34 protein-coding genes and 2 pseudogenes are annotated in these 43,056 nt (G+C 33.0%); 23 read left to right on the top strand and 13 right to left on the bottom strand.

Translation table 11 applies throughout. From position 1 onward, the window contains the following. The coding region (locus ADIWIN_RS19785) for a DUF8693 domain-containing protein (RefSeq protein ID WP_051155498.1) at positions 1–6,091 on the top strand (6,091 nt) is incomplete at its 5' end. A gap of 124 nt (positions 6,092–6,215) precedes the next feature. On the opposite strand, the gene asnB is transcribed toward ADIWIN_RS19785, so the two are convergent. After that, a complete protein-coding gene (asnB, locus tag ADIWIN_RS18120; RefSeq protein WP_020896650.1) occupies positions 6,216–7,880 on the bottom strand; it encodes an asparagine synthase B in 1,665 nt (554 codons plus the stop codon). Positions 7,881–8,152: 272 nt separating this feature from the next. Here asnB and ADIWIN_RS18115 point away from each other — a divergent pair, with 272 nt between their 5' ends. Both ADIWIN_RS18115 and ADIWIN_RS18110 read left to right on the top strand, forming a co-directional pair. After that, the gene (locus ADIWIN_RS18115; protein WP_040757711.1) at positions 8,153–8,743 is read left to right on the top strand and encodes a DUF2911 domain-containing protein; all 591 of its coding nucleotides are present in this window, start codon (positions 8,153–8,155) and stop codon (positions 8,741–8,743) included. Positions 8,744–8,851: 108 nt separating this feature from the next. Continuing rightward, a complete protein-coding gene (locus tag ADIWIN_RS18110; protein ID WP_020896648.1) occupies positions 8,852–9,388 on the top strand; it encodes a DUF2911 domain-containing protein in 537 nt (178 codons plus the stop codon). A gap of 117 nt (positions 9,389–9,505) precedes the next feature. On the opposite strand, the gene ADIWIN_RS18105 is transcribed toward ADIWIN_RS18110, so the two are convergent. Further along, entirely contained in the window at positions 9,506–10,138 is a 633-nt protein-coding gene (locus tag ADIWIN_RS18105; RefSeq protein ID WP_020896647.1) for a 7-carboxy-7-deazaguanine synthase QueE, read from the bottom strand. A 183-nt stretch (positions 10,139–10,321) separates the two neighbouring features. Between ADIWIN_RS18105 and ADIWIN_RS18100 the strand changes: the two genes are divergently transcribed. The 6 genes from ADIWIN_RS18100 to ADIWIN_RS18075 are packed head-to-tail and all read left to right on the top strand — an operon-like array spanning position 10,322 to position 14,889. Further along, entirely contained in the window at positions 10,322–11,860 is a 1,539-nt protein-coding gene (locus ADIWIN_RS18100) for a helicase HerA-like domain-containing protein (protein ID WP_020896646.1), read from the top strand. Positions 11,861–11,863: 3 nt separating this feature from the next. Beyond that, positions 11,864–12,436: a hypothetical protein gene (locus ADIWIN_RS18095; RefSeq protein WP_020896645.1), complete on the top strand. Its 573-nt coding sequence runs from the start codon at positions 11,864–11,866 to the stop codon at positions 12,434–12,436. A 34-nt stretch (positions 12,437–12,470) separates the two neighbouring features. Further along, positions 12,471–12,845, top strand: coding sequence for a cupin domain-containing protein (locus ADIWIN_RS18090; protein WP_020896644.1), 375 nt, complete (start codon positions 12,471–12,473; stop codon positions 12,843–12,845). A gap of 2 nt (positions 12,846–12,847) precedes the next feature. Beyond that, positions 12,848–13,675, top strand: a complete 828-nt coding sequence (locus ADIWIN_RS18085; RefSeq protein WP_020896643.1) for an alpha/beta fold hydrolase — start codon at positions 12,848–12,850, stop codon at positions 13,673–13,675. Between the two features lie 21 nt (positions 13,676–13,696). After that, on the top strand, positions 13,697–14,467 hold the full coding sequence (locus ADIWIN_RS18080) for a pseudouridine synthase (RefSeq protein WP_020896642.1): 771 nt from the start codon (positions 13,697–13,699) through the stop codon (positions 14,465–14,467). Positions 14,468–14,469: 2 nt separating this feature from the next. Continuing rightward, complete coding sequence (locus ADIWIN_RS18075; RefSeq protein WP_020896641.1) at positions 14,470–14,889, top strand: VOC family protein; 420 nt, start codon at positions 14,470–14,472, stop codon at positions 14,887–14,889. Here ADIWIN_RS18075 and ADIWIN_RS18070 read toward each other — a convergent pair. The 5 genes and pseudogenes from ADIWIN_RS18070 to ADIWIN_RS18050 all read right to left on the bottom strand — a co-directional run bounded on the left by ADIWIN_RS18070 (position 14,875) and on the right by ADIWIN_RS18050 (position 20,718). Beyond that, positions 14,875–15,603 carry a YwaF family protein gene (locus ADIWIN_RS18070; RefSeq protein WP_020896640.1) on the bottom strand — a complete coding sequence of 243 codons (729 nt, stop codon included), beginning with the start codon at positions 15,601–15,603 and terminating at the stop codon, positions 14,875–14,877. The two genes, ADIWIN_RS18075 and ADIWIN_RS18070, sit on opposite strands and share 15 nt — an antisense overlap. Before the next feature lie 8 nt (positions 15,604–15,611). Beyond that, positions 15,612–16,496: a bifunctional 5,10-methylenetetrahydrofolate dehydrogenase/5,10-methenyltetrahydrofolate cyclohydrolase gene (locus ADIWIN_RS18065; RefSeq protein WP_020896639.1), complete on the bottom strand. Its 885-nt coding sequence runs from the start codon at positions 16,494–16,496 to the stop codon at positions 15,612–15,614. A gap of 127 nt (positions 16,497–16,623) precedes the next feature. After that, positions 16,624–17,954, bottom strand: a pseudogene (ffh, locus tag ADIWIN_RS18060) (signal recognition particle protein). A gap of 227 nt (positions 17,955–18,181) precedes the next feature. Next, positions 18,182–20,278 carry an FIDD domain-containing protein gene (locus ADIWIN_RS18055; RefSeq protein ID WP_040757710.1) on the bottom strand — a complete coding sequence of 699 codons (2,097 nt, stop codon included), beginning with the start codon at positions 20,276–20,278 and terminating at the stop codon, positions 18,182–18,184. Next, positions 20,209–20,718, bottom strand: a complete 510-nt coding sequence (locus ADIWIN_RS18050; RefSeq protein ID WP_040757709.1) for a hypothetical protein — start codon at positions 20,716–20,718, stop codon at positions 20,209–20,211. The genes ADIWIN_RS18055 and ADIWIN_RS18050 overlap by 70 nt, the downstream gene beginning before the upstream one ends. A gap of 100 nt (positions 20,719–20,818) precedes the next feature. On the opposite strand from ADIWIN_RS18050, the gene ADIWIN_RS18045 reads away from it, so the two are divergent. The 4 genes and pseudogenes from ADIWIN_RS18045 to ADIWIN_RS19775 form a co-directional block, all read left to right on the top strand. Next, complete coding sequence (locus ADIWIN_RS18045; protein WP_020896634.1) at positions 20,819–21,334, top strand: RNA polymerase sigma factor; 516 nt, start codon at positions 20,819–20,821, stop codon at positions 21,332–21,334. A gap of 97 nt (positions 21,335–21,431) precedes the next feature. Continuing rightward, entirely contained in the window at positions 21,432–22,328 is an 897-nt protein-coding gene (locus tag ADIWIN_RS18040; RefSeq protein WP_020896633.1) for a FecR family protein, read from the top strand. Continuing rightward, positions 22,321–23,397 (top strand): TonB-dependent receptor plug domain-containing protein, encoded by a 1,077-nt coding sequence (locus tag ADIWIN_RS19780; RefSeq protein ID WP_051155497.1) that lies wholly within the window; start codon positions 22,321–22,323, stop codon positions 23,395–23,397. The genes ADIWIN_RS18040 and ADIWIN_RS19780 overlap by 8 nt, the downstream gene beginning before the upstream one ends. A 44-nt stretch (positions 23,398–23,441) precedes the next feature. Then, a pseudogene (locus ADIWIN_RS19775) lies at positions 23,442–24,635 on the top strand (TonB-dependent receptor domain-containing protein); the annotation flags it as partial. Between the two features lie 69 nt (positions 24,636–24,704). On the opposite strand, the gene ADIWIN_RS18030 reads toward ADIWIN_RS19775, so the two are convergent. After that, positions 24,705–25,997 (bottom strand): carboxypeptidase-like regulatory domain-containing protein, encoded by a 1,293-nt coding sequence (locus ADIWIN_RS18030; protein WP_020896630.1) that lies wholly within the window; start codon positions 25,995–25,997, stop codon positions 24,705–24,707. A gap of 179 nt (positions 25,998–26,176) precedes the next feature. Beyond that, positions 26,177–27,961, bottom strand: coding sequence for an arginine--tRNA ligase (gene argS / locus ADIWIN_RS18025; protein ID WP_020896629.1), 1,785 nt, complete (start codon positions 27,959–27,961; stop codon positions 26,177–26,179). A 137-nt stretch (positions 27,962–28,098) separates the two neighbouring features. Here argS and ADIWIN_RS18020 point away from each other — a divergent pair, with 137 nt between their 5' ends. Together ADIWIN_RS18020 and ADIWIN_RS18015 are read left to right on the top strand one after the other, a co-directional pair. Next, on the top strand, positions 28,099–28,596 hold the full coding sequence (locus tag ADIWIN_RS18020; protein WP_040757708.1) for a glycosyl hydrolase 53 family protein: 498 nt from the start codon (positions 28,099–28,101) through the stop codon (positions 28,594–28,596). A gap of 329 nt (positions 28,597–28,925) precedes the next feature. Continuing rightward, entirely contained in the window at positions 28,926–30,980 is a 2,055-nt protein-coding gene (locus ADIWIN_RS18015; protein ID WP_040757707.1) for a tetratricopeptide repeat-containing sensor histidine kinase, read from the top strand. Positions 30,981–31,050: 70 nt separating this feature from the next. On the opposite strand, the gene ctlX is transcribed toward ADIWIN_RS18015, so the two are convergent. Further along, positions 31,051–31,983: a citrulline utilization hydrolase CtlX gene (ctlX, locus tag ADIWIN_RS18010; protein WP_020896626.1), complete on the bottom strand. Its 933-nt coding sequence runs from the start codon at positions 31,981–31,983 to the stop codon at positions 31,051–31,053. Between the two features lie 69 nt (positions 31,984–32,052). Beyond that, the gene (locus tag ADIWIN_RS18005; RefSeq protein ID WP_020896625.1) at positions 32,053–32,421 is read right to left on the bottom strand and encodes a DUF7793 family protein; all 369 of its coding nucleotides are present in this window, start codon (positions 32,419–32,421) and stop codon (positions 32,053–32,055) included. 290 nt (positions 32,422–32,711) lie between these two features. On the opposite strand from ADIWIN_RS18005, the gene ADIWIN_RS18000 reads away from it, so the two are divergent. The 4 genes from ADIWIN_RS18000 (at position 32,712) to ADIWIN_RS17985 (ending at position 37,918) form a co-directional block, all read left to right on the top strand. Beyond that, positions 32,712–34,217: a M14 family metallopeptidase gene (locus ADIWIN_RS18000; protein ID WP_020896624.1), complete on the top strand. Its 1,506-nt coding sequence runs from the start codon at positions 32,712–32,714 to the stop codon at positions 34,215–34,217. 156 nt (positions 34,218–34,373) lie between these two features. After that, on the top strand, positions 34,374–35,819 hold the full coding sequence (locus ADIWIN_RS17995; protein WP_020896623.1) for a RimK family ATP-grasp domain-containing protein: 1,446 nt from the start codon (positions 34,374–34,376) through the stop codon (positions 35,817–35,819). A 126-nt stretch (positions 35,820–35,945) separates the two neighbouring features. Continuing rightward, complete coding sequence (locus ADIWIN_RS17990; protein WP_040757705.1) at positions 35,946–37,136, top strand: glutamate-cysteine ligase family protein; 1,191 nt, start codon at positions 35,946–35,948, stop codon at positions 37,134–37,136. Positions 37,137–37,222: 86 nt separating this feature from the next. Beyond that, positions 37,223–37,918, top strand: a complete 696-nt coding sequence (locus ADIWIN_RS17985; RefSeq protein ID WP_020896621.1) for an N-formylglutamate amidohydrolase — start codon at positions 37,223–37,225, stop codon at positions 37,916–37,918. A 45-nt stretch (positions 37,919–37,963) separates the two neighbouring features. On the opposite strand, the gene ADIWIN_RS17980 is transcribed toward ADIWIN_RS17985, so the two are convergent. Further along, positions 37,964–38,545, bottom strand: a complete 582-nt coding sequence (locus ADIWIN_RS17980; protein WP_020896620.1) for an NUDIX hydrolase — start codon at positions 38,543–38,545, stop codon at positions 37,964–37,966. A gap of 120 nt (positions 38,546–38,665) precedes the next feature. Between ADIWIN_RS17980 and pyrE the strand changes: the two genes are divergently transcribed. Both pyrE and ADIWIN_RS17970 read left to right on the top strand, forming a co-directional pair. Then, a complete protein-coding gene (gene pyrE, locus ADIWIN_RS17975; RefSeq protein ID WP_020896619.1) occupies positions 38,666–39,310 on the top strand; it encodes an orotate phosphoribosyltransferase in 645 nt (214 codons plus the stop codon). An 86-nt stretch (positions 39,311–39,396) separates the two neighbouring features. Next, entirely contained in the window at positions 39,397–39,792 is a 396-nt protein-coding gene (locus tag ADIWIN_RS17970) for a hypothetical protein (RefSeq protein WP_020896618.1), read from the top strand. 28 nt (positions 39,793–39,820) lie between these two features. On the opposite strand, the gene ADIWIN_RS17965 is transcribed toward ADIWIN_RS17970, so the two are convergent. Next, positions 39,821–40,552 (bottom strand): biotin--[acetyl-CoA-carboxylase] ligase, encoded by a 732-nt coding sequence (locus ADIWIN_RS17965; RefSeq protein WP_020896617.1) that lies wholly within the window; start codon positions 40,550–40,552, stop codon positions 39,821–39,823. A 94-nt stretch (positions 40,553–40,646) separates the two neighbouring features. Here ADIWIN_RS17965 and rsfS point away from each other — a divergent pair, with 94 nt between their 5' ends. Both rsfS and ftsH read left to right on the top strand, forming a co-directional pair. Beyond that, complete coding sequence (gene rsfS, locus ADIWIN_RS17960) at positions 40,647–41,018, top strand: ribosome silencing factor (protein ID WP_020896616.1); 372 nt, start codon at positions 40,647–40,649, stop codon at positions 41,016–41,018. A 17-nt stretch (positions 41,019–41,035) separates the two neighbouring features. After that, complete coding sequence (ftsH, locus tag ADIWIN_RS17955; protein WP_020896615.1) at positions 41,036–43,024, top strand: ATP-dependent zinc metalloprotease FtsH; 1,989 nt, start codon at positions 41,036–41,038, stop codon at positions 43,022–43,024. The last annotated feature ends 32 nt before the right edge of the window (positions 43,025–43,056 follow it).

The following is a 43,056-nucleotide window of genomic DNA, read 5'->3' as shown; positions in this document are numbered from 1 at the left end:
CCTCTGGCAAGCAGATGGCATTACAGAAATACAAAGTGAAAGATATGTATTTAATGATGAAGACGTAACCATTGGAGGCGTAAACCTAACACCTGGAACCACTTATTACATATCTGTGGATAGTTACAGCTCAGCCTACAATGGCACATTTACTTTATGCCTACAGGATACCGTAGACTATGATTTTTATGAAGGAGCTATCGATGTTACTAGCATCATTAACAGTTGCTCCGCTGACGCAATCTATACAACTATAGGAGCTACACCAGACAAGCACGAAGGTAGTAATTGGAACAATAACGGACCTAAATATAACCGTTGGTTCAAATTTACCGCACCTGCAACTGGTGAAATCAATATCACTGTTGATAGAGGCAACTCTAAAGGAACACAACTATATACACAGTTAGCCCTTTGGGAAGCAAATGGCACTACAGAAGTGCACAGTGAAAGCTATGTATTCAATGACGATGACGTAATCTTAGGTGCCCCAAACCTAACACCGGGGAACACTTATTACATATCTGTAGATACTTACAACTCAAACTACAGAGGCACATTTACTTTATGCATTGAAGATACTGTGGACTATGACTTTTACGAAGGAGCTATCGATGTTACCAACATTATAAATGGCTGTTCGGCTGATGCAATCTATACAACTGTAGGAGCTACACCAGACAAGTATGAAGGTAGTAATTGGAGCAATAACGGACCTAAATATAACCGTTGGTTCAAATTTACCGCACCTGCAACTGGTGAAATCAATATCACTGTTGACAGAGGAGACTCTAAAGGAACACAACAATACACACAATTAGCACTCTGGCAAGCAGATGGCTTTACAGAAGTACAAAGTGAAAGATATGCTTTCGGTGACGAAGACGTTACCATTGGCGGCGTAAACCTAATACCTGGAGACACTTATTACATATCTGTAGATACTCACGCCTCATACTACAGAGGTACATTTACATTATGTCTAGAAGATGCTGTGGACTATGACTTTTACGAAGGAGCTATCGATGTTACTAACATTATAAACGGCTGTTCTGCTGATGCCATCTATACAACTGTAGGGGCTACACCTGACAGAAACAAAGGTGACAACTGGAGCAATAACGGACCTAAATATAACCGTTGGTTCAAATTTACCGCACCTGCAACTAGCGAAATAAATATCACCGTTGACAGAGGTGACTCTAAAGGAACCCAGCAACTAACGCAAATAGCGATTTGGGAAGAAGGTGGTTTTATAGAAGTACAAAGTGAAAGATATGCGTTCGGTGACGAAGACGTAACCATTGGAGCCGTAGGCCTAACACCTGGGAACACTTATTACATATCTGTAGATACTCACGCTTCAAGCTTTATAGGGACATTTACTTTATGTCTAGAAGATACTGTAGATTATGACTTTTACGAAGGAGCTATCGATGTTACCAACATTATAAACAGCTGTTCAGCTGATGCTATCTATACAACTGTAGGAGCTACACCAGACAGATTTAAAGGTAGCAACTGGAGCAATAACGGACCTATAGCTAACCGGTGGTTCAAATTTACCGCACCAGCAATAGGTAACATCAGTATCACTGTTGATATAGGAGACTCTAAAGGAACACAACGATACACACAATTAGCGCTCTGGCAATCAGGTGGGGAGACAGAAGTACAAAGCAAACGTTATACTGCTGCTGCTGATCATCTTACCGTTGAAGCCGTAAACCTAACACCTGGGACTACTTATTACATTTCTGTTGATGTACTCAACTATCAGCAAGGTACATTTACTTTATGCATAGAAAATACTGTGGGTTATGACTTTTATGAAGGTGCTATCGATGTTACAAACATGATTAACAGTTGTTCTCCTGATGCAATTTATACAACTACAAATGCTACACCAGACAGAAACAAAGGTGACAGCTGGAGCAATAACAGTCCTTATAACAATCGTTGGTTCAAATTTATCGCACCTGCAACTGGCGAAATCAATATCACTGTTGATACAGAAAACTCTAAAGGAACACAACGCGCTACACAATTAGCACTCTGGCAAGCAAATGGAGTAACAGAAGTACAAAGTGAAAGTTATGCTAGTTATTACGATGATGTTACAATTGGAGCTCTAAACCTAATCCCTGGAGCTACTTATTACATATCTGTTGACACAGCTGCCACTTACCTTAGTGGAACATTTACTTTATGCTTAGAAGATATTTATGGGCTTTCTAACTATGGTCCTGGAGGAGTAAGACAAGATTTAAGGTTATGGTTACGTGCAGACACAGGCACACAAACAAATACTGACGGAGTTGCCATTAATTCATGGATAGACCAAGGTAAAGCATCAGATGCATCAAGCACTATTGGACAAAACCCTATTTATAAAAACAATAGTAATGACAACCTCAACTACAACCCTGTTTTAGATTTTTCTGGAAACAAATCAATGCTTGGTAAATATTCAACTGGATTTTTTAGTCAAGATATTTTTGTAGTCGTAATTCCAAATGCTTCTGCTAGTAATACCACTCCTAGAATGACTGTTTTATCTGGAGAAACTTCATCCGAAAGTATTAATGACATATCTGGTATTGGATTTGGAGATTATACTGGAGCAATTTCAAACGAGATTTTAACCTACGCTCAAGGTGACGACAGTTCTTATAGTGTTTCTGAAGTGAACACTTCTAAAACATATTCTAATATTGGAATTATCAATGCTAGAAACAATAGTTTTGGTAATGGCATGGAGCTTTTTTATAATGCGCTTCAAATAGACAATTCTTCAACAGGAACTGGTTTTAATAACATTATTGGTGGACAATATTGGTTAGGGAAAAACAAATCTGACACCTCAGGTAATTTTAACGGAAGAATTGCTGAAATTATCACCTACTCATCACTTCAAAGTGACTCAGAGCGCGCCAAAATAGAATCTTATTTAGCCTTAAAATATGGGATCACTTTAGGTGTCAATGGTACTAGTCAAAACTATGTAGATTCTAATAGTCATATTATTTGGGATACTGCTGCTAATTTAAATTATAACTTTGATATCGCAGGTATTGGTAAAGATGATGCACTTGCGAGTTCTCTACTAAATCAAAAACAATCTAAGAGTGTTAATAACAACACAGATGTTACCATTGGATTAGGAACTATTGAAACTACTAATTCTGCAAATTCATCTGTATTCTCAGTCGATAAAAGTTTTTTAATTTGGGGAAATAACAACGGTGTTTTAAATGATCCTGGAGCATCTGCGGATCGCGTTATTGATCTCGGATCTGGAATCCAAACCAACTTACGCCTCACAAGTAAAAAGTGGAAAATAGTAGAAACAGGAGGAGATGTTAGTGATGTACTTTTATCTATCCCTTCTGCTGCATTTAGTAGCTTTTCATTAAACCCTGACGAAGAATATATGTTAGTGGTTTCTACAACTGATACTTTTGCAAATACAGATATCATAGATGTAGTTCCCTTAAAAGTATCAGGTCAAAATCTTCAAACTTGGTATGATTTCGATGACACAAATTATTTCACCTTTGCTAAAAGCAGTTTAATAGAAAACTCGCTTCAAATCCAAAATGCTAGTGGAGATTATTCAGTAAGTAATACTAAAATTAACTTAAATTCTTCTTTTACTATTTCTTCATGGATTCGTAATGGAAATACATCTGGTAATCGAAGTTTTGTCGCTAAAGGAACAGCATATGACTTAAAATTAAATTCTTCAAATAGAATACAAGTGTCTTGGAACAATGTGATTAGAATGACCTCTAGTACTCTTGTAAATGATGGTAATTGGCATCATATTACTGTGACGTTTAATGAAGGAACTGCTACTTTATTGATCGATGGGGTAATTGAAAGAACAGTGAGTTCTTTACCAATCCCAGTGGCAACAAACCATAAATTTTCTGTAGGAGCAGTTTATTATAATAAGAATTCTATTTCAGATTATTTTGTTGGAGACATAGATGAAGTCCTTGTTTGGAACCGTGCATTAACGGTAAGCCAAATACGTTATATTATGAATCAGGAAATTGAAAAATTTTCAGACAATATGGCAAACGGAAAAATAGTACCGCAATCAATTTCTAAAAATGAAGTTCAAGATATTCCATGGAGCGAACTGAATGCTTATTTCGATTTAAATTCTATTGTAGGAGGTTCTTTTATTGGGAAATCAGACAATAAAAACTACTTGAGAATTAATTATAAAAATGCTAATAAAACTACTTTAGCGATTCAAACAGCACCTTTACCATACCAAAGCGCTTCAAATGACAGTTGGTCAAATAATTCGACCTGGTCAAATGGTATGCTGCAAACGCTTCCTAATAGCTTATCAATAGTAGATAATACACCTATAGATTGGAATATTGTTGAAACCAACCATAACATTGATACTGGAGGAAATAAAACGGTATTAGGCTTAGTTGTTAACAGCGGACAACTCGATGCTACTATGGATTCTAAAATAGAAGTTTCTCATTATTTAAAATTAAATGGAAAAATAGATTTGGTTGGAAAATCACAACTTGTACAAACTTTAGGAAGTGATATTGATGCTACAAGTAGCGGATCACTAGAAAGAGATCAACAAGGAACGAAAAATTTATACAACTATAATTATTGGTCCTCACCAGTTGGAACCTCAAATGCAACTACAAACAACAACACTTACACAGTTGAAACTGTTTTAAGAGATGGTACAGATCCTACTGACCCAAAAGCTATTAATTGGACAGGAGGTTACGATGGCGCTTCAGGCACACCAATCAGTTTGGCACGTGGTTGGATTTATAAATTCCAAAACTTAAACGATAACTATGCTAATTGGGAACGCATTTATGAAACAGGAGATTTAAAGCCAGCCAATGGATTTACACTAAAAGGCAGCGGAACTATTAGTACTGATCAAAACTATACGTTTATTGGAAAACCATTTAACGGCTCTATTGATATCCCAATTGCGGCCAACTATCTCAACTTATCTGGTAACCCTTATGCTTCTGCATTAGATGCAAACACTTTTATTTCAGACAATTTAAGCTCTACAGATGGCACACTTTATTTCTGGGAACATTCACCAACAAATTCATCCCATAATATATCAGATTATGAAGGTGGATATTCAACTCGAAATTTAATTGGAGGTATAGGCCCTGTTGTACCTAATGACATTGGAGGTTTAGGGACAAGTTCTAGAATCCCTAATCGCTTTATCCCTGTTGGTCAAGGATTTTTTATTAACGGAAGTACAACTGGTGGCACTATAAATTTCAACAATAACCAGAGAGCTTTTATTAAAGAAGATCATTCGCAATCTGGTCCACTTTTCAGACAAAATGATATCGTTAATAATCAAGAAGATGAATTCACCGATGATAATTATGCTAAAATCAGATTAGGTTTTAACACCTCCAACAATTTTCACAGACAACTATTGTTAGGGTTTATGAACGAGCATGCCACAAATGGAATCGATGTTGGATATGACGCTTTGCTTTTTGATGATTTCACTAACGATATGTATTTTACAATTGATGATTCTAAACTTGTAATTCAAGGAGATAGCTATTTCAACACAAACAACATTTATCCCATTGGAGTGATTTCGGAAGAAGAAGGCATCGCAAAATTCACATTAGATGATACTGAATATTTTGATGAAAATCAACCTATTTATATTTATGATGATTTAACAGGAATATATCACGATATAAAGGAAACACCGTTAGAAATCATGCTTCCTGCAGGAACAGTTGAAAACCGTTTCTCATTAAGATTTAGTGCTCAATCTCTAAGTATTGATGAAGCTGAGATAAATGACGCATTAACTATTTTCTTTAACAATGGTAATGATAATATAACTCTAACAAATATTAAGCCTGAGACTACAATTACGTCTGTTTCATTATTCAATATTTTGGGACAAGCTATATATATTTGGGACATAAATAACAATGAAACCGAAATTACAATTCCTGTAAAGAATGTTTCATTAGGCGTATATATCGTTAAAGTAAAAACTACAAATGGAACATTCAGCCAAAAGGTTATTATAAAATAAACTTCGTTAACAAAAAAACAGCTCTTTAAGTTATTAAAAGAGCTGTTATGAAATTGAGATTACCCAATGTTATTATGTCATTAAAAGGTCGGCTTTTGTAAAAACCGACCTTTATTATCTCCTATTAATACGCTTTATCATGCACATTAGCAATTGCTCTACCAGAAGGATCGTTCATGTTTTTAAAGGCTTCGTCCCACTCTAAAGCCGTTGCAGTACTACAAGCTACACTTGCTTCTTGAGGCACACTTAATGCTGCTGCATCACTTGGAAAATGACCTTCAAAAATACTTCTGTAATAATACTCTTCTTTGTTTAAAGGTGTGTTAATTGGAAAACGGAATGACGCATTTTGTATTTGCTCATCTGTAACTTCACTTGCTACAAGTTCTTTTAAGGTATCAATCCAACTATAACCTACTCCATCAGAAAATTGTTCTTTTTGTCTCCATGCTACGCTTTCTGGAATCATGTCTTCAAATGCTTTACGAACCACCCATTTTTCCATGCGTTCTCCGTTAATCATTTTATCTTTTGGGTTGATGCGCATGGCAACATCCATAAATTCTTTATCTAAGAATGGCACACGACCTTCAATTCCCCAAGCTGCTAAACTTTTGTTTGCTCTTAAGCAATCGTACATATGTAACTTATCTAATTTACGAACCGTTTCTTCATGAAACTCTTGTGCACTTGGTGCTTTATGAAAGTATAAATACCCACCAAATAACTCATCGGCACCTTCACCAGATAATACCATTTTAATTCCCATTGATTTAATAACTCTTGCCATTAAATACATTGGAGTCGATGAACGAATCGTAGTAATATCGTAAGTTTCAATATTATAAATAACATCTTTAATAGCATCTAAACCTTCTTGGATTGTAAATTTAATTTCGTGATGTACTGTCCCAATATGGTCTGCAACTACTTTTGCCGCAGCCAAATCTGGAGAACCATCTAATCCAACCGAAAACGAGTGCAATTGAGGGTACCACGCTTTTTCTTTATCATCCGCTTCGATACGTCTTTCAGAGTATTTTTTAGCAATGGCAGACGTCACTGAAGAATCTAAACCACCAGATAATAATACACCGTAAGGCACATCACTCATTAGCTGTCTATGTACAGCATCTTCTAAGGCTTGTTTTACTTCTTCTATACTTGTTTCATTATCTTTTACTGCATCATACTCTGTCCAATCGCGTTTGTACCATTTTACAAATTCGCCATCTTTGCTAGACATATAGTGTCCTGGAGGAAATAATTCAATTTTAGTACAAATACCTTCTAATGCTTTTAATTCTGATGCGACATAAAAAGTTCCGTTTTTATCCCATCCTATATATAAAGGAATAATTCCCATGTGATCTCTAGCAATGAAATATTCATCTTTTTCAACATCGTAAATAGCGAATCCGAAAATACCATTCATGTCATCTACAAAGTCCACACCTTTTTCTTGATATAACGCTAAGATTACTTCACAATCACTTTGCGTTTGAAAATCGTATTTACCTTCAAATTGTTTTCTTAATGCTCTATGGTTATAGATTTCTCCGTTAGCTGCTAGAATTAGTTTTTTATCTGGACTTAATAAGGGTTGTTTTCCTGAAGCTGGATCAACAATCGCTAAACGCTCATGTGCCATAATTACCTTGTCATCACTATAAATTCCGCTCCAATCTGGTCCACGATGACGAATTGTTTTTGCCATCTCTAAAACCTGAGGTCTTAAGTCTTCAACTTTTTGTTTTATATCGAACGCACATACTATTCCGCACATAACTTTTATCTTTTTTTGAATTAGGCTTAAACTATTGTCAGCCATATATTATTAATTATAGGACAAATATGAACTTAAACTTTCATATTAAAAACATAAAGGACAATAATGATTTCAATTTGAAACATAAAGCAATAAATACACACTAATAATAAACTAACACAACATTAAATAAACAGATTACCTACTAATTTGTAAATTTTAGTATTTCCTTACGACAGAGTGCATATAATAAACTTTATTTTTAACCAAACCAAAAATTAATTCTATTCATGAAAACACAAAAATTACTTACTACTATTAGCTTATCATTTGTAATGCTTATATCATTAAATGTTAATGCTCAAGAATTTGACAAAATGGACAACAGCACAATGGATCGAGCTTACTATCCTTCAAACGCACCAAAAAGAACATTTGAGAAAACTGACGAAGCTAAGAAGCTAGCAGAACCAAAAATTAGAGTTACTTACTCTAGACCAGCTAAAAAAGGAAGAGAAGTTTTTGGTAAGCTTTTAAAATTTGGAAAAGCATGGAGAGTTGGCGCTAATGAGTCAACAGAAATATTATTTGTAAATGATGTTACTTTTGGAGGTAAAGACATTAAAGCAGGACGTTATAGTGTTATTATTATTCCTACTGAAAACGAATGGACTCTAAAATTAAACACAGAGCTTGACGGTTGGGGAAATTACGGCTATGATGAAACTAAAGATATTGCAAGCGTATCAGTGCCAGTAACAAAAAGTGATAAAGAAATTGAAAACTTATCTATCGCACTTTACAAAGCTTCTGAAAATACTGTGAACTTAAAAATAGGATGGGATACTACAATTGCTGAATTTCCAATTACCGTAAAATAAGATATAAATTTTAACATCCATTTTAGATATTTAATATAATATTAAGACCAATGGGTTTTATCTTTATCGAATTCACATTCACAAAAAATTAAAAATAAAAAATAAATTATGAAAACATCAAGACTATTAACAACCATTTCTTTTGCATTTATGATGCTTATTTCTTTTAATGCCGAAGCACAAAAATTTTCTAGCTTAGACAAAAGCCCATTAGACGCAGCTTCATTTGGAAGAGGTAATGATCAATTGATAAAAGTATATTATGGTAGACCACAACTAAAAGGTAGAACCGTAAAAGAATTAACTCAAAAAGATAAAGTATGGAGAACAGGTGCTAACGAAGCAACTGAACTTATTCTTTTTAAGGATATGAAACTTGGAGGGAAAACTGTTAAAGCTGGTACATATTCATTATTTACAGTTCCTGGAGATAAAGAATGGACCGTTATTGTAAGTTCTGATGTAAATAATTGGGGAGCTTCTGGATACAAAGAAGATAATACGGTAGCAAGTATTACTGTTCCTGTAACAGAAGGTAAAGAATCTTTAGAAGCTTTTTCTATTGCTTTTGATAAATCTGATGACGGTGTACACATGTTCATCGGTTGGGGAACAACTAGAGTTGCTGTGCCTTTTACGAAATAGCTGTTAGCTGTTAGCTGAAATAAAAAAGTTCCGAGAAGATTTATACTTCTCGGAACTTTTTATTTTATATGTTTTCTCAATTTTAAAAAGCAGCAAACCCAAAAACTAAAGGCTTGACTAAGGAATATTCAAATACTTATGTGTTTGTAAAGATACTTTCCATTTAGGGTTAGCCATTACATAATCTACAATTTGCGGTACCATTTTATCGCTTTTGCTCCACTCAGGTTGCAGATATAAAATACAATCTTTATTAACCTTAGCAGCTTGTTCTTCCGCGAATTTAAAATCATCTTTATTGAAAATAATGCACTTTAGTTCATGTGCTTTTTCCAAGACTTCTTCTGTTGGTAATTTCAACTTTTTTGGGGAGAGACAAATCCAATCCCAATCACCAGTCAACTTATAAGCTCCAGACGTTTCAATATGGGTTTGTAAGCCTCTTTCTTTTAATTGTTTGGTCAATGGGTCCATATCCCACATTAAAGGCTCACCTCCTGTAACAACAATAGTCTTACTATACTTTTCAGCATTTTCAACAATCTTTGTAATCTCAGTAGGAGGATGCAATTCTGCCAACCAACTTTCTTTAACGTCGCACCAATGGCACCCCACATCACAACCACCAATTCTTATAAAATAGGCAGCAGTTCCTTTGTGGAAACCTTCTCCTTGAATGGTATAAAACTCTTCCATTAAAGGTAACAATAACCCTTTATCTATTAACTCTTGTCGTTCTCTTCTTGTCATAGTTTGCAAAGATAGTTATTTAGTTTTCAGTCTCAGTCTCACTTTACAGTAAACTATGACTAAAAACTCAACATTTCTATATTTCAAAATAAAGAATTGTATATATGAATACTGAATTATGAAATTGAAATCTATTTCATACTTGATTAAAATTACAGTATTTTTATAGAAATTTTCTAATCAATGAATAAGACTGAAGCTTTCGTAAAAGAGATTAACGAAGGAAACACTTGTAAAGGCGACTTTATTACTTTGGGTTCTGCTATGTTAGACGGCAAAACAATTACAAATACGTTTGTAAATGTTCCATTAAAAACCATGAATAGACATGGCCTTATTGCTGGAGCAACAGGTACTGGAAAGACAAAAACGCTTCAGGTTTTAGCTGAAAATTTATCAGAAAAAGGTGTTCCTGTTTTATTGATGGACATTAAAGGAGATTTAAGTGGATTAGCAAAACCAAGTCCTGGCCATGCGAAAATTGATGAACGCCATGCGCAAATTGGGATACCGTTTGAACCTAAAGCATTTCCTGTGGAAGTAATGACTTTATCTGAACAAGATGGAGTGCGTTTAAGAGCAACAATAAGTGAATTTGGTCCTGTTTTAATTTCGAGAATATTAGATGTTACGGAAACCCAAGCTGGAATAATTTCTGTGATTTTTAAATATTGCGATGATAACCATTTACCATTATTAGATCTTAAAGACTTCAAGAAAATTCTACAATATGCCACTAATGAAGGTAAGAAAGAATTTGAAGACGCCTATGGTCGTATTTCAACTGCTTCAACAGGAGCCATTCTAAGAAAACTTGTAGAAATTGAACAACAAGGTGGGGATGTTTTCTTTGGTGAAACCTCTTTTGACACACAAGATCTATTACGTATTGATGAAAATGGTCGTGGTTATATTAATATTATTAGACTGACAGATATTCAAGATAAGCCTAAATTATTTTCAACATTTATGTTGAGTTTATTGGCAGAGATCTACTCCACATTTCCTGAACAAGGAGATAGTGGCCGACCAGAACTTATTATGTTTATTGATGAAGCACATTTAATTTTTAATGAAGCCTCTAGTGCATTATTAAATCAAATTGAAAGTATTGTAAAATTGATTCGTAGTAAAGGAGTTGGATTATATTTTGTAACTCAGAATCCAACAGATGTACCAGAAGCAGTTTTAGGACAGTTAGGTTTAAAAGTACAACATGCTTTAAGAGCCTTTACTGCAAAAGACAGAAAAGCCATAAAATTAACAGCTCAAAATTATCCTGATACAGATTATTACGACACAGCCGAAGTTTTAACGTCCTTAGGAATTGGAGAAGCTTTAGTTTCTGCATTAGATGAAAAAGGAAAACCAACACCATTAGCTGCTACCATGTTGCGTGCACCGATGAGTAGAATGGATATTTTAACAGAATCTGAATTAGCAGGTTTATTAGCAGAATCAAAATTAGCTAAAAAGTACAATCAAGAAATTGACAGAGAAAGTGCTTACGAAATGCTGAATAAAAAAATTGAGCAAGCCGAAGCAGAAGAAGCAATACAAAAAGCTAAAGAAGAAAAAGAAGCCTTAAAACGCGCTGAAAGTAAAATAAAAAGAAGCTCAACGAGAAGACAAAGCACACGAATGAATCCTATTATTAAGGTTTTAACAAGTGCAACAGTCATAAGAGGAGTCTTAGGAATATTAAGTAAAATGATTAAATAAGTAATGCTTAAATCTAAAATGAGAAACATCCTGTTTACCGCACTAACTTGTGCTATTTTATTATCTAGTTGTGCTAACGAAAAAGCACCAAATCCTTTTAAAATCACTAAAAATCATATCGGTTTATTAACCGACTCTACACAAGTAAAAGAATTAGATGCCATTTTCGTTAATGATTCTGTTGTTAGGTACATTGCTGGAGATGAATTCATAGGCTCTGTTAACACCATTGAAATATTCGAAAAAGGCGGTAAAAAACTCTTAGATTTATCTCCTAGAGAAGCTTTAGATTCTACTTCGGTAATCTCTAGTATTAACATAATTGATTCACGTTACAACACTGACAAAAACATATCTAATTTAAGTACTTATAAAGATATAAGTGAGGCTTATAAAGTTTCAAAAGTTGATAACCTTATTAATGTTATTGTGGTTTCTGTAAATGAAATTAATGCCTCTTTTACTATTGATAAAAAAGAATTACCTGCAAGTATGCGTTTTGACATGGGTATGAATATTGACCCGATTCAAATTCCTGGAAAAGCGAAGATTAAATATTTTATGGTACATTGGTAAATAGTTGATAGTTGATAGTTGATAGTTGATAAATATGCAGAAAAAACAAAAATATAAAATTCAAAACTCCCCATTTATCGTTCCTACTGACGATGGTAAAATTATAAAAGAACATTTTGGAAAAGCTACAGACGGCAACTCAGAAATAAGCATTGCCCATATGGTTGCTCCGGCTGGTTGGTCGGAGCCTTTTCAGACTCCAGAATTTGACGAATATACTTTTATCATTAAAGGAAAGAAACAATTTATTATAGACGGTGAAATTATCGTTCTGGAAGCAGGACAATCTATTAAAGTAGATAAAAACACACGTTTACAATATTCTAATCCATTCACTGAACCTTGTGAATATTTAGCTGTTTGCTTACCTGCATTTTCAATTGAATCCGTAAATAGAGAAGACCTATAAATATGAGTAGTTTTGTTATTAGATCCATTGGTAGCGCACTAAACGCGACCAGTTTAATTTCCTCTAAATATGCCGCAAAAAAAGCTATAAGCCTTTTTGCTTCTCCCAGAAAGGGGCGTTACAACGACGAGCAAAAACGCATAATTGATTCGGCATTTTATGAAGAAATAAATTATAATAATCTAGATATCGCAACCTATCGTTGGGTAGGAAAAGGCAAAACCGTTTTACTCGCTCATGGTTGGGAAAGTAATGCGTCACGCTGGGAGTATATACTAAAAGACTTAAGATCTCAAGATTATAACATTATTGCCTTAGATGCTCCGGCACATGGAAGATCTGACAGCAAACAGTTTAATGCTATTTTATATTCTGAATTTATAAATGTAGTCGCTAACAAATTTCAACCAGATGTTTTAATTGGTCACTCCGTTGGCGGCATGTCTTGTGTTTTTTATATGCATAAATACCAATTACCATCTATAAAAAAAATGATTCTATTAGGAGCTCCTGCACATTTCACAGGTGTTTTTGACAGATACAAATCCATGATGGGCTTTAACAACAAAGTTTCAAATGGATTAGACAATATTATTATCGAACGCTTTGGGCAACCAGTCGCTTACTTTTCTGCTGCCAACTTTACAGAATCCATTAAAGTGAAAGGGTTAATTATTCATGATAAAAAAGACCGTATTATTCCTTATGAGGACGCACAATTAATTGCAAATCGTTATAAAAATGCTGAATTAATTTCGACTACTGGTTTTGGACACGGATTAAAGGATATTTCTTTAACACCTCAGATTATTGAATTCATTAATGATTAATCTTTATTGTACTTTTGCACCATGTCAGAAGATTTAAAACGTTTAAACAAATACCTTAGCGAAGCTGGTTATTGCTCACGTAGAGCAGCAGACCGATTAATTGAAGCAGGAAGAGTAACCATTAACGATGTCGTACCAGAAATGGGGACAAAAGTTGCACCTGAAGATGTGGTAAAAGTCGATGGAGAAATTATTGGCCAACGCAAACAAGACTTTGTGTATTTAGCTTTTAACAAACCAGTAGGTATTGTTTGCACTACAGACACACGTGTTGAAAAGGATAATATTATTGATTACATTAATTACCCTAAACGTATTTTTCCTGTTGGAAGATTAGACAAACCAAGTGAAGGTTTAATTCTACTCACTGACGATGGAGATATTGTAAACAAGATTTTAAGAGCGAGTAATAATCACGAAAAAGAATACATCGTCACCGTAGACCAACCGATTTCTCAAACTTTTATTGAGCGTATGGCTGGCGGCATTTATTTAGAGGATTTAGACAAGCACACCAATAAGTGTGAGGTTAAAAAGATTGATAAATTTACATTCAGTATCATATTAACTCAAGGTTTAAATAGGCAAATCCGACGCATGTGTGAGTATTGTAATTATGAAGTACAAGCATTAAAACGAATTCGGATAATGAATGTAAAACTTGATGTGTCTTCTGGTCAATATAGAGAATTAACAAAAGAAGAATTCCAAAGCTTGAATGAACTAATAGCTGATTCTACTAAAATCTACGAAGCAAATAAAGGGAACACAGCAAGACATAACAGACGTTAATTATGGCATTAACACCTTTTCATTTGGCTATTCCTGTTCATAATTTAAAAATATCTAGAGATTTCTACACCAATACATTAAACCTTGAAGAAGGAAGAAGTAGTGACCATTGGGTCGATTACAACTTTTTTGGACACCAATTGGTTATTCACTACAAGGAGAATGAAGTTAACGAAACTATTACAAATTCAGTAGATGGCAAAGCCGTACCTGTGCCACATTTTGGTGTGGTTTTAGAATGGGAAGCATTTCAAGAATTTGCCGAATTATTAAAGTCGAAAGACATAACGTTTATCATTGAACCTTATATAAGATTTGAAGGATTAGTAGGAGAACAAGTGACAATGTTTTTTAAAGACCCATCGGGAAATGCTTTAGAATTTAAAGCGTTTAAAGATATAAATCAGTTATTTGCTAAGTGATTTCATTCTTTTATTTAAAAGAAGGAACGGCAAGTAAATCATCAAAAATAAAGGCATAATTATCAACTGCCCTACCATAATATAATAAGGCCATTCTCCAAAATAATCTAATAATGAAGCTGATTTAGGCTTTTCATTTAAGTAGAAATAATTAGCATCTAATACGTAGTTTACTCCTACCATAAGAACCACATAAACCTGAAGTGCTAAGAAAGATTTAAAAACACTTCTTAAGGTTGGTTTCATCTTAAAGACAAAAATGAAATAGAATATTATAGATAGTAAGCCTAAATGTACAGTCCAATATCTAAAATAATCAAAACTAGGGAATCCGTTTGCTATATCAGGCGTAATAACACCTTGTAATGTACCGCCAATTATCAAAAATACTAAAACTTCAAACATCCAATATTTACGATAATACGTAAAAACCGGAATCAGTAAAGCCATTAGACTACAGAGATAAAGCGGTAAATCGGTTTTAAAATTATAATTATCGAAAAGTATTCGATATACATGAAACCCTATAAGTGTTAGAGACACAAACCATCCCAAATAATGAATCGTTTTTTGTTTTTGTCTTAAGCAGAACGACTTATTAACATATCTAATTACAAAAACAGCCCCAATAACTCCACATAGAATTGGAAATAGATGCTGGAAACTACCTATTGTAACTTTTGATAGTACAATACATAGTATCACTACACTCATAGAATAAATTATCTATGATTTTTTCTGTGCTGCTCTCTTGCCAGTAATGTATTCTTCAATAACATTGCAATAGTCATTGGTCCTACTCCACCAGGAACTGGAGTTATAAAACTCGCTTTTTTACTCACATTTTCAAAATCTACATCACCAGTAATATAGTAGCCTTTTTCAGAATCGTCAGGTACTCTTGTGATTCCTACATCAATAATTACCACATCGTCTTTTACCATTTCAGCTTTTAAAAATTTAGGCACTCCTAATGCTGAAATAATAACATCTGCTTGCGATGTTATCTGTGTAATATTTTTAGTATGACTATGCGTTAAGGTCACTGTTGAGTTTCCTGGAAAACCTTTTCGTCCCATTAAAATACTCATCGGACGACCAACAATATGAGATCTACCAATTACAACGGTATGTTTTCCTTTAGTTTCAACTTCGTAACGTTCTAGTAATTCTAAAATTCCAAAAGGTGTTGCCGGAATAAATGTAGACATATCTAATGCCATTTTCCCAAAGTTCATCGGATGAAAACCATCAACATCCTTATCAGGATTTACTGCCATCAATACTTTCTGAGTATTAATCTGTGGAGGTAATGGTAATTGAATTATAAAGCCATCAATATCATCGTTATTATTAAGCTCTTCTATTTTATCTAGCAACTCAACTTCGCTAGTTGTATTAGACATACGTACCATTGTAGATTCAAATCCAACACGTTCACATGCTCTAACTTTACTACCAACATACGTTAAACTAGCTCCATCGTTACCAACAATTACAGCTGCCAAATGCGGAACTTTTTCATCATTAGCTTTCATCTTATCGACTTCGGCTTTGATTTCATTTTTAATATCGTTACTTACTTTTTTTCCGTCTAAAATTGTCATGCTTTTGGTTATTGTTTTCTCGCAAAGACGCTATGGCGCAAAGCTATAATTGATTAATATATTATTTTAAAAGCCAGCAGAAGACTGCGGACTAAAACTGCCTACTGAAGACTAAATACTGTAAACTTTATTTAGGCATATTCTGCATCATCTGCATCATACGTTTTCCGCCTCCACCTTGCATCATTTTCATCATTTTACTCATTTGCGTAAATTGCTTTAAGAGTTGATTTACTTCTTGCACAGATGTACCAGAACCTTTACCAATTCGTTTTTTACGACTTGCATTTATAACTGCTGGATTAGAGCGTTCTTCAGGCGTCATAGAATGAATAATGGCTTCAATACCTTTAAAAGCATCGTCGTCAATATCAATATCTTTCATCATTTTTCCTGCACCAGGAATCATGCCTACTAAATCCTTCATGTTACCCATTTTCTTAATTTGCTGAATCTGTTTTAAGAAATCATCAAACCCAAACTGGTTTTTAGCAATTTTCTTTTGAAGTTTACGAGCCTCTTCTTCATCAAACTGCTCTTGAGCACGTTCTACTAAAGACACCACATCTCCCATTCCTAAAATACGATCTGCCATACGTGATGGATAGAAGACATCAATCGCTTCCATCTTCTCACCTGTACCAATAAATTTAATTGGTTTATTAACTACAGATTTAATAGAAATTGCTGCACCACCTCGTGTATCGCCATCTAATTTGGTAAGGATAACGCCGTCAAAATTTAAAATATCGTTAAAGGCTTTTGCTGTATTCACCGCATCTTGACCTGTCATAGAATCCACAACAAACAAGGTTTCTTGTGGCTGAATTGCTTTATGAATGTTCGATATTTCATCCATCATTGCTTTATCCACAGCTAAACGACCAGCGGTATCAATAATCACCACATTGTGACCATTTGCTTTGGCGTGCGCAATACCTGCTTTAGAGATCGCAACAGGATCCGTATTACCTCTATCACTAAAAACCTCAACACCTATCTGATCTCCTACAACATGTAACTGATCTATTGCAGCAGGACGATAAACATCACAAGCTACTAATAAAGGTTTCTTAGTTTTTTGTTTTTTAAATAATTAGCTAGTTTACCAGAAAAGGTTGTTTTACCAGACCCTTGTAAACCAGACATTAAAATCACACTAGGATTACCAGAAAGATTAAGACCTTCTGCGTCTCCGCCCATTAATTCAGTTAATTCGTCTTTAACGAGTTTAACCATTAACTGCCCCGGCTGTAATGTTGTTAATACATCTTGACCAAGTGCTTTTTCTTTTACACGAACTGTAAATTCCTTTGCAATTTTAAAGTTAACATCGGCATCTAAAAGCGCACGTCTTACTTCTTTAAGTGTCTCAGCAACATTTACTTCTGTAATGCTACCATGACCTTTTAATACGTGTAACGCTTTATCTAACTTATCACTTAAATTATTGAACATGTTTCTAGTCTTCAGTTTGCAGCCTGCAAGTAAGCAGTCTGTATTATTTAATAAGATGCAAATTTAAGAATTTATGAGGGAATTATGAATGGGAATTGATAAAATGATTTTTAGACAAATAAGCTAGACTAATGACTACTAATTAAACGATAACAAAAAGAGCCACTCATGGCGAATGACCCTTTTCAATCAACTTAACTTACTAAAATTAACAACTTATAGTTTCTTTATTCACAGCTTCTAACTAAAACAATTTCATTATCACTATCATTAATATTATGCAGCACTAATTGGCTTGCTGTGCATTCTACAACCAACCAGCTTCCATTTATAGCTTGGATATTTGGGCCTGCAACATTTGAAAAATCTATCACAACACCATCACTTGTTTGTGATGTTGACCAAGTCGCATCTATTATGATGGTATCGGTATATATCACTACGATACCCGAGTTTTGTTCAAAATTAAAATTGTAATTACTCAAATTATCGCTTCCGTTATAGCTGGCCACGTTCCAAAGACACTCAGTTAAAATACCGTCAATATCTTCTTCTGTACAATTACCAGTATTACAGGTTACAACGTTTAATTGAATTGGAAATACCTCAAACTGATTTTGAGTTTCAACTCTGATATAAATTATAGAGGAAACATCAGAAGTATTGTAAGCTGATGGATTAACAATTAGATTTTGACTAGCATCCGCATCAGCTAAAGTTTCATAATAAGTGACTAGATCTGCACTTGGCGTACAATTTGCAAATGCTATTGAAAGGTTAAATTCATATATACCATCTGAACCGTCATCACAAACTTCTAAAATAGCATCAAAACTTTCGAAGCATTCAAAATAATTACAATCCTCCACAATTAAATCAATCGTAAAAATATGCTCTATAATATTGCTATAAACATTTAGTACGGCAGCGTATATTACAGTTGGGTTATACATATTAGTATAACTTTCCGGAGTGCCAATAGGATTCACATTGTTTTGTAAATCGCTTTCAGATTCGTAATAATAAATTCCATAAATCGCAATATCAGGTCCACATTCTTGATTGGCTTCAGTTAAATTAAATGTGGCAAATCCATCATTACCGCATGCCGTAATTTGGGTATTTACAAAGCAATCAAAATTAGTACAACTTTCTGTATTGAGATATACATTAAAGACTTCAAAATTCCCATTACTAGCTTCAATTCTCAAATAAACCTGAGCAACTAATGAGCCGTAAGCTTCAGTATTTTCAATTGAATTTGTATTATTTTCTGCGTCATTTAAGGTTTCATGAAACGACGGAACGAAAGATTCCGTGCAAAACACAAGTCCAATGGTATTCGCGCTTAAATTAAAAACAGGAATATTGTTGGTTTGTGTACATTCTACAATTTCGAAATCGTCAAAACAACTAAAAAGATCACCATTACAGTTTTGTTCTAAAACTAAAGTCTCATTTTCTTTATGCAATACAATTCTATCCGTATCACATTCTACAATTAACCAATCCCCTTCTAAACTTTCTTCAAAAGCTGTTAAATCTGAAAATGTTAATAGGATTCCTTCGTCTGCAATAGATAAATTCCAACCGCCACCAATTGCAGAAGCTGCCATGCCTTCCGAAATTTGCAAATCGCCATTAGAATCGAAAATCATTTTATCATTATCAAAATTACCTGTGCCATTACTAAAATCCCAAGGACACTCTTGTAAAATAGCACTGATATCTGTAAGTGAACAATTTAAATCATCTTCACAGACTTGATTAATAACCATAGTCTGCTCCCCTTTTGTAAACTGTATGATATCATCATCGCATTCTATAATTTTCCAGTCTCCACCTAAATCTTCGAAATCTGTTTCTAAGAAAAGATATGTTTCACCCTCCGTTGAAATCACAGACCAATTACTAACAACATTATAAGTACTACCATCTTGAAAAATAGCGAAGGTATTATTTGAATAAAAAACTAAATCAATTCCAATAAACTCAGGAAAACTTGAATATGTCGTGATTTCCCATTGGCAATCTGTTAAATTTGACTTTACAGATTCTTCTGTACAATTAGAAGCATCACACGCATTCCCAGCAGTTTCAATTGCTTCTGCTAATTCTTGATTCGTATTAACATCAATCGTTTCACCATTAGTATATTCTAAAGTTACCGGGAAATTTAAACTAACAATAACGGCATTATCATCATCTTCTAAACCATTTAGAAAATCATATAATGTTTCATCGTTTTCAATTATTACAGTATCAATAAGATTGAATGCTGAATTAAAACGGAAAAAGTTATAGGATAGACAAAATCGACACAATTAATAACATCAGTTTCATTACCAACACATTCGTTTATAAAACTTTCTAGTTCTTCTTCATTTTGAATCTCCATTTGGCTGTAATCATTAAAAATAATTGCAATTGGAAATACAAAATCTAAAACAGTATCATTGGTTGCATTGCTCAATAAACTTTCGAGTTGTTCTAAATCAGATAAGGTTTCAATAATTAGTGTTACATCGCTAATTACAATGGTAACTGGCAACTCAACAGAAAAGCAACTTACACCATCTAAAACATTATCTGCAGCACCAAAATTTGCAGTGGTTCTGCTCATAAGGTTTACCAAGTTAGAATTTGATACAATGGCTTCTTGATCGTTTGGGATGTCCATTTCTGTAATTTCATCCTGACAAGATGTAAAGCAAAAAACGGCAAAAAGGAAATACGTAAATAGGTGTTTAGATTTGGTTTTCATTATTTGATGCTTTACTATTTATTATAAAACAGTTAGCCATCTATATTTCCTACCACTATTATTTAAAATATTAGTTATAATTTGTGGTCTGATAAAAACCATGAGTAAATCCCTACAAGATAACATCTGTGAATCGCAGTTATTTGAGCGCTTATATAAAAAGCACGCTAAAAACTTGCATGATTTTTTGTACTATAAGTTCGGAGATCATTTAAATCCGGAAGATAAAGTTCAGGAAGCTTTTATAAAACTATGGCAAAATTGCAGTAAAGTGGCACCAAATAAAGCCAAAAGTTACTTGTTTACGACGGCTAATAATTTAATGCTTAATGCCTATGCGCATCAAAAAGTAGTACTAAAATATGGCCAGCAACCTCAAAAAAATTCCACTAACGAAACCCCACAATTTGTACTAGAAGAAAAGGAATATCATCAAAAACTACAAACAGCATTAGGTAAATTAACCGAAGCACAACGTGTTGCCTTCTTAATGAATAGAGTTGAAGGCAAACGATTTAAAGAAATCGCAGAGTTACTAGATATATCTGTAAAAGGTGTAGAAAAACGTATCTATGGCGCTTTAAAGAAATTACGAGAGGATATTGATGAACTTTGAAACTTTGAAACTTTGAAACTTTGAAACTTTGAAACTTTGAAACTTAAAAGAAGTAGGGATTTTTAAAACTAAGCTGTTATATACTTGAAATTACATTATGAAAAGAGAAGAACTCATAAAAAAATGGTTAGATAATAATCTTAATACTGAAGAGCTAAATTCTTTTAAGCAGTTAGAGGATTATAACGAACTTATTAAAATGAATAAGGCTTTAAAGCACTTTAAAGCTCCTGATTTCTCTATTGACCAAACTTACAAAACCCTAAAAACGAATCTTGAAGTTAAGAAAACGAATTTAAACCATTGGCTAAAGCCTTTTCTTAAAATTGCTGCAGTTTTAGCAATCGGATTCAGTATTTATTATTACACCATTACTTTAGATACCCAAGTTAATACATTAATAGCAGAACAAACGACTGTTCAATTACCAGATCACTCTACTGTAGATTTGAATTCAAACTCAACACTAACTTTTAATAAAAACAATTGGGACGACAGTAGAGAACTAAAACTACATGGTGAAGCATTTTTTAAAGTTGCAAAAGGAAAGAAATTTGACGTCATTACTACAGATGGAATTGTTAGCGTTTTAGGTACTCAATTTAATATAAAACAACGTGAAGCTTATTTTGAAGTTACTTGTTATGAAGGCTTGGTTGCCGTAACTCACAATCACAACACCACAACATTAAAACATGGAGATACATTTAAAATCATTGATGGGAAACTACTTGCAAATGAAAAAGAAAACGCTATGCAACCACATTGGTTGCGTGGTGAAAGTAGCTTTAAAAGTGTACCTTTAAAATATGTGATTGCAGAGTTTGAAAACCACTACAAACAAAACATAATTACAGAGAACATTGACCTTTCTCGTTTGTTCACAGGAAGTTTTACACATAATAATTTAGATTTAGCATTGAAGTCTGTCACAATACCATTAAATTTAAGCTACAGCCAATCTAGAGAATCTATTTTACTAAAGCGTGAATAAGAAATTACTTTGTTTAATTTTCTACTTTTTATCGATTGCCTTTTGTAACCTCACTTTCTGTCAGGAACAACAGGCCGAGAAATCGCTTGTCCAAATTCTTCTGGACATAGAAAAACAACACGACGTTAAATTTTCTTTTGAAACCAAAACGGTTGAACATATATTAATTAGTCCATTATCTCATGAGCTTTCGATAGAACAAATATTAGATCACTTAAACCGTGTTACCAATCTTAATTTTGAAATGCTGAATGATCGATTTATTGTCATTACCCTAAAAACAGCACTAGATATCCAAAACAAAATACAACGGCTAAAAGAAGTTATAATCACAAATTATCTTATCAAAGGAATTTCTAAAACTAATGATGGAAGTATAAAAGCGAACACAAAAGCCTTTGATATTCTACCTGGATTGATTGAACCAGATGTCCTACAAATAGTACAAAATTTACCTGGCATTATGAGTGTAGATGAACGCATTTCTAACATCAATGTTAGAGGTGGCACTAATGATCAAAATTTAATTTTATACGAAGGCATACGCATGTACCAATCCGGACATTTTTTTGGTTTAATATCTGCTTTCAATCCGTATTTATCAGAGAACATTACTATTTCTAAAAATGGCACTAGTGCGAAATTTGGTAACGCAGTATCGAGTACTATCGCTATAAGAAACTCGGATAATTTAGATAAAAAAATTAGCGGAGGAATTGGAGGGAATATGTTGAGTGTAGATGGCTATGCAAAAATACCATTATCAAATAAAACAGAACTACAACTCTCTGCAAGACGCTCTTTTACGGATCTTTTAGTTTCCAAAACTTATGACTCCTATTTTGATCGTATTTTTAAAGACTCAGAATTAAATACGTCCTCTAATATAAATACGCTTTTAGCACAAGATGAGCGCTTTTTATTCTACGATTTCAATGCTAAATTTTTATATGATATTGATAATACATCAAAGCTGCGTGTTAACATAATGAGTATGTCTAATGACCTGAATTACAACCAAGTGTTTACCTCAACAGATAATAATTTTCAGGAAACAAAAGTAAATTAAATCAGACAAGCTATGGAGCAAGTGCAACCTATTCTAAATTAGTAAATAATGACATGAATTTGTCGGCACAGGTTTATTATTCTAACTATGACTTAGATGCTAAAAATAACAATATTACCAATAGTCAATTATTAATTCAAGAGAATAAAGTTGAAGATTTCGGCTTTAGATTAGACCTTTCAAAAACAGTTAGTGAAGACATTAACTTTAATAGTGGTTATCAATTTAATGACGTTGGAGTTACTAATTTTGAAGATGTAATTAATCCAAATTACACAAGTTTAGTAAAGGAAATTATAAGAACTCATGCCTTGTTTGGAGAAATAGAATGGTACTCTCCATCACGTGAGACTTATATAAGACTAGGCTCTAGAATCAGTTATTTTGGGAAATTGTCTGAATTTTTAATTGAACCTAGATTTACAATAAATTATAAATTTTTAGATTATTTTAGATTAGAAGTCTTAGGAGAATTGAAAAGCCAATCCATTACACAGATAATTGATTTACAACAAGATTTTTTTGGTATAGAAAAACGACGATGGCAATTAGCTAACGGTAATGACGTGCCTTTAATAACAAGTGAACAAGCTTCGGTTGGACTAAGCTATAACCAAAACAATTTATTAGTTTCGGTAGAAGGCTATTACAAAGGAGTCAATAACATTACCGCTCGAAGTCAAGGGTTTCAAAACCAATTTCAGTTTACAAACGATACTGGCTATTATATTGTAAAAGGTATAGACTTCCTCATTAACAAACGTTTTAGTGATTTTAGCACATGGTTAAGTTATACATACAGTAAAAATGATTACAATTTTAACGAGATTAATAACAGCGAATCATTTCCTAATACTATTGATTTGAGACACGTGGTTAATTCTTCATTTACTTACAACGGCGAAAAACTTAAAATTGGCATTGGATTTAATTGGCATTCGGGTAGACCTTTTACCGCACCTTTAGAACTTCAGATTGACAGTAATTCTGCTATAGAATACAATACACCTAACAGCTCTCGATTGGATGATTACTTTAGAACCGACATTTCTGCTATATATAAATTGAAACTATCAAAAGGTGTAAATGCAGAAGTCGGAGCATCTATTTGGAATATCTTTAATCAAACCAACATAATTAACCGTTTTTACACATTTAATTCTGATGATGCTATAGTAGAGATTAACAACAAGTCGTTAACATTCACTCCAAACTTAAGTTTTAGGGTGAATTTTTAATTGTTAGTGATTACAAAAAAAACACTGAAGTAAAATCAGGGTCATTTAAAAATTATGTTATCCTTGGACTTAGCCATTTAGTATTTTTTTTCTTTCTCGCTCTTTTTCCTTTTCAATACTCTTTCTAATTTTATCTATGGCTGTTTCAATTGATTTGTCTGGTTCTATGAGATTATATTGTCCCCAAAAATTCGGATCTGAAAATCCTGAAATAGCATCAGTAATAATTACAGATGGCCTTAGTTTGTCTTTGTTTTTAATTTTTTTGTCTGTACTTATTACCTCCCAATCAGTTACTGCCATTTCACTAGATAATGTGTATACTTTATTGAAGAGTTGACGTTTTTTATTTACCTTAAACGTTAGACTTAAATTAGAATAACTGTAATACCACTTATTATCTTTTTGTTTATAATCCACTTTGTAAACCGCTTCTAAGGGATAAACCTCAACATCACTAGGTTTTCTTTTAACCAAAAGATTCTTAGTCTTATCCATATTACCCAAATCCAAAAAATAATTAGCACTTACTAATGCCAACGATTCTACATCAATAAAAAGTTTTCCACTATAGTTTACCGTAAGATGATTATTCTTAGGACTAAAATCAACAACAAAAACAGTTCTATTATTTATGGCTGAAGGTTTATCAAAAGAAAAATTATACCCATTAATACTTTCCTCTGTAAAAATATATTCAGGATATTTCATAATATCCAAATACATCGTAGAAAACGGACCACCTTGTAATTTTACAGAAACCGTATCTAAGCGAGTATAGTCAGTACTTTTTCGTGCTTTTCCAAGTTGAATAGCATCCCGTTGTTTAGACGAATTTGGTTGTTTTAAAATATGAACAACAGCTTCTGTTAAAGACACATTTCTATTTCGACGTTTAATGGTTTCTCTATAAAAAGCAGTCATAAAAACAGACTCATCTCCTACATTTTTATTCTTATCACTAAACACTTTTCTTACTAAACTTACTGCATCTTTATATACCGCGATGTTTACAGTAGATAACTCCGTAATTGCCTCAAATAATTCTATTGTGTAATTATGATTAGTTAATTCGGACAATGGCATAACGTAAGTAGTATAGCCTAAAAAAGAAACGATAACTTTTGAATCTAAATAATTATTTGGAACTTTTAAGATGAATTGACCTTCAGAATTTGTAATAGTACTAATGTTAGTATTGTTAATACTAAGACTTGCAGCTTCTATAGTTTTATTAGTTCTACCATCCACAACCTTACCTTGATACTCCTTAAAATCTGTTTGAGCACTCAAAGAAAAGAGTACAAATAATAGTAATAATAGTGTACTCGGGTAACGCTTTAAAGTGTAAGATTTTTCCATAACAGTAAGATTTAATGAACATTATAACCTTACCTAAGATACAAAAAAGGACACAATACGCTTCTATTCAATATGTTAAATTGTAAACATCAAGTATCACGTTGTGTTTTCAATTCTTAAAATTGATAGCAAAATTGATTAAAAAAAAAGTAATACTGCTAATAGCGAAAATGACAAATCTACATACGCTCAGGAACCTCAATCCCTAACATTTTAAATGCATTTTTAATAGTTTGGCTAACCGTTTTAGATAAAGCCACTCTAAAATTCTTTTCGACGTCAGAGTCTGCGCCTAGAATAGATACATTCTGGTAAAACGAATTAAAGTCCTTTACCAAATCGTAAGTATAATTCGCAATTAAAGCAGGACTATGTTGTTCTGCTGCATTTTGTATTATTACTGGAAATTGCTCTAATTGTTTAATAAGTTGCCTTTCTTTTTCGTGAAGTGCTATTTGGTCGCTGAGCGAAGTCGAAGCGCCATTAGCATCCACATTAGCCTTTCTTAAAATTGACTGAATTCTAGCATACGTGTATTGAATAAATGGCCCTGTATTTCCTTGGAAATCGATAGATTCTTTTGGATCGAATAAAATTCGCTTTTTAGGATCTACTTTTAAGATGTAATATTTTAAAGCTCCTAAACCTATAGTTTTGTAAAGGGTTTGCTTTTCTTCTTCTGAGTACTCTTCTAGCTTTCCTAATTCTTTAGAAATCTCTTCAGCAGTATCTGCCATTTCTTGGATTAAGTCATCAGCATCTACAACCGTTCCTTCTCTACTCTTCATTTTTCCGCTTGGTAAATCTACCATACCATAACTTAAATGGAATAGATTTTTAGCCCAATCAAAACCTAATTTTTTCAAGATTAAGAATAAGACTTTAAAATGATAGTCTTGTTCGTTACCAACGGTATAAACCATACCTCCAACGTCAGGATAATCTTTAATTCGCTGAATGGCTGTACCAATATCTTGTGTCATATAGACAGCTGTACCATCCGCTCTAAGCACAATTTTTCTATCTAAACCATCTTGGGTTAAATCGCACCAAACAGAACCATCAGCATCTTGCTCAAAAACACCTGTTTTTAATCCTTCTGCAACAAATTCTTTTCCTAGTAAATAGGTATTACTTTCGTAGTAATAGGTATCGAAATCTACACCAATATTTTTGTAAGTGACATCAAAACCATCATAAACCCACTGATTCATTTTTTCCCAAAGAGCAACAACCGCCTCATCACCTGCTTCCCATTTTAGTAACATTTGCTGTGCTTCTAATAATAAGGGGGCATTCTTTTTAGCATCTTCTTCAGATTGACCTTGAGCCATTAATTCTGAAATTTCAGACTTATATTCCTGGTCAAACTTTACATAGTAATTTCCAACTAGTTTATCTCCTTTCAAATCTTCTGTAGGTGTTTCATTTTTACCAAATTTTTGATAAGCCAACATACTCTTACAAATATGAATACCTCTATCATTAATGATTTGGGTTTTGTAAACTTTCTTACCTGAAGCTTTTAAAATTTCAGCAACACTATAACCTAAGAGCACATTTCTTACGTGCCCTAAATGCAATGGTTTGTTTGTGTTTGGTGAAGAATATTCTACCATAACAGCTTTATCATCCTTTTGATTCACAAAACCATAAGAATCATTTCCTTTTATAGACGTGAAGAAATCTAAGTAATATGAATCACTAATTTCGATATTTAAAAAGCCTTTAACAACATTAAAACCTTTAACTAAATCTACATTGTCTAATAAATACTGACCGACTTGTTCTCCAATAACAACAGGATTTCCTTTTACAACACGCAACATTGGGAATACTACAACCGTAACATCTCCTGCAAACTCTTTGCGAGTCGCTTGAAATTCTACTGATTCTAATTCCGCTTGAAACAACGCTTTTATCGCTGCTTTTACATGTAATTCTAAAGTCTCTTGAAGGGTCATAATTATGCTTTATTTTGGTGTTTTAAAACGTTGGCAAAGATAGAAGTTTTATTGTTTTATTAGGTTTCTATGCAGACATAATTACTTAACTTTATAGGCTTTTGAAAAATTTTAGAATTGACAGAAGCTTAATATCTATGGCTGAAATAAAATTTTTAAAATATTGGCTTTCCAGCTCCATTGTTATTTTGACATCATGTTCAGATAATAATAATAATAATTCTATTACTGACGATGACATCCCTGAGAATGAACTATTCTATAAAGGCATGGATTTATCATTTCAAAGTGAATTAAAAAACTACGTTATAGATTATAAAGATGCGAATGGAAATTCGGTAGAACTTCTAGGTTTTGTAAAGTCCAAAAGAACAAACCTTATAAGCTCAAATCACATCATTCTAGAATTTGCTTCTACTCCACAAGGCCAGAAAGCATATATGGAATGGCTGATTTTTACCATAAAAGCTATTCCAAATAAAAAAGAAATAGGTTTTTGTTATTGGGCTCCAGATTGGGTGGCATTTAATGGTAATGAAAATACATCGACAAATGGCACATCGTGGGAAAACCAATGTATGTTTGATTTTAACTTAAAAGCCTTATCTATTTTAGATGTATTCAACAATAACTAACTAAAAGACAACGTTATAACTTAAAGATGCATTTCGTCGACAAAACAGTATTACCCCCTTTAAATTTACCTTTGGTCGATAAGCTGATTTTTGAAAATATTATATTTGTCTGTTCAACTAATAAATTGGTATTAAATCCTAATAATTAGCATAATTGCATTCATAATAGCACTTTTGGAGGGCTATTAATCAATGTCCCAAACATTAATGAGGCTTAATAATCAAACATTAACCCAGTTGTTATTGTTTTGTGTTAACTTACTTTTTTCGTCCCTCCCTAAAAGTTTTTCAAACCAAAACAGCGCAATTCGTTTTAACGCTATTTTAAGATGAGACAGTTACTTATACTAGCTGTGTATCTTATATCGTTATCCGTTTTTTCACAAAATGAAAAAATAGATAAACTTACGGTACAAATAGCTTATTTGAACGCAGACTCTACAAAGGTGGATATGTCTTTGGTGCTTATAAATGAACTCTTTAAACAAAAAGACTACAGTAAGGCATTACTTTACATTAATGAAACCTCAAAACTTTCTGATGACCTTAATTACATAAAAGGACAAGCAGAGAGCAGTTACATCAGAGCATTAATCTTTACAGAACGTAACGATTACTTTAATGCTATTGACAACTACAAAAGATCTAGAAATTTATATTTACAAATAAAAGATACACTTGGTGTGGCCAAAGTGAGCAACAGCATTGGACTTGTTGAAATAAAAAGAGGAAATTATAAGGTTGGTTTACAAAATTCATTATCTGCAATAGATATTTTTGAAAAACAGTATTTAAAAGAGGAACTAAGTGCAGCTTATAATAATCTTGCTGAAGCTTACTACAAAACCAATCAAATTGATAAGGCTATAGAATATAATTTTAAAGCTTTAGAAGTCCGAAAGGAAATTAATGATAAGGATGGTATTAAAATATCTACTAAAAATATAGCCGGACTTTATTCTATATTAAAAGAGCATCGCAAGGCTATTGAATATTACGAAAAAGCATTAGATATTCTTAATCCTAAAACCGATCAAGTTCTTAGAGGAGAAATACTTCCTAAATTAGGTAGCGAATACTTACGTTTTAAAGAATATGATAAAGCTTCTGAGTACTTAGTAGAAGGTTTAAAATACAACAGACAGCAAGATAATAATGAAGGGCTTTTAAGAGCCTTAAATGCTATTGGACATTTAAATCTTCAAAACAAAAAGCTAAAATTAGCTGAAAGACAATTAAACGAAGCTTATAAAATAGCACAGAAAACAGATGATAAAACCGAACTTTTAGAAAACTACAAACTTCATATTGCTTTAGATTCTACACGTGGTTATTATCAAAATGCGTTTTTCTGGCAAAATAAATTTTACAATTTAAAAGACTCGCTGTCTAAAATTAATCGACCTGTTTTTCCAACAGAATTAGAACATTTAGATTTAATTAAAGACAACTCAAATAGTAAAGATCTTACAGATAACACTGAAAATAACGCAACTGAAGCATCAACCTCGTTGAGCAATCCTTACATTCTATATGGAGTTATAGCAGCATTTATAGTATTGTTAGGCCTACTAATTTATAGTCTTTTAAAAACTAAAACTCATAAAGAAGCATTAGAAAAACAAAAAGACATATTAGCAGAAGAACAAATAAGAACTGAAGCTATTTTAGAACAAACACATCATTTAGAAGAGGTTAACCAAGTTAAAGACAAACTTTTTTCTATTGTCTCTCACGACTTAAAAGATTCAATCTCTTCTATTAAAGCGTTTTTAGATTTACTAAAAGAAGACAGCATTTCTAAGGATGAATTTTATGAGTTGATTCCAGAATTAAGCGAAAATGCTAATAATGCATCGTCACTTTTATTTAATTTATTAAACTGGTCTAAATCGCAAATGCAGAATTTAGAACCAAAACCTGAGCTATTTAACATTCAAGAAGTGTTTCAAACTAAAATTGCTTTAGTTGAACAAAAAGTTGAAGACAAACGTATTGTTTTAATTGATGAATCTCAGAACGATTTTATTTATGCCGATCGCAGCATGGTAGAAATTGTGATTCAGAATTTAATTACAAATGCTGTTAAATTTAGCAGAACAGGTGATGTTATTACTATTTCTAATACAGAGGTTAGTGGCAAATCCTTAATTTGCATTGAAGACACTGGTGTTGGTATTTCTAAAGACAACATTGATAAGTTATTTGCGGCACATAAAAACTTTACGACTGCTGGTACTAAAAACGAAAAAGGAACTGGCCTAGGATTGTCTATCGCTAAGGATTTAGTAGAATTGAATAACGGCAGAATCTGGGTAGAAAGCACAGAACATGTTGGAAGTAAATTCTTCGTTGAATTACCTAAGGCAGGATCTAAGGCTTAGCTTCGTGTTTAAGATTCCGAGTCTATTTTACAAATTAACAAACTAGAATTCAAAGAAAAACCGATACAGCTTAAGCTTTCGGTAAAAATACTTCAGCGATCATACAACGCGCACTTCCACCACCACAAGTTTCTATAGTCTCTAAAGAACTCGAAATAATAGGGCAATGCTTTTCTATCGCTACAATTTGATTTGGTGTTAAACTTTTATGCGCAGCCTCACTCATAATTAAATAAAGCTGTTCCTTGTTACCTCGTAATTGCAACATATTTCCTGCAAAATGATGCATTTGTTTTTCTGTAATTGAAATGATTTCTTTTCCATCATTCCTGAGATGCTTTACAACACTTTTACGCTCTTTTTTATCATCAATACTATCTAAGCAAATTACAGCAAAATTCTCAGCAATACACATCATTACATTGGTATGGTATATTGGCAAGCGTTTATCATCTACAGTTTGATACGCTGTAAAAATTACAGGACTGTATTCAAAATCTTCACAAAATTCTATAAATAAATCCTCGTCAGCTCTTGGCGATAAAGCACAATAAGCCTTTCTATTAGCACGATCTAATATAATGCTTCCTGTACCTTCTAAAAAGAGACCTTCATGTTCGGCTGATGTATAGTCAACAATGTTTTCAATTTTAAATCCTTCTTCTTCAAGTCTGATAAAAATTTCATCTCTACGCTCACGTCTTCTATTCTCTGCAAACATTGGATATTTTGCGATGTCTCCATTAGCATGAAAACTCACCCAATTATTTGGAAAAATAGAATCTGGAGTATCATTTACTTTGTCATCTTCTTCAACAATGACATTAATACCAACTGCTTTCAATTTTTGTACAAAAGCATCAAATTCTTCTTGAGCTTTTGAATTAATCTCAGCATTTTTTAAATCTAAATCTTCCTGAAAATAATTATTGACAGCTGTTTGCTCGTTCATCCTAAAACTAACAGGACGAATCATTAAAATAGTATTTGTAGTTGCTTGCATTTATTTAAGAATAGAGTCGTAAAATGAAATGCAAAGTTATTATTTTTTTATGTCAAAGTAGCTATAAAATCAGGCCTGATTTTCTAACCATTCTAAGGCCTCTTCGCGACTCTTAAACATCTTTATATTCCAACCGTTATCGCGATTCATATTTATTAAAACATCGGTAGCTAATTTAGATACATAAGCATGTGTTACAACAGCCATGGCTTTCACGATATTTTTATTTACAATAGACTTTTGTGCTTCAAAAGTATACGTGTAAGAATACTTTTTATTAATTAATAAGAAAAACGGGACTTCTAATTTTTCGATCAAAAAAGTATGATATTCTTTTACCATTTTCATATCCAACACTACACCATCATCTATAATAACCTCAGCAAGATTAGCTTTAAGTATGGTTATAATACCAAAGCTAAGTTTATATGTTTTCATGTTAATAAATATAAGTAATTTTAGCCAAATTTCTAGACTATGAAAAAACTACTAGTATTAGCCTTATTGTTAGTTGCTTGTAATGAAAAAACCAAAAACAAGATTCGGAAAATAAAACTTTTGAAATAGATTTCACAACAGTTTTCGAAAAAAGTGAAGGTTTTGAAACCGCAACTTATCAAGAAACCATAAAATATTATGAAGATTTAGCCAACAGTTACCCTGAAGTTTCGATTCAAGAAATCGGAGAAACAGATTCAGGAAAACCCCTACATATAGTAACGTTAAACATGAACGGTTCAGCCGACAACTTTGAATCGCTTAGACAAAACAATAGAATCCTATTAATTAATAATGGTATTCACCCTGGCGAATCAGATGGTATTGATGCGACGATGATGTTGTTTAGAGATGTTGTTCAAGGTAAAATAGATGCGCCTAAAAATACAATTGTAGTTACCATTCCAATATATAATGTAGGTGGCAGTTTAAATAGAAATTCAACAACACGCACCAATCAAAACGGTCCGAAAACCTATGGATTTAGGGGCAATGCAAGAAACTATGATTTAAATCGGGATTTCATAAAAGCTGACACCAAAAATGCCAAAGCTTTTGCTAAAATATTTCATTTAGTGCAGCCAGATGTTTTTATAGATAACCATGTTAGTAATGGAGCCGATTATCAATATACGCTAACCCATTTATTTACTCAACATAATAAATTAGGAGGTGAACTTGGTGAGTTTATGCATTCTGAGATAATGCCAACGCTAGAACAAAAACTTGAAGCAAAATCATGGGATATTACACCTTACGTTAACGTATTTAACCGCACACCAGATTCTGGATTTACACAATTTTTAGACACTCCAAGATATTCTACTGGGTATACAACGTTGTTTAATACTCTTGGCATGATGATAGAAACACACATGCTAAAACCATACAAACAACGCGTAGAAGGCACTTACGAATTAATGAAAAGCATGATTGAAATCACCGAAGAACAAGGAGATAAAATCACAAAACTCAGGAAAGAACAAGCAAAACTATGGGCAGCAGGTGACAGCTATCCAATAACTTGGGTTGTAGACACAAGCCTAACCTCTACTCTAAAATTTAAAGGTTATGAAGGCGAGATGATTCCTAGTGAATTTACTGGTGCAAAACGGTTAAAATACGATCAATCAAAACCATTTACAAAAGACGTTACATATCAAAATTATTTTAAAGCAACGGACTCTATTACCATTCCTAAAGCCTATATTATTCCGCAAGGTTGGTATAATGTCATTGATTTATTAAAACTGAATAACGTAGAATTTACACAATTTAAAAATGACACGACACTAACCGTTGAATCTTATAAAATGGGAAGCTACGAAACCCGTACGTCTCCTTACGAAGGTCATTATACACATTACAAAACAAACGTTAACACATCTACTGACAACATCTCTTTTAGAAAAGGAGATTATTTAATTTCTACGAATCAAGATGCCATTCGTTATCTATTAGAAACACTAGAACCTTCTGCCCCAGATTCATTTTTTAACTGGAATTTCTTCGATACTATTTTACAACAAAAAGAAGGATTTTCACCTTATGTTTGGGAAGATAAAGCTGAACAACTTTTGAAGAACAACCCAAAACTTCAAATAGAATACAATATAAAAATTAGTTATGATGAAGATTTTGCCAATAGTTGGTATGCACAATTAGACTGGTTACATAAACAGAGTAAAAATTATGAGAAGGCGCATATGCAGTATCCTGTATATAGAGTACAATAGACTTGAATTTGTGCGATTTCACAGAGTGAATTCCTTCAATAAAAAAGCATTAAATCAGTCTAAGAAAAAACAATAAAAATAATTTTTAATACCTGTAAAACCAATCAAAAAATAATATACATTTGTTTAAAATTATAATAGCGTAATGCGCTCTAAATGAACAAATATATAGTTGTTAATCAACCTGAAAAATGGAACTTTTCAATTGATAATATAACCGTAATTTCCGCTCAAGATTATCTTACAAACCCGAAGTATTCCTTATTAAAAAATGCACGAATTTTCAATTTATGCAAGGACTACTCTTACCAATCCAAAGGCTATTACGTATCACTTTTGGCAGAAGCCAGAGGTCACTTACCGATTCCAACTACAAAAAACATTGTGGATCTTAAAGCTTTAAAATTAGTTAGAATTGTTTCTGATGAGTTTGATGATGTTATTCAACAAAGTTTAAAAAACATAAAGTCACAAGATTTTACGTTGAGTATCTATTTTGGGCAAAACGTAGCACAGAAATACAAAAACTTGAGTGCCCTTTTTTACAAGCACTTTCAAGTCCCATTTTTACGTGTAAATTTTAATCATACCACAAAATGGAACATTCAAAGTATAAAGGCTATTTCTGAAGCCGAAATACCAGTAGAACACATAAGTAGTGTCCGTGAATTTGCTAATCAGTATTTTGCAAAAAAACGTTACGATACTGCAAAAGTTACAAATTACGATTTCGACTTAGCCATATTGGTTAACCCTAACGATCCGGCACCTCCAAGCAATCCTAAAGCCTTAAAAAAGTTTATAGAAATTGCCGAAAAGATGAATATCTATGCCGAAATTATTGAACCAAAAGATTTATCACGCTTGTCTTCTTTTGATGCTTTATTTTTAAGACAAAGCACAGAAGTTAATAATGAAGCTTACATGTTTGCGCGAAAAGCACAGCAAGAAGGTATTGCAATAATTGATTATCCGGATGCTATTTTAAAATGTTGCAACAAGGTTTATATGGCTGAAGCCATGAACAATGCTAATATTAGCACGCCTAAAACAGTAATTGTACACAGTAACAACCGGAATGCAGTCTTAGAACAAACAGGATTACCTTGTGTTTTAAAAGCACCTGATTCTACCTTTTCTTTTGGAGTAAAAAAGGCAAAAACGAAAGACGAATACAATGCTTTAGTTACCGAAATGCTAAAGGAATCTGATTTGATTATTGCGCAAGAATTTTGTCCATCAGATTACGATTGGCGTATAGGCATTATTGATAATAAACCATTTTATGCCTGTAAATATTATATGGCAAAAGACCACTGGCAGATTTATAATTGGAAAGCGACCGACAAAAATGACCAAGATGGAGATGCTGATTGTTTACCTATTGAAGACGTCCCAAAAAGCGTGATTGACATCGCATTAAAATCCGCAAAATTAATGGGATTAGGGCTTTACGGTATTGACATTAAAGTTGTAGATGGCAAACTGATGGTTATAGAAATTAATGACAACCCCAATATTGATTTTGGAGTAGAAGACGCACATTATGGCGATTTGGTCTACACAGAAATTCTTTCAGCATTAAAAAAACGATTAGAGTAGCACACTGAATGATCATGTTATGAGTTTCGATTAATCCGCAAAATGATTAATAACCAATGACATGTGACTATTAAAACACAATATTAAACACATGAAAAAAAATATCATTTATTCGAAGTTTACGGAATTGAACTCGAATATATGCTCGTTGAAAATGATAATTTAAAAGTTGCACCAAAAGTGGATGAGCTGCTTACATTAAAAGCAGGAAAAATAGTATCGGATATCGAAAATGGTAGTATTGCATGGAGCAATGAACTTGTGGCTCATGTTATTGAACTAAAAACTAATGGCCCTGCAAAAAGCACAGATGATTTGGCTGATAAATTTCATGCCAATATCATGGAAATTAATGCGCTTTTACAACCATTAGATTTAAAACTCTTAGGCTCAGCCTCTCATCCATTGATGAATCCTAATACAGATACTCAGCTTTGGAAACATAGTTATAGTAAAATTTACGCGCTTTACAATACTATTTTCAACTGTAAAGGTCATGGATGGAGTAACGTACAAAGCACACATATCAATTTACCGTTCTATGACGATAAGGAGTTTGAACAACTACATGCAGCCATTAGAGTTTTGTTACCGCTACTACCAGGACTGTGTGCTAGCTCACCTATTCTCGATGGTCAAATCACAGGCTTTAAAGACACGCGATTAGAATTTTATAAAACCAATCAGAAGGAAATTCCGGAGTTGACAGGCATGGTCATTCCAGAACGTGTATTTTCAAAATTAGATTATCATGCAACGATTTTCGAACCGATAAAACGAGCGATTCAACCTTATGATAAAGATAAGATTTTAGATCAGCATTTTTTAAATTCACGAGGAGCAATTGCACGTTTTGATCGTAATGCTATTGAGATTCGCTTAATGGATATTCAAGAATGTCCTAAAGCAGATATTGCTATTTGTGCATTGGTTATCGAAGTGTTAAAAGCTTTGGTTAATAAAGAATTCTGTACTCTAAAAGAACAAAAAATGTGGATAAAAGAAGATTTATTTCTCATTTTAAACGATACCATAAAACATGCCGAGAACTCTAAAATTGAAAATCTAGAGTATTTACATTTATTTGGAATTGAAAGTAGTTCCTCTGTAAACGAGGTATGGAAACACTTGTATAATGCAGTAAAATCAAAATTACATAAATCACATCATAAGGCTATTGAAGTAATTTTAAAAGAAGGTACTTTAGCGACAAGACTATTAAAAGCAATTGGTAATGATACAACCGAAGCTCATATTATTTCTGTTTATAAAGACATGCAGAATTGTTTAAAAACGAATACGTTGTTTCAGCCATGAAGCCATCCATAACTAGATTTTGACACACTAGAGAATGATTATAAGGGAGAACCATGTGACCTTAAAAAAACAATACGAATAAAGACATGAAACTCATTTTAACTTGCGAACATGGAGGAAATAACATTCCTGAAGCTTTTAAAAAACACTTCAACGAAGCTATTTTAAAAACACATCGTGGTTATGATTTAGGAGCTTTAGATTTGTTTCAACAGTTAGAACCGTTATCTGATGCTTCGTATTTTAGTACAACAAGTCGTTTATTAGTAGAGCTGAATCGTTCATTATTTAGCAAGCAACTTTTTTCAGAATTTAGCAACGGTTTATCTAAAAATGAAAAATCAGAAATTCTTAAAAAATATTATTTTCCATATAGAACTGAAATTGAATACAAAATAGCTGAATACATTAGAAGCAAACAGCAAGTTCTACATCTTTCTATTCATAGTTTCACCTCAAATCTAAATGGTGACGAACGCAAAGGTGACATTGGATTACTTTATGATTCTCGTCATAAAAAGGAACAAGAGTTTTGCAAACAATTTAAAGCAAACCTTTTACAACAAAATCCAAATTTAAATGTGCGATTTAATTATCCCTATCTTGGAAAAGCGGATGGCTTCACTACCTTTTTAAGAAAGCAATTTCCAACGAATTATTTAGGCATTGAGATTGAAGTTAATCAGAAATTTGCTACAGAAAACAGTATGAATTCAGTACTAAAACAGACTATTTTAAACACCTTAAAAGTGTTAAAATCAAACCACAATTTAGAAACTTAAATCACACAAAAAGCTTGTTTATAAAGTAAGAAAGGTTCAACTCACTTAAACCAAAATTCGAATATTAGCATAACTATTTTCCAAAGCTTTTTGAGATGCCTTGTCATCTAACCATTCTACTTTAGTAATGCCTTCATTTTCTTGTGGAAATAATTCTCCTTCAAAATCGGTAGACATTTCAAACCAATACGTTACTTTAATTTTATGTTTGCCGTTTCGTTTAAAGATATGATACGTTGTTGGTAATGGCTTGGTGATTTTTAAACCTTCAACACCTGTCTCCTCTTCTACTTCGCGTATAGCAGTTTCCTCAATCGACTCTTTACGTTCAGCTTTTCCTTTTGGCAAATCCCATTTATCATTTCTATAAATAAAAAGAATTTCATTTTTAGAATTATAAGCTTTTCCTCCACCAGCTACGACATTGGGTAAAAGCTTTAAAAACTTTTTGAGCAACTTATCTTCATTTTTATGAATTAAGTGTACTGATTTCAAATCCGTATTATTCAAGGTTTTTATTACCTTACCAATATTTACAGACTTTAAAAGAAAGGATTTAAAATCAGTTTCTTTTGTTACTTCAGTAGTTAAAATTATAGGTTTATCACCTACATAAATAGTGTACATCGCTTGAGTTTGTTTCAACTTTCCTTTTGTAAATTTATTATTTTTTATGAGAAACCATTTGAAATGAAATTTATTTTCGTTTAAAATTTTCTAACCTCGAAAAATCATTATTTTTGTAACATGATTTTTAACAAAGATACTGCCAAAAAAACAGCAGAAGTTTTACTGCAAATTAATGCTATAAAATTACAATCCAATGATCCTTTTACTTGGGCTTCTGGCTGGAAATCTCCAATTTATTGCGATAACAGAATTGTACTATCGTATCCAACTATTAGAAATTACATTAGAGCCACAATTGCTCAAAACATAGAAGACCTCTATGGTAAACCAGACGTTATTGCTGGTGTTGCAACAGGTGCTATTGGTATTGGTGCTTTAGTCGCAGAATACTTAAACCTACCTTTTGTTTATGTAAGACCAGAAGCAAAAAAGCATGGTCGCCAAAACCAAGTTGAGGGCGTTTTAGAAAAAGGACAAACCGTTGTTGTGGTTGAAGATTTAATTAGTACAGGAATGAGCAGTCTTAATGCTGTGCAAGCTTTAAAAGAAGCCGAAGTGAATGTAAAAGGCATGGTTGCTATTTTCTCTTATGGATTTGATGTCGCTAAAAAGAATTTTGAAGACGCTAATGTTCAATTACACACGCTTGGTAATTATGAAAACTTACTAGAACAAGCTGTTGAAACCTTTTATATCACCAAAGACCAACAAGACATTTTAGCACAATGGAATGCCAATCCTAGTGAATGGAACGCTAATTGATATAGCATATAGTGAAATTGTTGAGTTGTTTAGCTGAGAAGCTAAAACTTAACAACAAGCAAAAAAAACAACATAATACAATACCTATGAAATTAGAATCCCCAAAAGTAACTTTAGATAAATCAGCAGAAGAAACTTTTAATTTTCTATCTGACGTTAAAAATTTTGAAAGCTTAATGCCAGAAAACATTAGCAAATTTGAAGTTTTAGAAAATGATAAATTTCTATTCGCATTAAAAGGAATGCCAGAAATTATATTAAAGAAAAAAGAAGTTATTCCTCACAGTAAAATAGTTCTAGGTGCTGCAGGCGGAAAATTAGATTTCGCTTTAGAGGCTAATATCACAGAGATTGAACCTAACAAAACTGATGTTAAATTAAATTTTGAAGGAGAATTTAACGCTATGATGGGAATGATGATAAAAGGGCCTATCAGTAAATTTATTGAGACTTTAGTCACCAACATGAAAACTGAGGTTTAAACACCATAAGAAATAAACAAGTTGCAACTTAATATAGCAACTTAATTTCCTTAAGATCGAAGGTTTTAATAATACCGTCTTCCGTCCAAACTTTTAATTGGCCGTTCTCGGTTACACCTTGTATGATCCCAGAAAAGCTATCATTTTTAGACGTTCTAAAAGTTGATGGCTTATTTTTTCTAAAAAGGAGACTTTCGTATTCCGACTTAATTTCAAGAAATTGTTTAGATTCTAGTAAATCAAAATGAATCTTCAATTGTTTCAATACTTCTGAAAGTACTTCATCTTTATTAAAAATTACTCCCGTTACTAAACTCATTGAAGAGGCTTGTGGCAAATTGTCGAAGAATTTTTGGTTCACATTAAGCCCAAATCCAATTATGGAGCCTTGTAGATTATTGTTTTTTATGACATTTTCAATTAAAACACCACATAATTTAGTGTCTGCTGACAAAATGTCGTTAGGCCATTTGATACGTAATTGCGGTATTTTAAACGTTCGTAACGCTTTAAAAAGCGCTAAAGAAACAGCCATACTAATATAAAACTGTTCTGTAATACTAAAATACGGCAGTCTTTTAAACACACTCGCTGTAAGGTTCTTACCACTTTCCGCTTTCCATTTGGCACCCATTTGCCCTCTACCTTTTGTCTGCAATTCTGCAACCACAACGGTATAATCTTTAGGTAAAGCCACAATTGACAAATCCTTTAGATATGTATTTGTAGAGTCAATGGCATTAAGTTTGATTATGTACATTTAATAGGCAATTTTATTTTATAGTTTTCTTATGACATTAAGCGCATACAAGAACTAAAAAAATAATAACTTTGCACAAAATTAATACAATTTAATGAAGAAAGATAAAATCCCTACAGACCAACTTATTACATCAATTATTGGAGGTATTGAAGATGTTAAAGGAAAAGAGATAACACTATTAGATTTAAGAGAGATAGAAAATACGGTTTGTGATTATTTTATTATCTGCGAAGGTACTTCAAACACACAGGTAAACGCAATCGTTGGCTCCATACAAAAGCAAGTTAGCAAAACACTTAAAGACAAACCATGGCACGTTGAAGGCACAGAAAATGCTGAATGGGTTCTAATGGATTATGTTAATGTTGTGGTACATGTATTTCAAAAACACATAAGAGAATACTACGATATTGAAGAGCTTTGGGGAGATGCAAAAATAACCCAAATAGAAACTAGTTACTAAAACGAGAAACGCTACGAATGGCTAAAGACAATAAAAATTTAAACAAGAAACCGAAACTAAACCCGTATTGGATTTACGGAATTATCATTGTTGTATTCCTATCTATTCAGATTTTTTCTGGCGGATTTGGGGAATCTACAGGTACACAAACAACTCCGGCACAATTCTTAACTTATTTAAGTCAAGGTGAAGTTGATAAAATTGAAATTGTAAACAAAAGAGAAGCTAGAGTTTTCTTAACAAAAGAAGCTAAAGAGCAATCTCCGCACAAAAAGACAAATTCTAATTCTATATTTCCATCTGTAACTCCTGCTCCAAACTATAAGTTTGAATTTGGTGATCTTCAGAATTTTGAAAAAGAAGTAAATGAAGTTATTAAAACTAATAATCTCAATACCGAATTAGTATATGAAACGGAACATAATGTATGGGGAGATTTCCTATTAACATTATTACCATTTGTCTTAATTATAGGTGTGTGGATTTTTATAATGCGTCGTATGTCTGGTGGCGGAGGCGGAGGAGCTGGTGGACAGATTTTCAATATCGGAAAATCTAAAGCTAAACTCTTCGATGAAAAAATAGATACAAAAACATCATTTAAAGATGTGGCTGGTTTAGAAGGTGCTAAAGAAGAAGTACAAGAAATTGTAGACTTCTTAAAGTTTCCTGAAAAATATACTGCTCTAGGTGGTAAAATACCAAAAGGTGCTCTATTAGTAGGACCTCCAGGAACAGGTAAAACATTATTAGCAAAAGCTGTTGCCGGTGAAGCTAAAGTACCTTTCTTCTCTTTATCTGGATCAGATTTCGTAGAGATGTTTGTAGGTGTTGGTGCTTCTCGGGTAAGAGATTTATTTAAACAAGCTAAAGAAAAATCGCCTTCAATTATATTTATTGATGAGATTGATGCCATTGGTAGAGCTAGAGGAAAAAACAACATGTCTGGTTCTAATGACGAGCGTGAAAACACTTTAAACCAACTCTTAACTGAGATGGATGGTTTTGGAACTAACACAAATGTTATTGTATTAGCAGCAACAAACAGAGCTGACGTTTTAGATAGTGCTTTAATGCGTGCTGGTCGTTTTGATCGTCAGATTTATGTAGACCTTCCTGATGTAAGAGAACGTAAAGAAATTTTTGAAGTGCATTTACGTCCACTTAAAAAAGAAGAAACTTTAGATATTGATTTCTTAGCAAAACAAACACCTGGTTTTTCTGGTGCAGATATCGCAAATGTTTGTAACGAAGCGGCATTAATTGCAGCTAGAAAAGGAAAGAAAGCAGTAAACAAACAAGATTTCTTAGATGCTGTTGATAGAATTATTGGTGGGTTAGAGAAGAAAAACAAAATTATCACCCCTGCAGAAAAGAGAGCTGTAGCCTTTCATGAAGCTGGACACGCTACTGTAAGTTGGATGTTAGAGCATGCTGCTCCATTAGTAAAAGTAACTATTGTCCCTAGAGGTCGTTCTTTAGGTGCTGCTTGGTATTTACCAGAAGAGCGCTTAATTGTACACCCAGAACAAATGCTAGATGAAATGTGTGCTGCATTAGGGGGTAGAGCTGCTGAAAAAGTAATCTTTGATAAAATCTCTACAGGTGCTTTAAGTGACTTAGAAAAAGTAACGAAACAAGCCAGAGCTATGGTAACTGTTTACGGACTTAGTGACAAAGTAGGTAACTTAACCTATTATGATTCTTCTGGACAATCAGAGTACGGTTTTACAAAGCCATACAGTGAAAAAACAGCAGAACTTATAGATCAGGAGATTTCAGATATTATTGAAGAACAGTATCAACGTGCCATCAAATTATTAGAAAACAACAAGGACAAACTAACCGAGTTGGCAGAAGTCTTATTAGACAAAGAAGTTATTTTTAAAGATAACCTTGAAAAAATCTTTGGAAAGCGCGCTTTTGAAAATCCTGCTATTATAGAGGCGGAAATGAAAGACGCGATTGATGATGTCAAAGAAGAAATAAAGAAAGAGGAAGAATAAAACCCCCCCACATCTTACAATCATATAAAAAA

The organism is Winogradskyella psychrotolerans RS-3, from assembly GCF_000427335.1.
Taxonomy (GTDB): domain Bacteria; phylum Bacteroidota; class Bacteroidia; order Flavobacteriales; family Flavobacteriaceae; genus Winogradskyella; species Winogradskyella psychrotolerans.
The sequence above is the reverse complement of the archived record's forward strand: the minus strand, read 5'-3'. Positions and strand labels throughout refer to the sequence as shown.

Bases quoted from the DNA above. Each gene is read 5' to 3' on its own strand.
- asnB (WP_020896650.1), bottom strand. From the start codon at position 7,880: ATGTGCGGAATAGTATGTGCGTTCGATATAAAACAAAAAGTTGAAGAC.
- ADIWIN_RS18115 (WP_040757711.1), top strand. From the start codon at position 8,153: ATGAAAACACAAAAATTACTTACTACTATTAGCTTATCATTTGTAATG.
- ADIWIN_RS18110 (WP_020896648.1), top strand. From the start codon at position 8,852: ATGAAAACATCAAGACTATTAACAACCATTTCTTTTGCATTTATGATG.
- ADIWIN_RS18105 (WP_020896647.1), bottom strand. From the start codon at position 10,138: ATGACAAGAAGAGAACGACAAGAGTTAATAGATAAAGGGTTATTGTTA.
- ADIWIN_RS18100 (WP_020896646.1), top strand. From the start codon at position 10,322: ATGAATAAGACTGAAGCTTTCGTAAAAGAGATTAACGAAGGAAACACT.
- ADIWIN_RS18095 (WP_020896645.1), top strand. From the start codon at position 11,864: ATGCTTAAATCTAAAATGAGAAACATCCTGTTTACCGCACTAACTTGT.
- ADIWIN_RS18090 (WP_020896644.1), top strand. From the start codon at position 12,471: ATGCAGAAAAAACAAAAATATAAAATTCAAAACTCCCCATTTATCGTT.
- ADIWIN_RS18085 (WP_020896643.1), top strand. From the start codon at position 12,848: ATGAGTAGTTTTGTTATTAGATCCATTGGTAGCGCACTAAACGCGACC.
- ADIWIN_RS18080 (WP_020896642.1), top strand. From the start codon at position 13,697: ATGTCAGAAGATTTAAAACGTTTAAACAAATACCTTAGCGAAGCTGGT.
- ADIWIN_RS18075 (WP_020896641.1), top strand. From the start codon at position 14,470: ATGGCATTAACACCTTTTCATTTGGCTATTCCTGTTCATAATTTAAAA.
- ADIWIN_RS18070 (WP_020896640.1), bottom strand. From the start codon at position 15,603: ATGAGTGTAGTGATACTATGTATTGTACTATCAAAAGTTACAATAGGT.
- ADIWIN_RS18065 (WP_020896639.1), bottom strand. From the start codon at position 16,496: ATGACAATTTTAGACGGAAAAAAAGTAAGTAACGATATTAAAAATGAA.
- ADIWIN_RS18050 (WP_040757709.1), bottom strand. From the start codon at position 20,718: ATGAAAACCAAATCTAAACACCTATTTACGTATTTCCTTTTTGCCGTT.
- ADIWIN_RS18045 (WP_020896634.1), top strand. From the start codon at position 20,819: ATGAGTAAATCCCTACAAGATAACATCTGTGAATCGCAGTTATTTGAG.
- ADIWIN_RS18040 (WP_020896633.1), top strand. From the start codon at position 21,432: ATGAAAAGAGAAGAACTCATAAAAAAATGGTTAGATAATAATCTTAAT.
- ADIWIN_RS18030 (WP_020896630.1), bottom strand. From the start codon at position 25,997: ATGGAAAAATCTTACACTTTAAAGCGTTACCCGAGTACACTATTATTA.
- argS (WP_020896629.1), bottom strand. From the start codon at position 27,961: ATGACCCTTCAAGAGACTTTAGAATTACATGTAAAAGCAGCGATAAAA.
- ADIWIN_RS18020 (WP_040757708.1), top strand. From the start codon at position 28,099: ATGGCTGAAATAAAATTTTTAAAATATTGGCTTTCCAGCTCCATTGTT.
- ADIWIN_RS18015 (WP_040757707.1), top strand. From the start codon at position 28,926: ATGAGACAGTTACTTATACTAGCTGTGTATCTTATATCGTTATCCGTT.
- ctlX (WP_020896626.1), bottom strand. From the start codon at position 31,983: ATGCAAGCAACTACAAATACTATTTTAATGATTCGTCCTGTTAGTTTT.
- ADIWIN_RS18005 (WP_020896625.1), bottom strand. From the start codon at position 32,421: ATGAAAACATATAAACTTAGCTTTGGTATTATAACCATACTTAAAGCT.
- ADIWIN_RS18000 (WP_020896624.1), top strand. From the start codon at position 32,712: ATGAACGGTTCAGCCGACAACTTTGAATCGCTTAGACAAAACAATAGA.
- ADIWIN_RS17995 (WP_020896623.1), top strand. From the start codon at position 34,374: ATGAACAAATATATAGTTGTTAATCAACCTGAAAAATGGAACTTTTCA.
- ADIWIN_RS17985 (WP_020896621.1), top strand. From the start codon at position 37,223: ATGAAACTCATTTTAACTTGCGAACATGGAGGAAATAACATTCCTGAA.
- ADIWIN_RS17980 (WP_020896620.1), bottom strand. From the start codon at position 38,545: ATGTACACTATTTATGTAGGTGATAAACCTATAATTTTAACTACTGAA.
- pyrE (WP_020896619.1), top strand. From the start codon at position 38,666: ATGATTTTTAACAAAGATACTGCCAAAAAAACAGCAGAAGTTTTACTG.
- ADIWIN_RS17970 (WP_020896618.1), top strand. From the start codon at position 39,397: ATGAAATTAGAATCCCCAAAAGTAACTTTAGATAAATCAGCAGAAGAA.
- ADIWIN_RS17965 (WP_020896617.1), bottom strand. From the start codon at position 40,552: ATGTACATAATCAAACTTAATGCCATTGACTCTACAAATACATATCTA.
- rsfS (WP_020896616.1), top strand. From the start codon at position 40,647: ATGAAGAAAGATAAAATCCCTACAGACCAACTTATTACATCAATTATT.
- ftsH (WP_020896615.1), top strand. From the start codon at position 41,036: ATGGCTAAAGACAATAAAAATTTAAACAAGAAACCGAAACTAAACCCG.